This is a genomic window from Streptomyces sp. NPDC059785 (assembly GCF_042732375.1).
GTDB lineage: Bacteria > Actinomycetota > Actinomycetes > Streptomycetales > Streptomycetaceae > Streptomyces.
Genome location: NZ_JBHWHV010000052.1, coordinates 1 through 55,793, shown reverse-complemented (window position 1 = coordinate 55,793; position 55,793 = coordinate 1). Strand labels below are relative to the sequence as shown.

General features: G+C 72.2%; 48 protein-coding genes and 3 pseudogenes (1 of these 51 running past the window's edge). 28 read left to right on the top strand and 23 right to left on the bottom strand.

Annotation, left to right across the window (positions count from 1 at the left end):
* Both ACFV6E_RS31865 and ACFV6E_RS31860 read left to right on the top strand, forming a co-directional pair.
* On the top strand, nucleotides 1-1,257 hold the 3' portion of the coding sequence (locus tag ACFV6E_RS31865) for a PucR family transcriptional regulator (protein WP_385466329.1). The gene continues 57 nt to the left of window position 1, outside the view; only the last 1,257 of its 1,314 coding nucleotides appear in the window; its start codon lies off the left edge, out of view; it ends in the stop codon at nucleotides 1,255-1,257.
* A 159-nt stretch (nucleotides 1,258-1,416) separates the two neighbouring features.
* Nucleotides 1,417-2,148 carry a dienelactone hydrolase family protein gene (locus tag ACFV6E_RS31860; RefSeq protein WP_385466326.1) on the top strand — a complete coding sequence of 244 codons (732 nt, stop codon included), beginning with the start codon at nucleotides 1,417-1,419 and terminating at the stop codon, nucleotides 2,146-2,148.
* Nucleotides 2,149-2,164: 16 nt separating this feature from the next.
* Here ACFV6E_RS31860 and hemC read toward each other — a convergent pair whose 3' ends face one another.
* The 3 genes and pseudogenes from hemC to ACFV6E_RS31845 form a co-directional block, all read right to left on the bottom strand.
* Nucleotides 2,165-3,100, bottom strand: coding sequence for a hydroxymethylbilane synthase (hemC, locus tag ACFV6E_RS31855; protein ID WP_385174606.1), 936 nt, complete (start codon nucleotides 3,098-3,100; stop codon nucleotides 2,165-2,167).
* Between the two features lie 53 nt (nucleotides 3,101-3,153).
* A complete protein-coding gene (locus ACFV6E_RS31850; RefSeq protein ID WP_385174607.1) occupies nucleotides 3,154-5,478 on the bottom strand; it encodes a beta-L-arabinofuranosidase domain-containing protein in 2,325 nt (774 codons plus the stop codon).
* A gap of 182 nt (nucleotides 5,479-5,660) precedes the next feature.
* A pseudogene (locus ACFV6E_RS31845) lies at nucleotides 5,661-6,337 on the bottom strand (DUF1028 domain-containing protein).
* Between the two features lie 287 nt (nucleotides 6,338-6,624).
* On the opposite strand from ACFV6E_RS31845, the gene ACFV6E_RS31840 reads away from it, so the two are divergent.
* The 4 genes from ACFV6E_RS31840 to ACFV6E_RS31825 all read left to right on the top strand — a co-directional run bounded on the left by ACFV6E_RS31840 (nucleotide 6,625) and on the right by ACFV6E_RS31825 (nucleotide 10,864).
* Nucleotides 6,625-7,344 carry a GntR family transcriptional regulator gene (locus ACFV6E_RS31840; RefSeq protein ID WP_385174609.1) on the top strand — a complete coding sequence of 240 codons (720 nt, stop codon included), beginning with the start codon at nucleotides 6,625-6,627 and terminating at the stop codon, nucleotides 7,342-7,344.
* A complete protein-coding gene (locus tag ACFV6E_RS31835; RefSeq protein WP_385174611.1) occupies nucleotides 7,341-8,354 on the top strand; it encodes an ADP-ribosylglycohydrolase family protein in 1,014 nt (337 codons plus the stop codon). Before ACFV6E_RS31840 ends, ACFV6E_RS31835 begins: the two co-directional genes overlap by 4 nt.
* Before the next feature lie 72 nt (nucleotides 8,355-8,426).
* Nucleotides 8,427-9,902 (top strand): purine-cytosine permease family protein, encoded by a 1,476-nt coding sequence (locus tag ACFV6E_RS31830; protein ID WP_385174614.1) that lies wholly within the window; start codon nucleotides 8,427-8,429, stop codon nucleotides 9,900-9,902.
* The gene (locus ACFV6E_RS31825; protein WP_385466323.1) at nucleotides 9,899-10,864 is read left to right on the top strand and encodes a PfkB family carbohydrate kinase; all 966 of its coding nucleotides are present in this window, start codon (nucleotides 9,899-9,901) and stop codon (nucleotides 10,862-10,864) included. Before ACFV6E_RS31830 ends, ACFV6E_RS31825 begins: the two co-directional genes overlap by 4 nt.
* A 27-nt stretch (nucleotides 10,865-10,891) precedes the next feature.
* Here the strand turns inward: ACFV6E_RS31825 and ACFV6E_RS31820 are convergent.
* Nucleotides 10,892-11,810, bottom strand: a pseudogene (locus tag ACFV6E_RS31820) (aldo/keto reductase); the annotation flags it as partial.
* Between the two features lie 83 nt (nucleotides 11,811-11,893).
* Nucleotides 11,894-13,345, bottom strand: a complete 1,452-nt coding sequence (locus tag ACFV6E_RS31815) for an MFS transporter (RefSeq protein WP_385177708.1) — start codon at nucleotides 13,343-13,345, stop codon at nucleotides 11,894-11,896.
* 195 nt (nucleotides 13,346-13,540) lie between these two features.
* On the opposite strand from ACFV6E_RS31815, the gene ACFV6E_RS31810 reads away from it, so the two are divergent.
* From ACFV6E_RS31810 to ACFV6E_RS31800, 3 genes are all read left to right on the top strand, one after another.
* Nucleotides 13,541-14,005 (top strand): MarR family winged helix-turn-helix transcriptional regulator, encoded by a 465-nt coding sequence (locus ACFV6E_RS31810; protein ID WP_385177718.1) that lies wholly within the window; start codon nucleotides 13,541-13,543, stop codon nucleotides 14,003-14,005.
* 7 nt (nucleotides 14,006-14,012) lie between these two features.
* A complete protein-coding gene (locus tag ACFV6E_RS31805; RefSeq protein WP_385177710.1) occupies nucleotides 14,013-14,507 on the top strand; it encodes a GNAT family N-acetyltransferase in 495 nt (164 codons plus the stop codon).
* A 96-nt stretch (nucleotides 14,508-14,603) separates the two neighbouring features.
* Nucleotides 14,604-15,167, top strand: a complete 564-nt coding sequence (locus ACFV6E_RS31800) for a GrpB family protein (protein ID WP_385466320.1) — start codon at nucleotides 14,604-14,606, stop codon at nucleotides 15,165-15,167.
* Nucleotides 15,168-15,208: 41 nt separating this feature from the next.
* Here ACFV6E_RS31800 and ACFV6E_RS31795 read toward each other — a convergent pair.
* Nucleotides 15,209-16,219: pseudogene (locus ACFV6E_RS31795) on the bottom strand (RNA polymerase sigma-70 factor).
* Between the two features lie 288 nt (nucleotides 16,220-16,507).
* On the opposite strand from ACFV6E_RS31795, the gene ACFV6E_RS31790 reads away from it, so the two are divergent.
* Nucleotides 16,508-16,993 carry a carboxymuconolactone decarboxylase family protein gene (locus tag ACFV6E_RS31790; protein ID WP_385177716.1) on the top strand — a complete coding sequence of 162 codons (486 nt, stop codon included), beginning with the start codon at nucleotides 16,508-16,510 and terminating at the stop codon, nucleotides 16,991-16,993.
* A 112-nt stretch (nucleotides 16,994-17,105) separates the two neighbouring features.
* Here ACFV6E_RS31790 and ACFV6E_RS31785 read toward each other — a convergent pair whose 3' ends face one another.
* The 4 genes from ACFV6E_RS31785 to ACFV6E_RS31770 all read right to left on the bottom strand — a co-directional run bounded on the left by ACFV6E_RS31785 (nucleotide 17,106) and on the right by ACFV6E_RS31770 (nucleotide 19,960).
* Nucleotides 17,106-17,831: a PepSY domain-containing protein gene (locus ACFV6E_RS31785; RefSeq protein WP_385466317.1), complete on the bottom strand. Its 726-nt coding sequence runs from the start codon at nucleotides 17,829-17,831 to the stop codon at nucleotides 17,106-17,108.
* Nucleotides 17,832-18,139: 308 nt separating this feature from the next.
* The gene (locus ACFV6E_RS31780; protein WP_385177163.1) at nucleotides 18,140-18,403 is read right to left on the bottom strand and encodes a GlsB/YeaQ/YmgE family stress response membrane protein; all 264 of its coding nucleotides are present in this window, start codon (nucleotides 18,401-18,403) and stop codon (nucleotides 18,140-18,142) included.
* A gap of 169 nt (nucleotides 18,404-18,572) precedes the next feature.
* Entirely contained in the window at nucleotides 18,573-19,346 is a 774-nt protein-coding gene (locus ACFV6E_RS31775; protein ID WP_385466314.1) for an ANTAR domain-containing protein, read from the bottom strand.
* A 188-nt stretch (nucleotides 19,347-19,534) separates the two neighbouring features.
* On the bottom strand, nucleotides 19,535-19,960 hold the full coding sequence (locus ACFV6E_RS31770; protein WP_385466311.1) for a helix-turn-helix domain-containing protein: 426 nt from the start codon (nucleotides 19,958-19,960) through the stop codon (nucleotides 19,535-19,537).
* A gap of 153 nt (nucleotides 19,961-20,113) precedes the next feature.
* Between ACFV6E_RS31770 and ACFV6E_RS31765 the strand changes: the two genes are divergently transcribed.
* Both ACFV6E_RS31765 and ACFV6E_RS31760 read left to right on the top strand, forming a co-directional pair.
* On the top strand, nucleotides 20,114-21,682 hold the full coding sequence (locus ACFV6E_RS31765; protein WP_385466308.1) for a carbohydrate kinase family protein: 1,569 nt from the start codon (nucleotides 20,114-20,116) through the stop codon (nucleotides 21,680-21,682).
* Entirely contained in the window at nucleotides 21,672-23,264 is a 1,593-nt protein-coding gene (locus tag ACFV6E_RS31760; RefSeq protein WP_385177155.1) for a PfkB family carbohydrate kinase, read from the top strand. Before ACFV6E_RS31765 ends, ACFV6E_RS31760 begins: the two co-directional genes overlap by 11 nt.
* A gap of 69 nt (nucleotides 23,265-23,333) precedes the next feature.
* Here ACFV6E_RS31760 and ACFV6E_RS31755 read toward each other — a convergent pair whose 3' ends face one another.
* The 4 genes from ACFV6E_RS31755 to ACFV6E_RS31740 form a co-directional block, all read right to left on the bottom strand.
* Nucleotides 23,334-24,737: a hydrolase gene (locus ACFV6E_RS31755; protein WP_385177153.1), complete on the bottom strand. Its 1,404-nt coding sequence runs from the start codon at nucleotides 24,735-24,737 to the stop codon at nucleotides 23,334-23,336.
* A gap of 94 nt (nucleotides 24,738-24,831) precedes the next feature.
* Nucleotides 24,832-25,611 (bottom strand): SAM-dependent methyltransferase, encoded by a 780-nt coding sequence (locus tag ACFV6E_RS31750; protein WP_385177151.1) that lies wholly within the window; start codon nucleotides 25,609-25,611, stop codon nucleotides 24,832-24,834.
* A 128-nt stretch (nucleotides 25,612-25,739) separates the two neighbouring features.
* Entirely contained in the window at nucleotides 25,740-27,422 is a 1,683-nt protein-coding gene (locus ACFV6E_RS31745) for an MDR family MFS transporter (protein ID WP_385466356.1), read from the bottom strand.
* A 54-nt stretch (nucleotides 27,423-27,476) separates the two neighbouring features.
* A complete protein-coding gene (locus ACFV6E_RS31740; protein ID WP_385466305.1) occupies nucleotides 27,477-27,977 on the bottom strand; it encodes a MarR family winged helix-turn-helix transcriptional regulator in 501 nt (166 codons plus the stop codon).
* Between the two features lie 171 nt (nucleotides 27,978-28,148).
* Between ACFV6E_RS31740 and ACFV6E_RS31735 the strand changes: the two genes are divergently transcribed.
* The 3 genes from ACFV6E_RS31735 to ACFV6E_RS31725 all read left to right on the top strand — a co-directional run bounded on the left by ACFV6E_RS31735 (nucleotide 28,149) and on the right by ACFV6E_RS31725 (nucleotide 31,171).
* Nucleotides 28,149-28,739: a TetR/AcrR family transcriptional regulator gene (locus ACFV6E_RS31735; protein ID WP_385177682.1), complete on the top strand. Its 591-nt coding sequence runs from the start codon at nucleotides 28,149-28,151 to the stop codon at nucleotides 28,737-28,739.
* Between the two features lie 127 nt (nucleotides 28,740-28,866).
* A complete protein-coding gene (locus ACFV6E_RS31730; protein ID WP_385466302.1) occupies nucleotides 28,867-29,346 on the top strand; it encodes a MarR family winged helix-turn-helix transcriptional regulator in 480 nt (159 codons plus the stop codon).
* Nucleotides 29,347-29,449: 103 nt separating this feature from the next.
* Nucleotides 29,450-31,171, top strand: a complete 1,722-nt coding sequence (locus tag ACFV6E_RS31725; RefSeq protein ID WP_385466299.1) for an MFS transporter — start codon at nucleotides 29,450-29,452, stop codon at nucleotides 31,169-31,171.
* Nucleotides 31,172-31,239: 68 nt separating this feature from the next.
* On the opposite strand, the gene ACFV6E_RS31720 is transcribed toward ACFV6E_RS31725, so the two are convergent.
* From ACFV6E_RS31720 to ACFV6E_RS31700, 5 genes are all read right to left on the bottom strand, one after another.
* Entirely contained in the window at nucleotides 31,240-32,397 is a 1,158-nt protein-coding gene (locus ACFV6E_RS31720; protein WP_385172306.1) for an ROK family transcriptional regulator, read from the bottom strand.
* A 101-nt stretch (nucleotides 32,398-32,498) separates the two neighbouring features.
* Nucleotides 32,499-33,998, bottom strand: coding sequence for a glycoside hydrolase family 36 protein (locus ACFV6E_RS31715; protein ID WP_385172304.1), 1,500 nt, complete (start codon nucleotides 33,996-33,998; stop codon nucleotides 32,499-32,501).
* Between the two features lie 92 nt (nucleotides 33,999-34,090).
* Nucleotides 34,091-35,440 carry an ABC transporter substrate-binding protein gene (locus ACFV6E_RS31710; protein ID WP_385172302.1) on the bottom strand — a complete coding sequence of 450 codons (1,350 nt, stop codon included), beginning with the start codon at nucleotides 35,438-35,440 and terminating at the stop codon, nucleotides 34,091-34,093.
* Between the two features lie 109 nt (nucleotides 35,441-35,549).
* Nucleotides 35,550-36,458, bottom strand: a complete 909-nt coding sequence (locus ACFV6E_RS31705; RefSeq protein ID WP_385172299.1) for a carbohydrate ABC transporter permease — start codon at nucleotides 36,456-36,458, stop codon at nucleotides 35,550-35,552.
* 12 nt (nucleotides 36,459-36,470) lie between these two features.
* Complete coding sequence (locus ACFV6E_RS31700; protein ID WP_385172297.1) at nucleotides 36,471-37,424, bottom strand: carbohydrate ABC transporter permease; 954 nt, start codon at nucleotides 37,422-37,424, stop codon at nucleotides 36,471-36,473.
* A gap of 187 nt (nucleotides 37,425-37,611) precedes the next feature.
* Between ACFV6E_RS31700 and ACFV6E_RS31695 the strand changes: the two genes are divergently transcribed.
* Complete coding sequence (locus ACFV6E_RS31695) at nucleotides 37,612-39,615, top strand: DUF4832 domain-containing protein (protein ID WP_385466297.1); 2,004 nt, start codon at nucleotides 37,612-37,614, stop codon at nucleotides 39,613-39,615.
* 274 nt (nucleotides 39,616-39,889) lie between these two features.
* Here the strand turns inward: ACFV6E_RS31695 and ACFV6E_RS31690 are convergent, their stop codons facing one another.
* Nucleotides 39,890-40,741, bottom strand: coding sequence for a LysR family transcriptional regulator (locus ACFV6E_RS31690; RefSeq protein WP_385466294.1), 852 nt, complete (start codon nucleotides 40,739-40,741; stop codon nucleotides 39,890-39,892).
* A gap of 80 nt (nucleotides 40,742-40,821) precedes the next feature.
* Here ACFV6E_RS31690 and ACFV6E_RS31685 point away from each other — a divergent pair, with 80 nt between their 5' ends.
* From ACFV6E_RS31685 to ACFV6E_RS31675, 3 genes are all read left to right on the top strand, one after another.
* Complete coding sequence (locus tag ACFV6E_RS31685) at nucleotides 40,822-41,184, top strand: DoxX family protein (protein ID WP_385466291.1); 363 nt, start codon at nucleotides 40,822-40,824, stop codon at nucleotides 41,182-41,184.
* 145 nt (nucleotides 41,185-41,329) lie between these two features.
* On the top strand, nucleotides 41,330-41,737 hold the full coding sequence (locus tag ACFV6E_RS31680) for a YciI family protein (RefSeq protein WP_385172285.1): 408 nt from the start codon (nucleotides 41,330-41,332) through the stop codon (nucleotides 41,735-41,737).
* 152 nt (nucleotides 41,738-41,889) lie between these two features.
* A complete protein-coding gene (locus ACFV6E_RS31675) occupies nucleotides 41,890-43,407 on the top strand; it encodes an MFS transporter (RefSeq protein ID WP_385172282.1) in 1,518 nt (505 codons plus the stop codon).
* A 39-nt stretch (nucleotides 43,408-43,446) separates the two neighbouring features.
* Here ACFV6E_RS31675 and ACFV6E_RS31670 read toward each other — a convergent pair whose 3' ends face one another.
* Nucleotides 43,447-44,040: a TetR/AcrR family transcriptional regulator gene (locus tag ACFV6E_RS31670; RefSeq protein ID WP_385172280.1), complete on the bottom strand. Its 594-nt coding sequence runs from the start codon at nucleotides 44,038-44,040 to the stop codon at nucleotides 43,447-43,449.
* Between the two features lie 108 nt (nucleotides 44,041-44,148).
* Here ACFV6E_RS31670 and ACFV6E_RS31665 point away from each other — a divergent pair, with 108 nt between their 5' ends.
* Nucleotides 44,149-45,057, top strand: a complete 909-nt coding sequence (locus ACFV6E_RS31665) for an NAD(P)-dependent oxidoreductase (RefSeq protein WP_385172277.1) — start codon at nucleotides 44,149-44,151, stop codon at nucleotides 45,055-45,057.
* Here the strand turns inward: ACFV6E_RS31665 and ACFV6E_RS31660 are convergent.
* The gene (locus ACFV6E_RS31660) at nucleotides 45,047-46,399 is read right to left on the bottom strand and encodes a cytochrome P450 (protein WP_385466288.1); all 1,353 of its coding nucleotides are present in this window, start codon (nucleotides 46,397-46,399) and stop codon (nucleotides 45,047-45,049) included. The genes ACFV6E_RS31665 and ACFV6E_RS31660 overlap by 11 nt on opposite strands.
* 212 nt (nucleotides 46,400-46,611) lie before the next feature.
* Here ACFV6E_RS31660 and ACFV6E_RS31655 point away from each other — a divergent pair, with 212 nt between their 5' ends.
* Both ACFV6E_RS31655 and ACFV6E_RS31650 read left to right on the top strand, forming a co-directional pair.
* Nucleotides 46,612-47,673, top strand: a complete 1,062-nt coding sequence (locus ACFV6E_RS31655) for a hypothetical protein (protein WP_385172270.1) — start codon at nucleotides 46,612-46,614, stop codon at nucleotides 47,671-47,673.
* A 347-nt stretch (nucleotides 47,674-48,020) separates the two neighbouring features.
* Nucleotides 48,021-49,253, top strand: coding sequence for an MFS transporter (locus ACFV6E_RS31650; protein ID WP_385172267.1), 1,233 nt, complete (start codon nucleotides 48,021-48,023; stop codon nucleotides 49,251-49,253).
* Between the two features lie 13 nt (nucleotides 49,254-49,266).
* On the opposite strand, the gene ACFV6E_RS31645 is transcribed toward ACFV6E_RS31650, so the two are convergent.
* Entirely contained in the window at nucleotides 49,267-49,728 is a 462-nt protein-coding gene (locus tag ACFV6E_RS31645) for a MarR family winged helix-turn-helix transcriptional regulator (RefSeq protein WP_385466285.1), read from the bottom strand.
* Nucleotides 49,729-49,820: 92 nt separating this feature from the next.
* Between ACFV6E_RS31645 and ACFV6E_RS31640 the strand changes: the two genes are divergently transcribed.
* The 6 genes from ACFV6E_RS31640 to ACFV6E_RS31615 all read left to right on the top strand — a co-directional run bounded on the left by ACFV6E_RS31640 (nucleotide 49,821) and on the right by ACFV6E_RS31615 (nucleotide 55,711).
* On the top strand, nucleotides 49,821-50,462 hold the full coding sequence (locus ACFV6E_RS31640) for an MBL fold metallo-hydrolase (RefSeq protein ID WP_385172261.1): 642 nt from the start codon (nucleotides 49,821-49,823) through the stop codon (nucleotides 50,460-50,462).
* Nucleotides 50,463-50,563: 101 nt separating this feature from the next.
* Nucleotides 50,564-51,022 (top strand): FCD domain-containing protein, encoded by a 459-nt coding sequence (locus ACFV6E_RS31635; protein WP_385466282.1) that lies wholly within the window; start codon nucleotides 50,564-50,566, stop codon nucleotides 51,020-51,022.
* 184 nt (nucleotides 51,023-51,206) lie between these two features.
* Entirely contained in the window at nucleotides 51,207-52,763 is a 1,557-nt protein-coding gene (locus ACFV6E_RS31630) for a PH domain-containing protein (RefSeq protein ID WP_385466279.1), read from the top strand.
* A gap of 246 nt (nucleotides 52,764-53,009) precedes the next feature.
* A complete protein-coding gene (locus tag ACFV6E_RS31625; protein ID WP_385466276.1) occupies nucleotides 53,010-53,879 on the top strand; it encodes an endo alpha-1,4 polygalactosaminidase in 870 nt (289 codons plus the stop codon).
* Nucleotides 53,880-54,627: 748 nt separating this feature from the next.
* Nucleotides 54,628-54,789, top strand: a complete 162-nt coding sequence (locus ACFV6E_RS31620) for a hypothetical protein (protein ID WP_385172250.1) — start codon at nucleotides 54,628-54,630, stop codon at nucleotides 54,787-54,789.
* A gap of 166 nt (nucleotides 54,790-54,955) precedes the next feature.
* A complete protein-coding gene (locus ACFV6E_RS31615; protein ID WP_385466273.1) occupies nucleotides 54,956-55,711 on the top strand; it encodes an esterase/lipase family protein in 756 nt (251 codons plus the stop codon).
* Nucleotides 55,712-55,793: the final 82 nt, after the last annotated feature.

Sequence of the window (55,793 nt, the reverse complement as noted above, 5' to 3'; positions counted from 1 at the left end):
GTCGACACGTACCTGCGGGAGATCCCGGAACTCGGCTTCCTCGACGCGGATGCCCCGGCCATGGCCGAGGCGCTGGAGTACGCGGTGTGGTTCCGGCGCCGCACGGTCGAACTCGCCCCGGACAACGGCATCCTCACCGACGACGACCTCGGCTACATCGCTTCGATGGGCGAGGCGCGCGCCGCGGCCGGCATGTCGGTGACCTCGCGCCAGCGCGTCCTGCGCGTGCACACCGAGCTGATGCTGCGCGAGATCAACGAGGCGACCGAGGCCCAGCGCGGCGAGAGCCTCGACGAACTCATGCGGATCATGGCCTGGTTCGCCCCGCAGGGCGAGCGCGGCATCGGCGCCTACCGCCAGGGTTTCGTCACGGTGCTCCAGCGCCGACTGCCGTACGTCGAGCAGGTCGCCCTGCTGGCACGGGCGCTGCTCACCCAGGACCCCGCGGCCGGCGAACTCGCCCGGGTCGCGGGCCTGCCGCTGGCCGGGCACTACGCGGTGACCGTGATCCGCGTCCCCGACCGCCCCGCCGGTGACCGCGACCTGGAGAACGAGATCGAGGCGCTCGCCAAGACCCACGAGGTGCCGGTCACCTGGTACCCGGCGCGCGGCGGCCGGGGCGGCGAACTCATCGCCCTGATCCCCGCCACGGACGACGACACCGCGCGTGACGGCACCGCACGTGACGGCACCGCACGTGACGTGACCGCACAGCGGCACGCCTCGACCGGCGCCGCCTCCGACGCCGGGCAGTCCGGCGCCGGGCAGGAGGACTTGCCCGAGCCGCTCGACCGCTCGACCGGTCTCGTCCAGGACTTCGCCGGGGCGCTCGGCCGGCCGTGTGCCGCCGGGACCGCCACCGCGCCGCTGTCCGGGCTCGCCGACGCGCTCGACCGGGCGCGGCGGATCAGCCGGGCCGCCCCGCTGCGGCGCTCCTCGGCGCGGCTGCGGCCGCACACGATGGCGGACGTCTTCATCGAACTCGCGGTCGCCGACGTGCCGTTGGCCGACGACTGGCTGCGTACCGTGGCGCGGCGCCTCGAACCGGGGCCGGACCTGCTGCACACCCTCGACACCTACTACCGCCACGACATGAACCGCGGCGCCACGGCGGCGGCCCTCAACGTCCACCCGCGGACCCTGGACTACCGCCTGCGCCGCGCCCGGGAGCTGACCGGCCTCGACCCGAACTCCACCCACGGCGTACGCGCCCTCAGCTCCGCCGTCACCCGCAGCCTGTCGGGCGCCTGGCGCTGAACCGGTCCCCGCCGGGGCCCGTGATAGTTTCTGTGCCGCGCCGTGCGCCGCTACGAACCGAGGAGGTGGGACCCATCAACGCAGTGACAGGTCGGGCCTCCCTCCCCCGCATGGCTCCGGGAGTGCCCGCAGACGGCATCCCGGAAGGTTCACCACGCTATGCGCTTCACCTCTGAGACGTCCTCCGACGGCATCCGCGAACAGCTCTTCCTCCTCGACGGGATCCCCGGCGTCCTGTGGACGCCGGACGGCGCCGCCGGTCCGCGTCCGCTCGTCGTGCTGGGACACGGCGGCGGTCAGCACAAGAAGGCCCCCGGGACGGCGGACCGTGCCCGCCGTTTCGTGCACGAGCTGGGTTGCGCCGCGGTCGCGGCCGACGTACCCGGTCACGGTGACCGGCCGCCGCACGAGGAGTACGGCCGGATCGCGGCCGAGAACCAGGCACGCGTGGCGGCCGGTGAGGAACTGGCGCCGCTGATCGCCGCTTTCCAGGCGCTCGTGGCCCGCGAGACCGTGCCGGAGTGGCGGGCGGTGCTGGACGCGGTGCAGCGGCTCGGCCATGTGGGCGCCGGTCCGGTCGGCTACTGGGGCGTGTCGCTGGGGTGCGGCCTCGGCGTTCCGTTCGTCGCCGCCGAACCCCGCGTCCGTGCCGCCGTGCTGGGCCTCGGCGGCGCCTCGGCCTCGGCCGGGGACGCCGCGCGGATCACCGTCCCGGTCGAGTTCCTGGTGCAGTGGGACGACGAACGCGTACCGCGCGACCAGTGCCTGGCGCTGTTCGACGCCTTCGCCTCGGCCGAGAAGACCCTGCACGCCAACCCTGGCAGGCACGGGGACGTCCCGGCGTACGAACTGGACAGCGCGGTGCGGTTCTTCGCCCGGCACCTCGTCTGACGCGGGCGCCGGCGGGTCAGTGGGCGATGGAGTCGATCAGGTTCCGCGCCCCCTGACGGAGCAGGGCCACGGCGACGGAGGTGCCGAGGGTGGCCGGGTCGAGCGGCCCGGCCCATTCGTGGGCGTTGAGCACGGTCTTGCCGTCGGGGGTGAACACGCAGGCCCGCAGGGAGAGATCACCGTTGCGGGCGGCCCTCGCGTGACCGGCGATGGGGCTGTTGCAGTGGCCCTGGAGGACGTGCAGGAACATCCGCTCGGCCGTGGCCTCGCGGTGGGTGTCGGGGTGTCCGAGATCGCTGACGGTGTCGATGAGGTCGGTGTCGTCCTCGCGGCACTGGAGGGCGAGGATCCCGGCACCGATCGGCGGCGTCATCACCTCGGTGGACAGGATCTCGGTGATGACGTCCTCGCGGTCGATGCGCTGGAGACCGGAGACGGCCAGCAGCAGGGCGTCGGCCTCGCCCGCGGCGAGCTTCTCGAGCCGCCGGTTGGCGTTGCCGCGCATCGGTACACAGGTCAAGTGCGGGTGGGAGGCGGCGAGCTGGGCGATACGGCGGACGGAGGAGGTACCGATACGGCTGCCCGCGGGCAGGTCGTCCAGGGCGACATGGTCGGGGTGCACGAGGGCGTCGCGGACGTCGTCCCGCTTGAGGAACGCCGCGAAGACCGTCCCGGCCGGCAGCGGGCGGTCGGCCGGGACGTCCTTGACGCAGTGCACCGCAAGGTCCGCGCGCCCTTCGAGGAGGGCCGCGTCGACCTCCTTGGTGAAGGCGCCCTTGCCCTCCACCTGCGCGAGGTCGCCCATCCACTTGTCACCGGTGGTCTTCACGGGCACGACCGCGGTACGGATCTCCGGGTGCAGCGCGGCCAGCTCGGCGCGGACGCGCTCCACCTGGGCCAGGGCCATGGGCGAGTCGCGCGAGACGATGCGGATCAGTTCTGGGGCGGACATGCCGTCCACCATAGACCTCGGGAGCAGACTCACGGACCGGGCGCGTCCGGGGTTCAGTCGCGCACGACGCGCCACCGGTTGTCGGCCGTGCCGTTGTCGGAGTCCTGGACAGCGAAGGCGCCGACGGCGGTGGAGCCGCCCGCGATGGCGAGGAGCTTGCCGCTGTTCTCGTTGCGGATCTTGCAGGTGCCGTCGTTCTGGTCGAGCAGGGTCCAGCGGTGGTCGGCGGTGCCGTTGTCCGCCCATTGCAGCACGGTCGCGTTGTCGGCCGTGGACATGGACTGGACGCCCAGGACCTTGCCGCTGTGGGCGTTGCGGAAGCGGAAGGCGCTGCCGTCGCCGACCATCACCCAGTTGTGGTCGGCGGTGCCGGAGTCGTTCCACTGCAAGGCCCGGCCGCCGTCGGCGGTGGACATGTCCTGGATGCCCAGGACGAGGCCGCTGGCCGCGTTGACGAGGCGGACGGTGGGGGCGGTGCCGGTGCTCCAGTAGACGGTGTAGTTGTGGCCGTGGGCGTCGTGGAACGGGCCGAGGCCGACGGTCGCGTTGTTCGCGGTGGCGGTGAAGGTGAGCGCGCTGGTACTGGTCCGCGCGATGGTGGACGTGTTCAGCGAGGGCAGCGAACCGAGCGTCGTACTGCCGTAGTTGCCGGACAGGACGACCGGGCCGTAGGTGACCGCGGCGACGCTCGGGTCGTCGTTGGCCGGGCGCAGGACGACCCGCATGGGCAGGCGGACGGTGACGGTGTCGCCGTCCGTCCAGGCGCGGCTGAGGGTGGCGTAACTGCCGGGTGTGGCGGTGATGTTCTGGGCGGTGCCGTTGACGCTGATGACGGCGCCGGTGGTCCAGGACGGGATGCGGATGCGCATCGCCCAGGTTCCGGCGGCGCTGCCGGTGACGCGCAGGGTCGTGGTGTCGCTCGCCGGGAAGGACGTGGTCTGGGTGACGGTGATGCCGCGCTGGGTCCAGGTCAGGACCGAGGGCACGAACAGGTTTACGGTCAGGGTGGTGTCGGCGTAGTAGTAGACCGACTCCATCAGGCGGGTGTGCATCTCCAGGCCCGTGCCCTGGCAGCACCAGAAGGTGGTGTAGTCGGTGCTCCAGGTGCCGCCGCCCCAGGCCGGGCCGACCCCGCGCCGGCCGCCGGGGTTGAGCGGGGTGAAGTAGGTGACGTGGCCGTGGGCGTCGGCGGGGTTCTGCTGGCCGATGATCTGGTTGAGCCAGGCCTGCTCGTAGTAGTCCATCAGGGCGGCCCTGCTCGGGTCGAGGGCGAACAGTTCCCGGGTGAGCGTGAGCATGTTGATCGTGTTGCAGCTCTCGCAGGTGTCCTGGTTCAGGTACGCGGCGATGGCGCCCGGGGCGCGGAAGTGCTCGGCCTGGCTGTTGCCGCCGATGGCGTAGGTGTGGGTGCCGACGCAGATGTTCCAGGCGTTGGCCGCGATGTCGCGGTAGCGCGTGGTCCCGGTGGCCTTGTACGCGCGCACCGCGCCGATCCACTTCGGCACCTGGGTGTTGGCGTGCAGGCCGCTGAGCTGGTCCTGGTTCGCGGCCAGCGGGTCGAAGACGGCGGCGTGGTCGAAGCGGCGGGCGGCGGTGAGCCAGCGCGCGTCGCCGGTCTGCTGGTAGAGGTCGGTCAGGACGGCGTTCATGCCGCCGAACTCGGTGCCCAGCACGGCCTGCATCTGCGCCGTGGTGAGCTTCCCGGTGCGGGTGTCGACCCAGCCCGCCAGGGCCAGCAGCACGTCGCGCGCCTGGGTGCTGCCGATCTGCCGCCACACGTCCAGCAGGCCGGTGAGCGTCTTGTGGATCGTGTAGTACGGCACGTTGCCGTTGCTCAGGGTGCCCTGTTCCAGGGCGGTGAAGTCGGACTCCGGGTAGCCGGAGAGGTACCCGGCGCCGAAGCCCGCGGCGCCGTTGTTGGCCTGGCACTTGGCCAGTTCCGCGACCATGTGTGTCGCCTTGTCCCGGCAGACGGTGTCCCCGGTCACGGCGTACGACTGGGCCCAGGCGGTGAGGAAGTGGCCCTGGACGTGGCTGCGGAAGGGGAACGTCGGCGCGTCCCAGCCGCCGTTCGCGGCTGCGCCGTTCGTGGACAGGCCGTGGTTGGCTCGGAAGACGTACAGCAGCCGGTCGGCGTCGACGGCTCGCAGGTAGGCGGTGGTGCGGTTCTGGTTGTCCAGCCATCTGCTCGTGGTCAGCCGCACCTGGCCGAGCTCGAAGGGGCGGGCCAGGACCCCGGTGTCGGCGCGGGCCGGCGGGACGACGGCCGCGTGCGCGGGGGAAGCGCCGAGGAGCGGCCCCGCGGCGGAGGCGACGGCCGTGGCTCCGGCGGCTTGCAGGAGGCGGCGTCTGCTGAGGGAGGAGGACGACGAGGACATGGTGGCGCGCCCTTTCGCGACGGGGAAGGCGGGTCTGCCGGTGTGCGGGGTCTGCCGGGTCCGCGGGCGCGGAGCGGCAGACGGTCCGGCCGTTCCGTTCGGTATTTCGATCGCCGTTCGAGGTTCCGCCCGGAACCGTAGAGGGCGCTTACTGCGGCGTCAACCGTGTCGACACGCCGCCATCACAGATCGCCCGGGACGCCGTACGAGGGGGCGGAGGCGGGGTCGAGTCCGCGCCGTACGTTGTCGTCGCGCTGCGGCAGCCAGACGTCGACGAGTGCGGCGAGCCGGTCGATGGGGTCGTCGGCCCAGTCCACGCGCAGGTCGGTCACCCGCCGGTCGACGACCGCGAGGCCCGCGGAGTGCAACGGCCCCTCCTCGCCCCCGGCCTCGACAGCGGCCCTCATCGCGGTGATCAGCCGTTCCTCCAGCTCGCCCGTGGCGGCGGAGTAGGCGTCGAGGAGGACACCGGGGGTGTGCTCGCCGCTCAGCATGTTGCCGGCCGCGACCGCGCCGTCCGCGCCGGCCGAGGCGTGCTTGCCCAGGGTGTGCGCGCCGCTGAAGGCGAACCCGGGTCCGGTGCGGCCGAGGACGGTGAGCTGCCGGTAGCCGATGCCGTCGGCCGCCCCGGTGACCTCGTCAGCGCCCGTGAGGCGTCGCCGTGCTCGGCGAGCCGCTCCAGCAGCCGGGTGCCGAGCTTCGGGTCGGTGATGTTCTGCGAGGCAGCGGCGCCGACCCCGGGCTTGAGGTGAGCCACCCGGGCGAAGACGGCGGGGCTGGAGGAGCCGGCCGCGATGCCGAACCGGTGCCGCTCCAGGACGATGTGCGGTATGCCGTGGGCGCCCAGGTGCTCGCTCATCGCGACGCCCGCCCGGCCCGCCCCGACGACGACTACTTCGGTCTCTTCACTCAGCGTTCAGCCTCCACTCAGGCGGTGGTCCGTCCCGGTGTCGCGGTGACGGTGCTACCGCACGAGACATCCTTGGGCGCGCCTCAAAGACTGTCCAACAGATGTTTCCGCTGTAAGTGATCGGATCTACAGAAGTGGAAGGTGTAGCTCCGCTACATGCCTCGCGCGCACCCGGGGCCGGAAAAAGTTTCTGGACAGGTGTAGACATGTTCCGGCGGCGCGCCTACCTTCTAGACATGCCTGGACAGGTTCATAAACACCATCGCGTCGCCCGCGTGCTCGCCGAGGAGATCCGCCGGGGCGTGCACGCCGACGGCAGCAAGCTCCCCGGGGAGCACGCGCTGCGGGAGCGGTTCGGGGTCAGCCGCACCACCGTGCGGCAGGCCCTCGGCGTGCTCGGCGAGCAGGGGCTCATCGAGACCCACGCCGGGATCGGCTCGATAGTCACCTTCGACGGCACCCCGCTGGACCAGCGGCTCGGCTGGACGCAGGCGCTCGCCGCGCAGGGCACCGAGCTGACCACGCACACCCTGCGGTTCGAGCGGATACGGGACGCGGCCCTCGCCGCCGAACTCGGCCTCAAGACGGCCGAGTTCACCGCCCTGGACCGGGTGCGGCGGCTGCCGGACGGACACGGGGTCTCGCTCGAGTTCAGCCGGGTGCCCGCCGTCGGGCCGCTGGCCGATCTGGCCGAGCGCGGTCTGGACGGCGGTTCCCTGAGCCGCACCCTCACGGCCGCGGGCCGCGTCCCCGAATCCGGCGAGGCCGACATCTCCGTCACCGGGCTGACGGAGACCGACGCAACGGCCCTGAACCGCTCACCCGGCGAGTCCTTCCTGCACGTCGCCCAGGTCTTCCGGGACGCGGACGGCGAGGTCGTCGAGCAGGTCACCAGCCTGCTCGACCCGTCCCGGTTCCAACTGCACATCCGTACCGGCCGAGGAGGCCACTCGTGACCGTCACACCCGACACCCCGCTGCTCGACCGCGCCCTCGGCGCGTTCTGGGGACTCGCGCTGGGCGACGCCCTCGGCATGCCGACCCAGATCATGTCCCGCGCCGACGTCGCGGAGGTCTACGGCACGGTGACCGGCTTCGAGGCGTCCCGGTCCGACAACCCGGTGAGCGCCGGGATGCCGGCCGGTGCCGTCACCGACGACACCGACCAGGCGGTGATCGTGGCCCGGCTCCTGGTCGAGGGCGGCGGGCACATCGATCCGCTGCGCTTCGCCGAAGCGCTGCTGACCTGGGAGAAGGAGATGAAGGCCAAGGGCTCCTTCGATCTGCTCGGCCCCTCGACCAAGGCCGCCCTGGACGCGGTGGCGCGCGGCACCGACCCCAGGGAGGCCGGGCGGAACGGCACCACGAACGGCGCCGCCATGCGGGTCACCCCCGTCGGCATCGCCTTCGACTGCGGCGACCTGGACCGCTTCCTCGACCGGGTCGTGGAGTCCTGCCAGGTCACCCATGACACGACCGTAGGCATCGCCGGGGCGGCGGCCGTCGCCGCGGCCGTCTCCACCGGCGTCGCGGGCGGTTCGCTGGACGACGTCTTCGAGGCCGCGGTCACGGCGTCGGCCGCCGGTGCCCGGCGCGGGCACTGGATCGCGGGCGCCAGCATCCCGGCCCGTATCGCCTGGGCCCGCGACCTGGTCGCGGGTCTCGACGAGACCGCGGCGCTCGACCGGATCGACGCGCTGATCGGCACCAGCGTGGCCAGCCAGGAGTCCGTCCCGGCCGCGTTCGCCGTGCTCGCGCTGACCGGCGGCGACCCGTGGCGCTCCGCGCTGCTGGCCGCCAATCTCGGCGGCGACAGCGACACCATCGGCGCCGTCGCGGGCGCGATCGCCGGTTCCGTGCACGGCCTGAGCGCCCTGCCCGCCGCCGCCGTCCGCACCCTGCGCGAGGTCAACGACCTGGAACTGGAGCCGTTGACCCGGCAGTTGCTCGCCCACCGCGCGCACTGACCCCCGCCCGCAGCAGCACCCTTCCCCGTCTGCTTTCCCATCTGCACCGAGCAAGAGCAAGGAGGTTTCGCGATGGCCGCTTCAACGAAGAACGACCGCGTCGGCACCGTGGAAACCCGAGGGATCGAACCGGTCCCCGACAGTGAGCGGCACGGCCACGCGAGCCAGATGTTCTGGACGTGGTTCGCCGCCAACATCTCCATCCTCGGGCTGCCGCTCGGTGCGACCCTCGTCGCCTTCCGCGGCCTGAACATCTGGCAGGCCGTACTCGTCGCGATCGTCGGTTCGGTGGGCTCGTTCGCGCTGGTCGGCGCGTTGAGCATGGCGGGCAAGAAGGGCGGGGCGCCGGCCCTGACCCTGTCGCGCGCGGTCTTCGGACAGCGCGGCAACCACGGACCCACGCTGGTGACCTGGCTGAGCCGGGTCGGCTGGGAGACCATCACCACCACCACGGCCGCGTACGCGCTGCTCGCCCTGCTGAACACCCTCTTCGGGGTCGGCCAGGGCACCGTCCTGACGCTGGTGTGCCTGCTGGTCTTCATCGCCTGCACGCTGCTGATCAGCGGGCTCGGGCACGCCACCATCATGTGGATCAACAAGTGGGCGACGGTGGTCTTCGGGATACTGAACCTCGTCGTGATGGGCTTCCTGGTCGCCACGGTCGACTGGTCGAAGGTGCTCGACACCCCGGCCGGACCGGTCAGCGGCGTCATCGCCGGGATCGGCTTCATCGCCTCGGGCACCGGCATCGGCTGGGCCAACGCCGGTGCGGACTACGCCCGTTACCTGCCGAAGGCGATCCCGGGCGGCCGCCTGGTGCGCGCCTCGGCCTTCGGCGCGGGCATCCCGCTGGTGCTGCTGATCTCGCTGGGCTCGCTGCTCACGGCCGGTGAGCCGACCCTCGCCACCTCCTCCGACCCGGTGGCGGCGATCAACGCGATGCTGCCGTCGTGGATGGCGGTGCCGTACCTGATCGCGGCGTTCGGCGGACTGCTGATGTCCAACCACCTGTCCACGTACTCCGCCGGGCTGACGATGATCACGCTGGGGCTGCGGGTGCCGCGCGCCTGGGCGGTCTGCCTGGACGTCGTCCTGATGTTCCTCGGCGGCATCTACTTCATGCTAATCGCGGACGACTTCTACGGCCCGTTCAGCACGTTCCTGACGCTGCTCGCCGTGCCGATCTCGGCGTGGATCGGGGTCATCGCGGTCGACATGCTCCGGGGCCGGCAGTACGACCCGGCCGGGGTGATGAACACCCGGCCCGGCAGCCGCTACTGGTACACCGGCGGCTTCCATCTGCCCGCCGTCGTCGCCTGGGCCGCCGCGATCGTGGCGGGGCTGCTCTTCACCAAGGCCGCGACCAGCGCGGACGACGTCTGGTTCGCCGGACCGCTGTCCTCCTCGTGGTTCGGCGTGAACGGCCTCGGCTGGCTCGTCGCGATCGTCGTGGGCGGCGCGGTGTACGCGTTCCTCGGGCGGCGTACCCCGGTCACCGTCGGCTCCACCGACGCGGATTCCGCCGCTCTCCAGGAGGCCGGCCGATGACCGCCGGGTCCCGGGTCCTGCTCGCCGGGAACGTCATCGCCGACCTCGTCATCGACGTGCCCGCGCTGCCCGAGCGCGGCGGCGACGTCATCGGCACCCGCACGGCCCTGTACGCGGGCGGCGGCTTCAACACCCTGACGGCCGCGCGGCGCCTCGGCGCCGAAGCGGTGTACGCGGGACTGCACGGCACCGGCCCCTACGGGGACCTGGTGCGCGCCTCGCTCGCCGCGGAGGGCATCGGGACGGTGCTGCCCGTACGGCAGGACGGCGACACGGGCTTCTGTGTCGCCCTGGTCGACGGCGGCGGCGAGCGGACGTTCGTGACGAGCTTCGGCGTCGACGCCCGGATGACCCCGGCCGAGGCGGAGGCCGTCGGCGCCGCCGTACGCCCCGGTGACCTCCTCCAGCTGTCGGGCTACGGCCTGGTCATGGACGTCAACGGCCCGCTCCTTTCCCGGACGGTCGCCGCTCTCGCCGACGACGTGCGGGTCTGCTTCGACCCGGGACCGCTGGTGGCGGACATCCCCGCCGAGGTCCTGGACCCGGTGCTCGCCCGGACGGACTGGCTGAGCTGCAACGCGCGGGAAGCCCGGCTGATGGCCGGTCCGGGCGAACCGCGGGAGGCGGCGGCCGTGCTGCGCGGGCGGCTGCGCGACGGCGCCGGGGTCCTGGTACGGGCCGACAAGGACGGCTGCTGGCTGGCTGCCCCGGGCTCCGCCGGCGTGGTGCACGTACCCGGGTTCCCGGTTGACGCCGTGGACAGCAACGGGGCCGGGGACGCCCACGTCGGCGCGTTCCTGGCGCTGCTCGGGCGAGGAGTCCCGGCCTACGATGCGGCCCGGGGCGCGAACGCGGCGGCGGCCCTCGCGGTGACCCGCCGGGGTCCGGCGACCGGACCGACCTCGGCCGAGCTGGCGGCCTTCCTCGGGGACGAGGAGGCCGGCGTACTGGGGCTGGGCTGAGTCATCTCCCCCAGCCCGCCCCCGGGTTCAGGCGGCGGACCGCGTTCCGGCGGGGCGCCGCCTGGGCTCGGGCATGGTCAGCGGCCGCGGGGTCCAGACGCCGTCCGGCGGGTAGACGTCGGTGCCGGGCGGCACGATCTCGTCGATCCGGTCCAGGACGGCGTCGTCCAGCACCACGGACGCGCCCTTGAGGGTGTTCCGCAACTGCTCCATCGTGCGCGGGCCGATGATCACCGACGTGACGGCGGGGTGCGCGAGCGGAAAGGCGACCGCCGGCTCCGGCAGCGAGCAGCCCAGCTCCCCGGCCACGGCGACGAAGCCCTCGACGGCCTCCAGCTTCGCGGCGGTGCGCGGCGCCGCCGGATCGAAACGGTCGGGGTGCAGGGTGGGGCGTCCGCTGCTCAGGTCGAGCGCCTCGCCCTTGCGGTAGCGGCCGGTCAAAAAACCCCGAGGCCGGGGGGGACCAGGTCAGCACCCCCATGCCCAGGCGCTCCGCGACCGGCAGCACGTGCCGTTCGACGCCCCGGGCGAGCAGCGAGTAGGGCGGCTGCTCGGTACGGAACCGGTGCAGCCCGCGGCGGTCGGCGACGTGGTACGCCTCGACGATGTCCTCCGCCGGGAACGTGGAGCAGCCGAACGCCCTGATCTTGCCCTGCCCCGCCAGGTCGGTCAGCGCGGAGAGCGTCTCCTCGACGTCGGTGGTGTGGTCGGGGCGGTGCACCTGGTACAGGTCGATCCAGTCCGTGCCGAGCCGTCGCAGGCTGTCCTCCACCTCCCGGACGATCCAACGGCGTGAATTCCGGCCCCTGTTGGGGCCGTCCCCCATGGGGAAGCGGACCTTGGTCGCGAGCACCACGTCGTCGCGGCGGCCCTTCAGCGCCTTGCCGACGATCGTCCCCGACTCCCCGGCCGAGTACATGTCGGCGGTGCCGACGAAGTTGATGCCTACGAACTGGAGTGCGCTTCAGGGCAAGACGGAGGGCACCCGGGGGTGCCCTCCGTCGGTGGGCTCGGGCGCCGGCCGCGGGATCAGGCGCCGGCCGCCGCCTTCTCGGCCGGGGCGCCCTCGCTCGCGGAGTCACCGGCGGCGGTGCGCACGGCGGGGATCAGCAGCGCGACGGCGGCCGACACGAGAGCCACGCCGCAGCCGATGACCAGGCCGGTGCGGAACCCGTCCTCGGAGGCGATCGTGTAGCCGCCCATGGTGACGGTCATCTGCGCCAGGACGACACCGATCACGGCGGAGCCGATGGTGGTGCCCAGCGAGCGCATCAGGGTGTTGAAGCCGTTGGCGGCGGCGGTCTCCGAGATCGGGACCGAGCTCATGATCAGGGCGGGCATGGCGCCGTAGGCCAGTCCGACACCGCTGTTGATGACGATGCCGACGATCATCAGGCCCCAGGCGGAGCCCATGAGGACGAGGGCGAGCCCGTACCCGGCGGCGATCACCAGCGCGCCGAGGATCAGGGCGAACTTCGGGCCGCGGGCGTTGATCAGCTTCCCGCCGAGCGGGGAGACGATCATCATCATGACGCCGCCGGGGGCGAGGTACAGGCCGGCCGCCAGCATCGACTGGCCCAGACCGTAGCCGGTGGCCTCGGGGAACTGGAGGAGCTGCGGCGCGATCAGCATGAAGGCGTACATGCCGACGCCGATCAGGATGGAGGCGCCGTTGGTGAACAGCACCCGGGGCCGGGCGGTGGTGCGCAGGTCGACCAGGGGGTCACGGGTGCGCAGCTCGTAGAAGCCCCAGACGCCGAGCGCGACGACCGCCAGGGCGAACAGGCCCAGCGTGGTGCCCGAGGCCCAGCCCCAGTCGCCGCCCTTGGAGATCGCCAGCAGCAGCGAGACGAGGCCGATGGCGAGGCCGATGGCGCCGGGGGCGTCGAAGCGCTGTCCCTTGGCACCGGCCGGCACGTCCGGGACGACGAAGAAGATCAGCGCGCCGATCAGCAGGGCGAGACCGGCGGAGCCCCAGAACAGCACACGCCAGTCGGCGTACTGGGCGACGGCGGCGGCGAGCGGCAGGCCGATGGCGCCGCCGATGCCCATGGAGGCGCTGACCAGGGCGATGGAGCCGGACAGCTTCTCCGCCGGTACGACGTCGCGCAGCAGAGCGATGCCCAGCGGCACCATGCCCATGCCCATGCCCTGAAGGCCGCGCCCGACGATCATCGGCACGACGGACGACGAGAGCGCGCACACCACGGAGCCGATCACCAGCGGTACGGCGCAGGCCAGCAGCATCCGCCGCTTGCCTATGAGGTCACCGAGGCGCCCGGTCACCGGTACGCACACGCCCGCGACGAGCAGCGTGACCGTGACGACCCACGCCGCGTTCGAGGACGTGGTGTCCAGGATCTGCGGCAGCTCGGCGATGAGTGGGGTCACCAGGGTCTGCATGACCGCGGCGACGGTGCCGGCCAGGGCGAGCGTGGCGATGACAGCGCCTGAGCGGGCGGTCGGCTGGGGGCCGTCCATGGTGGAGCTCCTCTATGGAATGTCTGCGTGTCTACGGGAACGAGCGAATGTGCATCATACATATCCAATGTATCGGCCACATCATGTGTAGGGCCCATATGATGGACTGCGGGTGTACTCGCGAAGGGCGCGGCACGGAGGAGAGGGCACGTGAACAGGGCGGACGGGGCCACAGACCGGGTGGAGTTCGAGCAGATGCTGCTGAGCCGCTACATGCACCTGCACAAGGGCAAGGGCCGTCGCGAGGGCAGTGTCCTGGACCGCAGCGCGTACATCGTGCTCAGCCGCATCCGGATGCAGGGCCCGATGTCGATCGGACAGCTCGGTGACGCCTTCGGCCTCGACGCCTCCACCCTGAACCGGCAGACCGCCGCCGCGATGCGCGCGGGCCTCGTCGAGCGCATCCCGGACCCCGAGGGCGGCATGGCCCGCAAGTTCCGCATCACGGAGGAGGGCGAGCGGCGCCTCGACGAGGAGCGCGCCGGCATCGTCGGCAGTCTGGACCGCATCATGGCCGACTGGCCGGAGGAGGACATCGCCGCCTTCGCCGACTATCTCCAGCGCTTCAACGCGGGCATCGAGCGGCTGCACGGCATGCCGTGGCCGCGCGGCCGGGCGACGGAGACGAGGGGCGTGAGGGGTGCGAGGAGCGGGGCGTGACGACCGCATGAGCGAACCCGAGCGTGCGCCTTCCGGTTCGGCGAGGGTGCGTCGTGCGCGCGCCGCCGACCTCCGTGCCGTCGCCCGGCTGGCCGGCGAACACACCGCGTACGAGCGGGCGGCGCCGCCCCCGGCCGACCTGGCCGAGCGGTGGGAGTCGCTCCTGTTCGGTACGGCGGCCCCGAGGCTGCGCTGCTTCGTCGCGGAACGGGACGACGGCGAGATCATCGGGTACGCCACGTGTGCTCCCGAGGTGTCCACGTGGGAGGGCACGGAGTACCTCCACATGGACTGCCTGTTCCTGCGCGAGGGCCACCGGGGCCTGAAGGTCGGCCCCCTGCTCATGGCGGCCGTGCTGGCCGAGGCCCGCGAGCTGGGCCTCGACAGGGTCCAGTGGCAGACCCCGGTCTGGAACACGGACGCGATCAGGTTCTACGACCGGCTGGGGGCCGAGGTGAAAGAGAAGGTGCGCTTCACCCTGCCGGCCGACACCGAACTCTGACGCCCCACCATCGCTGGGCAGACATGTCAGCCTGTCAATAGATGGGCCTGTCAACCGATCGACCTGTCGACCTGTCGACCTGTCACGCTGACAGCCATGGGCGAACCGGTCGTGGAGACAGCCGAGTACGACCCCCGGTGGCCGGAGCGCGCCGCGGCCGCGATCGCGGAGTTGCGGGACGTGCTGCGCGAAACACTGACGGGCATCGAGCACATCGGCTCCACCGCGGTCCCCGGCCTGGCGGCCAAGCCGGTGATCGACCTGATGGCGGCGGCCGACGACCTCGCCGCGGTGGAGGCCCGTGACCGGACCCTGCGGGCGGCGCTGGGATACCGGCGGCACTTCAACGGCATGACCGACCGCCTGCTGTACGTCCGCGCGTCCGACGGCCGCCGGACCCACATCCTGCACGTGGTCACCACGGAGAGCCGGCCGACCCGCAACCAGCGCCTGCTGCGGGACCACCTGCGCGAACACTCCCGGGACGCGGCCCGTTACGCCGACCTGAAACGATCGCCGGCCGCGGCCGGGACCGTACCCGCCGCCTGCACACGCGCCAAGACCGAACTGGTCCAGGAACTGTCCGACCAGGCCCGCGCCCGACTCGGCCTCCCCTCGGTCCCGGTCCGGGAGAAAACCGCACACGGCCCCAGGCCCTGAGGTCCGGGAGCACCGCGCCACCGCATCAGCCGCCGTCGGTCTCAGCGGCTCACGGCCGTCTCCCGTTCGACCCAGGACAGCTTCTCGGGGTTGCGTACGGCGTAGAGGCCGGTGATCAGGCCGTCGTCGATGCGCAGCGCCAGTACGGTGTCGATCTCGCCGTCGAGGCGGAGAATCAGCGCAGGGTGGCCGTTGACCGGTGCCGGCCGCAGGACGGCCGCCGCGCCGAACCTGCCCGGTCCGGACAGCAAGGGGGCGACTTCGCCGATACCCACGACGGGCGACAGTACGGCCTGGACGACTCCGCCGCCGTCGCCCAGCAGGACGACGTCCGGCGCGAGGAGACCGAGCAGCTTCTGCAAGTCGCCGGTCTCGACCGCCCGGTGGAAGGCGTCGAGCACGTCCCGCGCCTCGGCCGGCGTGACGGCTCCGCGCGGCCGGCGGGCCGCGACGTGCGCCCGGGCGCGGTGGGCGATCTGCCGGACCGCGGCCGGGCTCTTGTCGACGGCCTCGGCGATGTCGTCGTAGCCCAGGTCGAAGACCTCGCGCAGTACGAACACCGCGCGCTCCGTCGGGCCGAGCGTCTCGAGCACCAGGAGCATCGCCATCTAGACGCTGTCCGCCAGCTCGACATCCTCGGCCACGTCGGGTGCGGTCAGCAGCGGCTCGGGCAGCCAGGGGCCGACGTAGGACTCCTTGCGGCGGCGGAGCGTACGCAGCCGGGTCAGCGCCTGGCGCGTGGTGACGCGGACCAGGAACGCGCGCCGGTCCCGCACGGTGTCGAGGTCGACGCCGGACCACCGCAGCCAGGTTTCCTGCAGGACGTCCTCGGCGTCGGCGGCCGAACCGAGCATCTCGTAGGCGACGGTGAACAGCAGATTGCGGTGGGCGACGAATGTCTCGGTGGCGGGATCCGTTCTCCCGCCGTGCGCGACCGGCCCTCCGCCGCCCCTCGTTCGCCCGTCGACGTCGCCCGCGCCTCCCGTCACGTCGCCGGCGTCACCCGACAGGTTGTCCGTCTCACCCGTCACGCCGCCCGTCACGTCACTCATGTCGTCCATGGCCGCTCCCCGCCCTCTCCGAGCCTGCCGCCCGCTCCGCACGCCTCGCGCGCTCACTCACGCACAAGATGCCGGTGCCCGCGGCTTTGTGACACCGGATTCCGGTGGCGCACGTCACACGGCCGTCGCTGTCACAGGCCGCGGGGCGCCGGCATCTGGTGTGCGTCGGGACGCCGCGCGAACGATCCGCGCGGTTCGCCGACGCGGACACACGTCGGTCCGCCGACGCGGACACACGTCGGTCCGCCGACGCGGACATCACAAGTGAGGGAGACACCCATGGAACCCCGTTTCAACCTGATGGCGAACGAACTCGGCGCCAAGGTCGGCAAGCGGCTGTACAACGTCAGTCTGGCGATCCTTCAGTCGCCGCTGCCCCGGGCGCTGCAAGAACTGCTGGAGCTGCGTGTCAGCCAGATCAACGGCTGCGGCTGGTGCGTCGACGTGCACACCAAGGAGGCGACGCGCGCCGGTGAGACGGCGCTCCGGCTGCACCTGGTCGCCGCCTGGCGCGAGTCGAGTGTGTTCACCGAGGCCGAACGGGCCGCGCTGGCGCTGGCCGAGGAGGGCACCCGGCTCGCCGACGCGCACCTGGGCGTGTCCGACGAGACCTGGGCGGAGGTCTGCAAGCACTACGACGACGACGAGATCGCCGCGCTGGTCTCGCTGATCGCCGTGATCAACGCCTCGAACCGGTTCGGCGTGATCACGCGCATGCCGGGAGGCTCGTACGACCCCGGCGCGTTCGCGGCCCTGTCGGACTGACCGCCGACGGCAGACGGCAGACGGCAGACGGCAGACGTGAACCGCGGATGGCCCGGGGCGGTTGCCCCGGGCCGAGCCGCGGTCGCACAGACGGAACAGCCGGACGAGCCGTTCAGTCGCGGTCGACGTGCTTGCGGACGATCTTGCCGTCGGCGGCGTTGACGTCGTACGTGGTCTTGTTCCAGTCGTCGGTAGTGACGACGTCGACGAACCAGATCGTGGTGCCGTCGTCGGTGTCGTCCAGTTCGACGGAGGTGACCGTGCCCTTCGTCTGTCCGGTGGCCTTGTCGGCGGCCTGCTGCGAGGTGAGCTTCGCCTTCGAGAGCCGGTCGGTGAGCTTGCGCTTGTCGTCGGCGTCCTGGTCGGAGTCGGTACGGTTCCGCATGACCTTGCCGGAGGCGGCGTCCACGGTCACGTCGTGCTCCGTGCCGTCCTTCGCGGCCACCGTGGACATCCACACCGGTTTCCGGTCGGAGCCGCGCTTGAGCTCGGCCTTGGTGAGCTTCCCGCCGGAGACCTCCCCGGTCGCGATGTCCGCGGCCTTGCGGTAACCGGTCTTGTCGGCGGGGACGAGGTCCTTGCGCTCGCGCTGGTCCTCGGTGAGCCGGCCCGTCGCGGACGCCGAGGCGGGGGACGAGGCGGAGGCGGGGGACGAGGGGGACGCCGTGGCGGGGGCGGCGACGGCGGAGGCGGGGACGGAGCGCGACTGCTCCTCGCCGCTGTCACTGCCCCCGCCGCAGCCCGCGAGCAGCGGGGCGGCGCAGACCGCCGCGGCGCACATGAGGCCCGCGGCCCGGCGGCCACCGGTCGCGGACCGGTACCGTCGGGCGGGGCGCACAGAAGGGTGCATAGGTGTCATAGGGCCATACATAGTGCAGCCGTCACGGGCTCACCACCGGAGGAGAACCCCGCCCGGCACCCGCGTCGCGCCACGGCCCCGCACCGACCCCGCACGAGCCGTCGGATCCGTACCGCTTCGGTCGTCCTGGCGTACCGCCACTCGATGGACCGGACGGACGCCGAAGGCGGTGGCACCGGCGGACGGACGATGAGCCCGGCCGGTTTCCTCGGCCGGGCTCACGCGCCGCACGGTCGCGCCGCCCCGTGAGTAACGCGAGCAATGGCGCAGGACGGCCGACGCCGCGCTCAGCGGCGGCCCTTGAGGCGTTCCACGCCCGCCACTCCGATCGCGGCGAGGACGACCTGGATGACCAGCTCGATCCAGTCGATGCCGTCGGTGTCGGCCACGCCGAAGGCACCGGCGATCGCCGTGCCGATGAGGGCGGCGACGATACCGACCAGGATCGTCCACAGCACACCGATGTGCTGGCGGCCGGGCAGGGCGAGACGCCCCAGGATGCCGATGACGATACCGATCACGATCGCGGTGATGATCCCTGAGATCTCCATGCGTTCCGCCTCTCTCCGCCTGTTCCAGGACTGGACTGCTCGACAGCACTGCCCCACAGGTCTGCTCTACAAGACTGTCGATGTACCAGTGCCCCGGCTCCGCTCGTACAGTCCCCTCCCCCGCACCACCTGCGACGCATCACACACCGCGACCGGGGCGGCAGGCGCGTCAGAGTGCCGTGGCGAGGGCGGGCGGGACGGTTCCGCGGGCCACACTGGTGGCGAGGTCGCCGAGTCTCTGCTGCTGCGCGCGGGCGTGGGCGCGCAGCCGGGCGAAGGACTCCTCGACGCTGATGCCGAGCCGGGCCGCGAGTACGCCCTTGGCCTGTTCGATCACGATGCGGCTGTCCGGGGCCGCCTCGGCCTGACCGAGGATCCCGTCCTTGGTCCGCAGTACCTGTCGCTGCCGCAGCCAGGCCCCGGCGGCGTCGGCCAGCACCTGGGCGAGGCGCAGGTCCCGCTCGGTCGGCCCGTCGGGGGTGGCGCTCAGGAGGTTGACGGTGCCCAGGGTGTGCTCGCCGGCCCGCAGCGGTACGGCGGCGACGCCGAGGATGCCCGCGCGCAGCGCCCGCACGGTGAACCGCGGCCGGCGCCGGGGGCCGGGACCCGGGCCGCGCAGTGCGACCGGGGCGAGCACGGTGCCGCTGCGCGCGCTGTCCACGCAGGGCCCCTCGTTCAGCTCGAGCCGGTCCTCCTCCAGTTCCCTGCACGTCTCGTCGGAGGCGGTCAGGAAGTCCACCTCGCCGGCTTCGTTCAGGACCGTCGTCCCGGCGGCGCGGACACCCAGCAGGGTGACCATGTGCGCCGTGAGATCGTGCAGGAGGTCCAGGACGTCGCAGTCGCAGGTGCGGGCGGCCAGGTCGGGCACGGCCTCGGCGATCAGCGATTCGCGCTCCGTGGTGGACACGGGCAGTACCTCCAGGTCCGCGGGGCCGGTACGCATGCCCCTGACCGGGATCGCGTCTTCGTCGGTGTGCTCGCCGGGTGCGGGTGCGGATGCCTACCGCCTGATGAGGCGGCCTACGGCATCGGCCGCACACCGTTCAGTGAAGCTCCGTTCCGTACGGCGCTGACATGCCGCAAACGCAGGAGGTGCCGTCGTACGTGCAGAGAACGCAGCCGTCGGTCCGCTCAGCGAAGTTCAGCGGCTGCGGTCGAGGAGGGTCTGGTGCGGGGGCCGGCCGTAGACGGCGCGGTAGGCGGCGGCGAACCGGCCGGGCTGGAAGAAGCCCACCGGGTGGCGATGGCGGTGACGGTGACGGTGACGCCGGAGGCGGGGTCGGCGGCCAGCAGGTCGGCGTGCGCGTGGGCGAGCCGGACCCGGCGCAGATGGTTCATGGGCGTGGTGTCCAGGTGCCGGCGGAAGGCGCACTGCAAGGTGCGGATGCTGACGTGGGCGGCCTCGGCGATGTCGGCGACGCTGAGATCGCGCGGCGCGTGCTCGTCGATGAACGCGACGGCGCGGCGCACGGTGGCCGGGCGGCCGTCCTGGCCGTCGTCGCCGCCCCCCTGCCGGCCGGTCCGTCTCCCGCCTGACGTCGCGAGCAGCAGTGCCACCTCGGCTCACGGTTCTCCCGGGCTGTCCCTCAAATCACTTCGAACGGCCTCCTCCCCACGAGGCCGACGGAGCCCGCGCACGGCGATGAAGGATCTTTCAGCGGGGTATCTCTCTGCTGACCTGCCCGTCGTCGGTCGCACGGGGGCGATGCGATGCAAAGGGAACAGCGGGACGAAGAGCGGTTGCTGGACGTCGTCGGGCTCGGCGCCCTCAACGTCGACTGGATCGCGGGGGCCACGCGGCTGTCGAACCGGATGGCCGAGCAGGTGTCGGAGTCGACCGCCCGGTTCGAGTGGAACACCGAGGGCCCGGTCGACGAGGTGACGATCACGCGGGTCATCGAGCGGCTGGGGCTGTCGTCCCTCGCCGCTTCCCTGGGCGGGTCGGCGTGGCTGACCGTCTTCACCCTCGCCCAGATGCAACTGGGCCTGCGTCTGGGCTACGTGGGCGCCCTGGGCCGGATCGAGGCGGCCGGGCTCTCCTTCGCCCGTCAGATGGACCACCTGGGCATCGACCGCCGCTGGGTGGCCCGCTATCCGCAGCGGCTGTGCGGCGTGTGCCTGTCGTACCTCGACGACGTCGAACGGGTCATGCTGACCCACCCGGGCGCCAATCTGCTGATGGCCGATCACCTGCGGACGAACGGCCGGCTGATCGCCCGTTACCTCGCCCGGGCCAGGCTCGTGCACGTGACGTCCTTCCTCGACGAGGTGACGCCGCCGCTCCTGCTCGACCTGCTGCGCCAGGCGCGCGCGCTCAATCCGGACCTGCTGATCAGTTTCGATCCCGGATACGACTGGGCCGCTCACCGCACCCGGGCCATCGACGGCATCCTCGCCGTCAGTGACCTGGTGTTCGTGAACCACCGGGAGTTCAAGGTGCTGGCCGACTACGCGCCCGGCGAGTCGGACGACGCGCTGTCCCGCCGGGTGCTGTCCCAGTGCGCACCGGGCTGCACGCTGTTCGTCACCAAGCGGTACGACATGGTCGAGGTCTTCCACTCCGGGGCCGACGGTGTCCTCGGCCGGCGGTTCCAGCTGGGCGGGCTGCTGCGGGAGACGGATCTGGAGGACGCCACGGGGGCGGGGGACGTGTTCTCCGCCTGCGTGCTGGCCGCCCTGGTCTCCCGCAGGCTCCGGGTGGAGCTGGGCTCGTTCCTCGGTCTGAGTCTCGCGCGGCACCGGGCGACGCACCGGCACCTCGCCAGCAGGGTGGTCCCCGGTGTGAATCCGGACGGATTTCTTCAGTCGGCCGAGACGCTGACGCCCGCCACCTCGTCCCGTCCGCAGCGCGCGGTGCTGCTGACTCACGACGAAAACACTCAATGGGAGGAACTGCACCAGTTCCTCAAACGGGACTGCCGGCTCACGGTTCACTTGCTCCGGACGACCGCGCCGGGCGGGATCGACCCGCAGTCGCTGCGGCGGCAGGTGGTCCGCTGCGGCTTCGCCGTCTGCGTGCTCTCGGCGAGCCGGCTCATGCAGGGCGGGCAGCGTCGTGTGAACGAGGACATTGTTCACCGCGTCGGCATGTTCCAGGGCTACTACGGATTCGGACGGGTGGCGATCCTGGCCGAGGACGGCTGCGAATTCTGGTCGAACAACGCCGGGTTGGTCCGGATGGACTTCCCGCCCGGTCATATGGACAGCGTCTTCGTCGAATTGGAGCGAATGCTCGTCCGTGAAGGTCTCATGGGCCCGGGGAGGGACAGTGAACGGTGAATCGGCCGGCGGACAGACGGCACGGCGCAGCAGATTCGCGCTGGACGTGGTGGGCATCGGCGCACTGAACCTGGACTATCTCACGCACGGCGATCACGACACGACGGCCGCGGGCCGGTCCGACCGGGTGCCGCTGAGCGCCAGGATCGCGGACCTCCTCGACGACGGCGACCCGGCACCGGAGTGGGGCACCGAGACCGCGGTCGGCGAGGCCACGGTGTTCGCCGCGCTGGAGGCGGCCATTCCGTCGGCCCTACAGACCTCGCTCGGCGGCTCCGCCTACAACGCGGTCAACGCGCTGGCGCAGATGCAGCTGGACCTGCGGCTGGGCTACGTGGGCGTCGCCGGACGGGTCCCCGGCCCCGGCCTCTCCGCGGTGCAGCAGCTCGACCTGCTGAGCATCGACAGCACCTTCGTCTTCCGTGACGACGACCATCTGTGCGGTGTCTGTTTCGCGTTCACCGAGAACGGCGAGCGCACGCTGCTGACCCACGCGGGCGCGAACGCCGCCATGGCCGGTCACATCGAGACCCATTTCGACTCCCTGGTCGCCTATCTCGCCACCGCCCGCGTCGTGCACGTCACCTCCTTCCTGGACGAGCACACCCCCGGCCGACTGCTCGCCGTCCTGGAGGCCGTGAAGCGGGCGAGCCCGGCGACGCTGATCAGTTTCGATCCGGGCCATGTGTGGAGCCACCGGGCGACCCCCGAGATCACCGCCATGGTCGCCCTGTCGGACTTCCTGCTGCTGAACCACCGCGAGTTCCGGGAGCTGGGGCAGGCCGCGCGGCAGGACACCGACGAGGCCGTGGCCGGGCGTCTGCTGTCCCGGCTGGGCGGCGACCGCGGCGTGGTCATCGTCAAGCAGCGCACCGGTATCCATTCCTGGCGCCACGACGACACGAAGGTGTGCAACGACTTCTATCCGCAGGTGGTCCTCGCCGACGACGAGATCGAGGACGCCACCGGAGCGGGCGACGTCTTCGCCGCGGGGCTGCTGGCCGTACTGACCGCGGACCGCTTGCAGGTCGAGCTCGGTTCCCTGCTGGGCATGACGCTGGCCAGGGAGAAGCTCCGTTACGTCGGCAGCTACGGCCACAGCCAGCTCGCCGGTATCGCGCAGAACTTCATCCGCACGATGGACGCCTCCCGGCGCACGGGCCCGGCCGGTGTCTTCGTCGCGCACGGCCGGAGCCCGCAGTGGCTGGCGGTCAAGGCCTTCGTGGAGGAGCGCTTCGGGGCACCGGTGTACTCGTTCGAGTCCGACTCCTGGGGCAGCCGCCCCGTCACCGAGGCGCTGACCGAGTATCTGCACCGGTGCAGCTTCGCCGTGTGCGTGCTGACCGCGGAGGACGCGACCGGCGACGGTCACCTGGTGGCCCGGCAGAACGTCATCCACGAGATCGGGCTCTTCCAGGGCTTCCGCGGCGTCGACCGCGTACTCGTCCTGCTGGAGGACGGCTGCGACTCCGTACCGGCCGCCGCCGCGGAGTTCACCGTGACCTTCCCGCGCAACGCGATCTCGCAGGCCCTGTGGCCGCTGGGACAGGCCCTGCGCAACCACGGTTTCCGGCACGTCTGAGGGGCCCGCACGACGGACTGCCCGCCAGCTCTGCTGGCGGGCAGTCACGTGACGGAGGGAACAGGGTGGTCACACGGTGAAGCGGACCGCCGTGAGCTGGTGCGGGTCGTCCATCGGGCTGCCGCCGTAGATCCACTCACCGGGCTTGGTGCAGCCCAGGCCCATCCAGCCCTTGTCCATGACATGAGCGTTCTGGCAGACGGAGCCGTCGGTGGTCTGGATGGTGAAGCCCTCCAGGGCGGAGTCCGCCTCCTTGGTGCTGCCCAGGTACATGTCGACGCCGCTGGCCGCGTGCTGCCACTTGTCGCCGTCCTTCCAGCCGCCGACGACATAGGCGGCGGCTCCGGAGACGCCTCGGGTGTAGGCCACGGCGATGTTGAGGGCCTTGATCGGCAGGCCCTTGCCCACGGTGCCCGCCTCGGCGCCGTCGCACACCGGGTCCTGCCAGCCCTGGTCGGCGACGTAGGCGCGGTAGCAGATGTGCCGGCCGTCGCTGCGCGCGGCGAGCTGCTCGACCGCGGTCGCCGCGGTCTCCTTCTTCGGCTTCGGCGTCTCCGACGCGCCGCCGCCTCCGCCCCCGCCCCCTCCGCCACCGGCGGCCTGGGTCTCGGCGACCGCCGGTGCCGACTCGGCGGCCGGCGCGGAAGGCTGGGGCAGCGGCACCGATTCCGAGGCGCTGGGCGTCGGCAGCGCGGTCGCCCCGGCCTCCGCCAGCTTCTCCGTGGCCTGGCTGCTGACCTGTGGCTTGTAGGCGAGCCAGATCATCAGGAAGGCGATCGACAGGGCGACGACCAGCCCGAAGACGGTGGCCAGCCAGCGCGGCAGGAACCCGCGCTGCACATAGGTGCCCTGCACCTCTTCGGAGGGGGTGCCCGAGCGCCGCAGCTCCAGCGCGTACGGCTGTTCCTCCTTCGAGCCGAACCAGATGATCTGCCGGGGCTTCAGCGTCGCCTTCACGAAGGCGGCCCGGCCGGGCTCGATCTGGATGTTGGCCGGCTGGAGGTCGTACGACAACCGGTCGCCGTTGTCGTTGCCGCTCAGCGACGCGGTGACCTTGGTGTTCCCCAGGTTGTCCACGGCGAGCTTGGGCCGGCCGCGGAACCGGCCCTTCACCACCGGCGGGACCAGTTCGGCCCGTACCTCCGTGAACGGCGTGATCGTCACGTTCCCCTCGGGGACGGTGACGGCGTCGGGGTGTTCGGTCGGGGTGATCCGGACGGCGTACGGGTTCGGGCCCGCGGTGGCGTCCGGGGTGCGCGGCGGCGAGAACGTCAGCTCCACCGTCCCCGTAGTCCCCGGATACAGCCGCAGCGACTGCGGCTCCACCACGGTCCAGGGCGCCAGATCGCCGACCGGTTCGAACCGGTACTCGTCGACGACGTCACCGGTGTTGCGCACTCGCAGCCGTACGCGCGTGCTCGCGCCAGGGTCGACGGTGGCGGAGGCAGGTTCGAGAGAAGTCCACAAACTCACCCCCGCGAGGCTAGATCCGGTCCTCACCGGGTGTCAGGAGGCGCAGGGGCAGGGCGGGGTGCCCGAAGAGGCAGCCCGCCACGGGCGTACGGGATCATGGGTGCACGGGTACGAGGGTCACGTAGGCCAGGCCCATGACACCGCGGTAGCCGCGCAGCCACGTCCTGCGGTGGCGGTCCGCCCGTTCGCGGGTCTGGGCCGCCCGGGGATGACCGGGGTGGGCGGCGAGCCACTCCTCCACGTCGGCCTGGTAGGCGGACTCGAAGTGCTCCCACTCGTCGTCGTTCGCGGTCTCGGTCCAGGCGGGGCGGAAGCCGGCGTCGACGGCGAGGTCGACGAGACCGCACAGGTCGTGGAATTCGCCGGCGGAGGCCTCCGGCCACATGGCCGACAGCTCCCGCGGCGTGGGCGGACGCTGCCAGAAGCCCTCGCCGAGCAGGACGCTGCCGCCCGGCTTCACGAGACGGCGCAGGGCGCGCAGCGCGGCGGTGGTGTGCTCCGGGGGCCGGGCGTCGCTGAGCGCGTGACTGGCACCGAGGCACAGCACGATGTCCGCGGGGTCCTGAGCGGTGTCCACGGCGGACTCCTGGAGGAACCGGACGCGCCCGGCCAGCCCGCGGGCCTCGGCGTTGGCGCGGCCGCGGGCCAGGTCGTCCCCGTTGACGTCGACGCCGGTGCCGGTCGCGCCGGGCGCGGCTTCGAGCAGGCGCAGCATGAACTCGCCCCAGCCGCAGCCGATGTCGAGCACGGTGAGCGGGGCGGCCGGGTCCGCGCGGCCGGTGAGCCGGCGGATCATCCCGGCGGCCCGCTCCTCGCAGAGCGGGCCGTGGTAGGTGAGCCGGGTCAGCCGCGGCGGGGCGGTGGTGTCGTCCATGGGACGCAACCCTAGGAACGGCGAGGCTGTGCGCGACACCGGTTTTCCGCGGCACCCGTTCGCCGGCAACGGTGCACGCGGCAGCGGTTCGCCGCCCCGGTGCGACGCGCACCGGGGCGGACCGTGGTTCAGCGGGAGCCGCGGGTGTTCCCGTCGGCCGGCACGCCGGTCGCGTCCGCCGGTACGCCGGTGGCGTCGGCGGTGACGTCGGCCGCGGCAGCCGGTACGCCGGGCGCGACAGCCGGTACGACGCTCGCGTTCGGGGCGGCCTTGACCGGTCCGTCCGCCGTGGCGCCGTCCCCGTCGGTGCCGGTCGCCGCGGTGTCCTCGACGGCGGTGCGCAGCGGGATCTCCTTGATGAACAGGATGGCGATCAGGGCGACCAGCGCGATCGGGGCGGCGATGAGGAAGATGATGCCGGTGGCGTGCCCGTAGGAGTCCTCGACGACGGCCGCGATCGGCGCGGGCAGCTTGCTGATGTCCGGCAGCGAGCCGCTGCCGCCTGAGGTCTTGACGCCGAGGGCGGCCAGGCCGTCCGTCATGTAGGCGGTGACCTTGGAGGCGAGGACGGCGCCGAGGACGGAGACGCCGATGGCACCGCCGAGCGTACGGAAGAAGGCGACGACGGAGCTGGCCGCGCCGAGCTCGTGCATGGGCACGGTGTTCTGGACGGCGAGGACCAGGTTCTGCATCGTCATGCCGACGCCGCAGCCGATCAGGAACATGTAGACGGCGAGCAGGCCGTAGGCGGTGTCGGCGCGGGCGGTGCCCATGAGGGCCAGGCCCACGATGAGCAGGATGCCGCCGGTGATCAGGTACCGCTTCCACTTGCCGGAGGCGGTGATGAGCCGGCCGACGACGGTGGAGGAGCCCACGAGGCCGATGATCATCGGCAGGGTCATCACACCGGCCATGGTCGGCGAGTCGCCGCGGGCTATCTGGAAGTACTGGCTGAGGAACACCGTCGCGCCGAACATCGCGGTACCGACCGCGAGGCTGGCGACCACCGACAGGGTCAGCGTGGCGTTGCGGAACAGGTGCATCGGGATGATCGGCTCCGCCGCCCGCAGCTCCACCAGGACGAACACCGCGGCCAGGACGAGGGCGCCGAGCACCATGGCGACCGTCTGCCAGGACCACCAGTCGAAGTTGTCGCCCGCGAGGGATACCCAGATCAGCAGCAGGGAGACCGAGGCGGCGACGAGGACGGCGCCCAGGTAGTCGACCTTGACGTCACGGGTGGCCAGCGGCAGCCGCAGGGTGCGCTGGAGGACGACCAGGGCGGCCAGCGCGAAGGGCACGCCGACGTAGAAGCACCAGCGCCAGCCCAGCCACGAGGTGTCGACGATGACGCCGCCGAGCAGCGGGCCGCCGATGGTGCCGAGCGCCATGACGGCACCGAGATAGCCGTTGTACCGGCCGCGCTCCCGCGGCGGGATGATCGAGGCGAGGATGACCTGCGCGAGGGCGGTCAGACCGCCGGCGCCCAGACCCTGCACCACCCGGAAGGTGATGAGCATGCCGGTGTTCTGCGACAGACCGGCCGCGGCAGAGCCCACGATGAAGATCACCAGGGAGAGCTGCACGAGCAGCTTCTTGCTCGTCAGGTCGGCGAGCTTGCCCCAGATCGGGGTGGACACGGTGGTCGCCAGCAGGGTGCTGGTCACCACCCATGTGTAGGCGGACTGGGTACCGTCGAGGTCGGAGATGATCCGCGGCAGGGCGTTGGACACGACCGTGCTGGACAGGATCGCCACGAACAGGCCGAGCAGAAGGCCGGAGAGGGCCTCCATGATCTGCCGGTGCGACATCGGACCGTCGTCGGTACGCGCGTCGGCGACGCCCGTACTCCCTTGCTGTGCCACTTAAAGCCTTTCCCTGGCTGTGTGTCGGTTCTCCCGCACGGCCGCGGGAGCGGGTTCTTCGCTGTGCATCCGCCGTGACAGACCGTTCTGCAAGCGTTCGAGCAGGTGGGTGAGGGTGGCCAGTTCCTGCGGTGACCAGTCGGCCGTGGCGGCGGCGATCAGGTCCGTGTGGACCTTCAGGAGCGCGTCGACCATGCCGCGGCCGCGGGGAGTGATGCTGACCAGGCTGGAGCGGCGGTCGTCCGGGTTGGTGCGGCGCACCACCGCGCCCTGCTGCTCCAGATGGGCCACCTGCCGGCTCACCACGGAGAGGTCGCAGTCCAGGTGGTGGGCGAGTTCGCGCAGCCGGGTCTCACCGCAGTGGGCGACCGCGGCCAGCACGGCGGAGCCGTTGCCCAGCCCCTGGGGCAGCTCGCGCACCAGCCGTCGCCGGATGGCGGCGATCGCCGCGAACTGCCGGACGACGTCACCGAGAGCCCCCTGCTGCGCAGCGCCGCTCATGGTTCCCCCCGCACCCCTCGATTTAATTGCTTAGGGCAACCATAGGCGCGATGTTGGACTGAATGCAAGTTTGGCCCGAGTGCAGATGGGCAGAAGAGTGCGTCACGGCACCGCACCGGACCCGCGAGCACTGAATTGGAGCGGGTCCGACATGCTCCTTAGAGTGCGGGTATGCACAACGAGACCGGGATGGGGCTGCGGGAGCGCAAGAAGCTCGCCACCTGGCAGGCCATTCGCGACGCGGCCCTCCGGCTGATCGGCGAGCGCGACTTCGACTCCGTCAGCCTCGACGAGATCGCCGAGGCGGCGGGCGTGTCCCGGACCACGCTGTTCAACTACTTCGCCTCCAAGGAGGCGATCGTCCTCGACCCGGCACCGGAGGACTTCGAGCGCTGGCGTTCGCTCATGGCCGGGCGCCCCGAGCGGGAGCCGCTGTGGACGTCCCTCCAGGCCGTCTACCTCGACTACCTGGCCACCTTCTCCGACCGCCTGGCGACCCAGAAGCGGCTGATGACCGAGTCGCCGACGCTCGCCGACTCCTCCCGCGAGCACGCGGCGCGCCTCAAGGGCGAGCTGCGGGACTGGGTCGCGGGCCGCACCCGGCCGGGCGACGAGCTCTACGCGGAACTCGCCCTCAACTCGGCCCAGGCCGCGATGACCACGGCCTACACCCTGTGGTCCCCCGGCGACGGCTTCGACCGCCTCATGCGGCTCGCCCGGACCTGCTTCGAGCAGGCCGGCCAGGGCTTCGCCGACCGCTGACCACCGACCACCAGCCGCAGACCGCAGACCGCCGACCGCCGACCGCCGACCACGAAGGGGCGAGCGGGCCCACCCTATTGATTCACGCTACATCTATCTGCATAATGCCGTTATGCATAAGCGGGTTATGGATTCCCAAGTCCCGGACGGAGCACCTGAGCCGAAGCCGGAGTTCGAGCCGGGGTCCGAGTCGGAGGAACTGCTCACCGCCGTGGAGCAGCTCGTCCGCTACGTGCGGCACAGCGCCACCGCCGGCGGCCTGAGCATCGCGGCCTCCTCGGTACTGGGCCGGCTCGGCCGCGAGGGACCGCACCGGCTGACCGACCTGGCCCGCGCCGAGCGCGCCTCCCAGCCGAACATGACCCAGCTCATCACCCGCATGGAACGGGCCGGTCTGGTCCGGCGCACCGCCGACCTCACCGACGGCCGGGGCGTCCTCGTGGCGGCCACGGACGCCGGGGCGGAACTCTTCCGGGAGCGCCGCGCCGAGCGCGCGCACGCGCTCGGGCAACTGACCGGAGAGCTCACCGAAGCCGAACGGCAGGCCGTGCGGCAGGCCCTGCCCGCGCTCGCGCGCGCCGTCCGGAACCGGCGGACCGGCACCTGACCGGTCCTTTCCCGACGCCCGCCACACCCCCTCGCACCGCACCGTCCCCCGCCGCCCTCGTACGCCCGCCGCACTTCTGGAACACCTCTAGAAAGGGAGCACAATGAGTGCTTCGCACGGAAAGGCCGCGAGTCCCTTCAGGCAGCCGAAGGCCGTCTGGGCCGTGGCCTTCGCCTGTGTGATCTCGTTCATGGGCATCGGCCTCGTGGACCCGATCCTGCCCGCCCTGGCCGAGAACCTGCACGCCAGCCCGAGCCAGGTCTCCCTGCTGTTCAGCAGCTATCTGATCGTCACCGCCGTGGCGATGCTGATCGTCGGCTGGGTCTCCAGCAGGATCGGTGCCAAGCGCACCCTCGTCGTCGGCCTCGCGGTCATCGTCGTCTTCGCCGCCCTGGCCGGCGCGTCCGGCTCCATCAACGGCATCGTCGGCATGCGGGCCGGCTGGGGCCTGGGCAACGCCCTGTTCATCGCCACCTCCCTGGCCGTGATCGTCGCCTCGGCCAGCGGCGGCTTCGGCGGCGCGATCATCCTGTACGAGACCGCCCTCGGCCTCGGCATAGCCGTCGGCCCGCTCCTCGGCGGGGAGCTGGGCTCGATCAGCTGGCGCGGTCCCTTCTTCGGCGTCGCCTGCCTGATGGCCATCGCGCTCGTCGCGACGATCGCCTTCGTACCCTCGCTGCCCAAGCCGGCCAAGCCCACCTCACCGCTCGCCCCGCTCACCGCGCTGCGCCACCGCGGGCTGCTGACCATGGGCATCATGGCCCTGCTGTACAACTGGGGCTTCTTCACCATGCTCGGCTACGCCCCGTACCCGATGGAGCTCGACGCCCATCAGCTCGGCCTGGTCTTCACCGGCTGGGGGCTGCTGGTCGCCCTGTTCAGCGTGTTCTTCGCGCCGCGTCTACAGAACCGCTTCGGCACCGCCCCCGTGCTCTACGCCAACCTGCTCGGCCTCGGCATCGTGATGGCGGTCATCGCCGCGGGCGTCGACGCCCCGGCCGTCGTGATCGTGGCCGTGATCGTGAGCGGCGTCTTCATCGGCATCAACAACACCCTCACCACGCAGGCCGTCATGCTCGTCTCGCCGGTCGAGCGGCCCGTGGCGTCGTCGGCCTACGGCTTCGTCCGCTTCATCGGCGGCGGCCTGGCCCCGTACGCGGCCGGCAAGCTCGCCGGCGCCGGCGGCCTCAGCGTCCCCTTCTACCTGGGCGCCGCCACCTTCGTGCTCGCCATCCCGGTCCTGGCCAGCGGCCACAAGCTGCTGCGCGCCGCCGAGGAGGACACCGACGAGGCGGAGCCCGTCACCCCCACCCTCACCCCCGTCGGCGGGAAGGTCGCGGAGGGCACGGCCCATGTCCTCGTCGCCGTCGGCCACCACGACAAGGCGCCCGTCATCGTCGACGCCGCCGCGCGGCTGGCCCGCGACACCGGCAGCCCCCTCGAAGTCGTCCATGTCCAGCAGACCGCGGTCGTCGAGGGGCAGGCCGCCGACACGGAGACCGACGACCGGGCCCGCGCGGCGGTCAGGGCCCACCTCGACCGGCTCGCCGCCCACGGCATCGCCGCCACGGGACAGGTCCTGAAGAGCGTCGGCGACCACGCCGCGGCGGGCCGGGTCCTGGCCGAGCACGCCGAACGCACGGGCGCGCGCGTCATCGCCATCGGACGCTCGCCGCGCGGCCCGCTCACCCAGTTCGCCGACGGCAGTCTCACCACGGCCCTCGCCCACGCCGCCACCTGCACCGTGGTCCTCGTCGACCCCGACCACACCCCCCGCCCGCTCACCACCGACTCGTTGCGGGAGCTGCGCGCCGGCACGGCCTGACACACGACGCGTACATGAGTGATCCGCCGGCCCGTGGACCGGCGGATCACTCATGTACGCGGCCCTCCTCACCGCCTCGGCGCGGTGGGCGCCGCCAGGCCGTCGCCCAGCAGCCGGCTGTCGACCTCGTCGAGCGCCAGGCGCACCGCGCCCAGGGCCACGCTCTCGTCGCCGAGGGTGGAGGTCCGCAGCTCCGGCAGCCGCAGACAGTGCTTGGTCAGTTCCCGGCGCAGCGGATCGAGGACCACGTCGGCGGAGCGGGAGAACCCGCCGCCGTACACCACGACTTGCGGGTCGAGGGCGAGGACCAGGGCGGCGACTCCCACGGCCAGGTCGCGGGTGTAGCGCCGTACGGCGGTCTTCGCGTCGCGGTCGCCGTCCCGGGCCGCCTGGAAGACCCAGGCCGCCGCCTCCCCGGGCGCGGCCGTCGCCGGTACGCCGGGGCAGTTCTCCAGGTGGGCGGGGGCGGCGAGCCAGCGCACCGCCTTGAGGGCGCCGATCTCGCCGGCGGCGCCGCCGTGCCCCCGGCGCAGGGTGCCGTCGAGGATCAGGCCCGCGCCGGTGCGCAGGCCCGCGAGCAGGAAGACGATGTCGTCGGCGTCCTGGGCGGTTCCCTTCCAGCGTTCCGCCACGGCGGCCAGCTTGCAGTCGTTCTCGACCTGGACGGGGCAGGTGAAGCGGCTGCCGAGATGGGCGGCCGGGTCGGTGGTGTGCCAGCCGGGCAGCGGGGTGAACAGGGTGGTGCGCCCGGTGTCGTCGACCGGTCCCGTCACCCCGACCGTCACCGCCCAGATGTCGTCGGGTGTCATACCGGCGCTTCGAAGAACCTCGTCGATGACTCGGTCCACGGCCGCGAGCCGTGCCTCGGGCGCCGCCTCCGGGGTGACGGGGCGGCGCACCGTCCGGACGAGACCGCCCTCCAGATCGCTCAGCATGACGAGGATCTTGTGCACGCCGACGTCGATGCCGAGGACGTGCCCGGCCCGGGCCCGGAACCGGAAGCGGCGCGCGGGGCGCCCCACCACGCTGCTGGCCCCCGGTTCCTCGACCTCCGCCCAGCCGTCGGCGACCAGGGCCTGCACCAGGACGTCGGCGGCGGGCCGGGACAGCCCGGCCCGGCCCGCGAGTTCGGTGACCGTCGAGGGCGGATTGCCCCGCAGCGCCCACACGATGGAGAGCTGGTTCATCTCGCGCATCCGGGCCAGGTCTGTTCCGGTCGTCGCCATGCTGGTGCTCCCTGAGATCGTCCGTGCCCGCCGCCGGGAAAGCTCGCTGGATATTGCTGAGCAGTTTACTAATTACGGCGGTGGCCGTGCCCGCGGCCAGGTCAGGTGATCGGGTACCGCTGCTCCGTCTCCGGGTGGACCGCCGGCGTGAAGTCGACCTCCCGGCCGTCGAGCGCGAACCGGTAGCGGCCGAGCCTGCGGACCTCGGGGCGTACGGCCAGGTACCCGGTCATCGCCTCCAGTTCGTCGGGATGCAGCCAGCCCGGCGGGTCGGAGACGGCGCGGAAGCCGCAGATGTCGGCGAGGTCGCGCAGCCACCGCTGCTGCTGTTCGGTCAGCAGGTTGAGACGGCTGCGGAAGTAGACGACGTCCGGGTCGACTTCGAGCAGCGGCGTCTGCCACAGCCGGTGCAGGGCGTTCACGACGGCGTTGCGGGCCAGGGCGTCGGACGGGTCCTGGGTGGCGTAGTGCTCCCACAGCGGTGCGACGTCGGGGCCGCTGCGGATGCCGTCGACCAGCCCGAGGGAGGGCAGCAGCGGTGCGCCGCTGCCGAGCAGGTAGGCGTCCGGGCCCGCCGCCTCGCGGATGATCCGCAGTCCGGTCCGGTACGCCTCCTCACGCCCCACGTCCGCCGACCGGACACCGGGCGCCGTGCCGCCCTGCACGAAGTCGAGCTTGAGATAGGTGAAGCCCCACTCGTGGACGACCCGGTGGATCAGCTCCCGCACATACTCCTGCGCCGCGGGCAGGGTGAGGTCGAGCGCCCAGTAGCCGGTGCCCCAGTTGTGGCCCGCGGTCACCGGCTCGCCGTCGGCGTCGCGCAGCAGCAGTTCCGGCCGTTCACGGGCGGTGCGGGAGGTGGGCAGGAGGATGAACGGGGCGATCCACAGGCCGGGACGGAGTCCCGCGTCCGTGATCCGGTCGGCCAGGGCCCGCATCCCGGAGGGGAACTTGGCGTTGGGCTCCCAGTCCCCCACCTGTTCCTCCCAGCCGTCGTCGACCTGGACGACGTCGAAGGGCAGGCCGCGCAGGGCGGTGATGTCCTTGGTGAGCTGCTGCTCGGTGATGTTCTCGTAGTACGCGTACCAGCTGCACCACACGTTGCCGGCCCGCTTGTCGCTGCGGCCGATGCGGGGGGCGAGCTGCCGCGCGTAGGCGGCGAAGACCTCCTGCTCGTCGCCGTAGGCGAGGAACCAGGGGGCTCCGTCGCGTTCGCACCACCCGGCGAGGGTGTCCCGGTCGGCCGTGAGGCGCGGGACGTCGAGGCCGAGCGCGCCGAGCAGCAGTACCTGTCCGTCGGCGCCCTGGAGGGCGGCGACGGCCGAGGAGTGGTGCCGGGCGGGGTCGTCCCACACGGTGTCGTCGGCGGTGAGGCGGCGTTCGGGGCTCTCGATGCGCAGGGGTGCGTCGGACAGGCGGCGCCAGCCGCAGGGGCTCCAGGAGTTGTGTCCGTGCCGGTAGAAGAGCGCGTCGCCGAGGCCGTGCAGCAGGGCCACCCGGCCGGGCGGCAGCAGCAGTCCGCCGTCGGTGGGCTGCGGCGGGGCGTCGCCTTCGAGCCCGAGGGCGAACGTGCGCCCGCCGAGGTCCACGAGCTGGGCCATGTATCTCCTTGCGTAGTGCGTGCTGTGGGAAAAACGTCCGGGAGTGCCGGCCGGCCGAAGCGGCCGGCCGCGGGAGCCCGGTGTGGCGGGCCCTACTTGAAGAGGGCGTTCACCTTGTCGTTCGCCGACTTCAGGGCTGCCTCGGGCTGGGCCTTGCCGAGGATCACCGACTGGATGGCGTCCTGGACGACGGGGCCGATCTCGGTGCCGTGCTCGGTGACCGGCAGCAGGAAGGTGCCGTCCTTCGCGGCCACGGCGTCGGTGAAGACATGTACGTCGTGGCCCTTGGCCTCGTGTGCGGCGAGCGCCTTCTTCGTCGCGCTCTTCAGCGCGGGGAAGACGACGGCCTGCTCGGCGACGCGGTCCTGGCAGTCGGCGGAGGCCAGGTACTCGACCCACTTCCATGCCTCGTCCTTGTGCTCGCTCCCGGCCCAGATGGCGTCCGACAGCCCGTTGACGGCGCTCTTGCGCCCTTCGGGGCCGGTCGGCAGCGGGGCGAAGGCGAACTTCTGCTTCAGCTTGGTGTCGGTGTAGGTGGAGATGGCGAAGGAGCCCGCGATGGTCATGGCGCCCTTGCCCGCGGCGAGCAGTTCGGAGTTGGCGACGGTCGACTGCTTGTCGAAGCGGGGCGCGTAGCCCTGGTCGATCAGGTGCTTGTACCAGGCGATGGTGTCGGCGAGTTCGGGCGCGTCGTACTGGTAGTGCGTGCCCCACGGGTTCTTGTCGAGGTAGGTGAAGCCGTTGGCGGCGGCGAGGTTGCCCCAGCCGTTCTGGCCCTGGGCGCCGTCGGCCCACTCGGGCAGGAATCCGTACGTCTTGACGTGGTCCTTGTCGAAGTCCGGGTCGAGGCCGTTGCGCCCCTCGGTGTCGACGGTGGCCTTGGCGATCGTCTTCTCCAGGGTGCCGCCGTCGTCGGGGTCCCAGGTCAGGTCGTCGAGCTGGGCGGTGTCCACGCCCTGCTTCTTCAGCATGGCGGTGTTGTAGACGACCGCCATGGTGTCCCAGTCCTTCGGCAGTCCGTAGCGCTTGCCGTCCTTGACCCATACGTCGGCGAGCCCGGACTGGTAGGCGGACACGTCGACCTTGTCCCGGTCCACGTAGGGCTGGAGGTCGAGGAGTTGGCCCGTGGTGGCGAACTGGGGGTAGTAGGAGCTCTGGTTCGTCCAGACGTCGGGGGCCTCACCGGAGGTGAGCTGGGTGGTGAGGTTCTGCCAGTACTGGGTCCAGGCGGTCTGGGTGATCTTCACGGTGATGTCGGGGTTGGCCTGGTGGAAGGCGTCCGCGCACTCCTGGTAGGCGGGGATCTGCTTGTCGTCCCACAGCCAGTAGTCGATGGTCGTGCCGCCGGCCGCACCGCTGCCGGAGCCGCCGCAGGAGACGAGGGTGGACGTGGCGGCCAGGCACAGCAGGGCCGCGCCGGCGCGCCGGTACTTGTGACTCATCACGAAGGGCCTTTCGGGCTGGTACGGGGGTGCGGGGTTCTCGATGCCGGTGCAGGGGTCGTCACTCGGTGCCGGTGACGGGCGGTCACTTCATGCCGGTGACGGGTGGTCACTTGATGCCGGTGAAGTTGAGGGACTCGACCAGGCGTCGGCCGAGCACGATGAGCAGCACCAGGACGGGCAGCACCGACAGGGCCGAACCGGCCATCAGACCGGTCCAGTCGGGCTGGGTGTTGGGCGACTGCTGCTGGAAGATGCCGAGCGCGACGGTGAGCACCCGGGTCTGCTCCTCGCGGCCGGTCAGCAGCGGCCACAGGTAGTCCTTCCAGGCCCATACGGTGGTGGTGAGCCCGATGGTGATGAGCGGGCCGCGGGTCATGGGCATCACGACCCGCCAGAAGATGCCCCAGGCGCCGACGCCGTCGAGGACGGCCGCCTCCTCCACCTCACGCGGAACGGACAGGAAGAACTGGCGCAGGAAGAACACCGCGAACGGCGTCATCAGCACGCTGGGCGCGACCATCCCGGCGAAGGTGTTCAGCCAGCCGAGGTTCTTCACCAGCACGAAGTTGGGCAGCACGGTGAAGATCGGCGGCACCATGAGCGCGGCGATCAGCACACCGAAGACGGCGTCCCGGCCGGGGAAGCGCAGCCGGGCGAAGGCGTAGCCGGCCATGGCGCAGAACAGCGTTTGCAGGACGGCGATCAGCCCGCTGTAGACGACGGAGTTGAGCAGGTAGCGCAGGAAGTCGACCTGGGCGCCCGAGCCGCCGGCGGCGCGGGCCTCCTCCTGGCTGGTCAGCCCGAGCACCCGCATGAAGTTGATCATCGTGGGGTGCTGCGGGACGAGCCCGGTGGAGTCGGAGTAGATGTCGGCCGCCGGGGTCAGGGCGGTGCGGACCATCCAGTAGAACGGGAAGACGGTCAGGGCCAGCGCGACGGCGAGCAGCGCCCACGCGGCGATCCGGCCCGGCGAGACCCTGGTACGGCGGATGCGGATCGTGCTCTGCTTCCTCATGGTCTGCCTCCTCTAGGCCAGGTCCGAACGGGACGCGCGCAGCAGGCGCATCTGCACTGCGGTCAGCACGCCGAGGATCACCGCGAGGACGACGGCCACGGCAGAGGCGTAGCCCATGTGGAAGTTCGTGAAGGCCTGTTCGTAGATGTAGAAGTAGATGACCCGGGTGGCGCTGACGGGTCCGCCCTTGGTGGTCACCGCGATCGTGTCGAAGATCTGGAACGAGCCGATCAGTGACACCACGAGGACCAGGGCGAGGACCGGCCGCAGCAGCGGCAGCGTGATTCTGGTGAACATGCGCCACTCGCCCGCGCCGTCCAGGGAGGCGCTCTCGTAGAGGTGCTGCGGTACCTGGAGCATCCCGGCGTACAGCAGCAGGGCCGTGTAGCCGGTGTATGCCCAGGTGTTGACGGCGGCGACGGTCGGCATGGCCCAGTCGGGCGAGGTGAAGAAGCCGGTGGTGCCGAGGCCGAGGGCGTTCAGTACGTGGTTGACGAGGCCGAGGTTGGCGTCGAGCAGCCACATCCACAGCAGGCCGACGGTGACGTTGGGCACCAGCCAGGGCACGAGCAGCATCGCGCGCAGCGCCACCGAGCGGGTCAGCCGGTGCATGAGCGTGGCCAGCACCAGGCCCAGCAGGGTCTGCGAGCCGATGTTCAGCAGCACGTAGTAGCCGGTGACCTTCAGCGCGTTCCAGAACTGGTCGTCGCCGATGAGCTGCCGGTAGTTGTCCGCTCCGGTGAAGGCCGGCGAGGTGAGCAGGTTGTAGTCGGTGAGCGAGTAGTAGATGCCGCGGACGGTCGGATACGCGTAGAAGAGCGCGAAGCCCGCCAGCGCCGGCACCAGGAACAGCCAGGCCGCCCTGCGGTCGTCACGGGGCCGGCGCCGTCTGCCCGGGGCGGGGGCTTCGTCCGGGCGTGCGCCGACGCTCCGGTGCGGTGGCGCAACTGCGGTGTTCGCGCCCATGGTTCCCCTCCGAAGAGATCTGTGCCGCACCTCTTGCCAGTGGGGCACCGTGGACACATATTGATGAGCAACAGCGAAACTTTGTCAACGCTGACGCATAAGAAAGCTCAGCAGAACGCCGGTCCTGGACAGCCGCCAGGGCGCCACCCGGCCGACGGCTCCCCCACACCTCACGGAGGTTGACAGGATGCGCACCTTCGCACGCCGACGCGGCAGAGAAGTGCTCGCCGCGCTCTGTTCCGCGGCCCTCGCCCTCGCCGTGGCGGTGCTGCCCGGCACCGCCCAGGCCGCCCCGGCCGCCGGCTCGACCGGCGCCTCGGCCGCCGCGGCGCAGGGCGCGCCCGCACGGCCCGCGCCCGGCCCGGACCCCGACCCCTCGCTCCCGGTCCACACCCTCGCCCGCGCCGACGCGCCGCTGGACAACCCGCTCAAGGGTTTCGCCCGCTTCTACCAGCCGGGCACGGACCAGAACACGGGCTACCCGCACTCACTGACCTGGAGCTACTTCGGTCTGTCCGAGGTCATGAAGAACGCCTCGGACTGCGGCGACTACGACTGGGACGTCCTGGACAGCGCCCTCGACGAGACCGCTTCATACGGCAACCAGGCCGCCGTCCGGTTCTACCCGGAGTATCCGGGCGGCAGCGGCAGCCACCCCGCGAACGCGATCCCCGCGTGCTTCGCCGGGCACGTCGCCAACCGGACCAACGCCTACTGGAACACCACCAGCCCCGACTACGACAGCCCGTACCTGCTGGACGCGCTCGAGGACTTCATCGCCGCGTTCGGCGCCCGCTACGACGGCGACCCCCGCATCGGCTTCATCCACATGGGCCTGATCGGCCTGTGGGGCGAGTGGCACACCTGGCCCTACGACACCGACACCTCGGGCGACTCGTACCCGAACTACATGCCCACCGACGCCCACGGCGCCGAGATCATCCGGGCGTACGACAGCGCCTTCACGCACACCAAGCTCGAAGTCAGGTACCCCGAGTCGGGCGGCGGCGCCGCCGACGGCCTGCCCGCCGTCGGCTTCCACGACGACTCGTTCTGCTACCGCGAGGGCAGTCCCCTGGCGGGTCTGACCCTGCCCGTGTCCATGGGCGGCGCGTCCTGGTCCCAGTTGCAGAAGGCCCTCGACCGCGGCGTGGAGAACCGGTGGACCACCGCCTCCATGGGCGGTGAGGTCCGCCCGGAGATCCAGTCCACCGCCTTCGCGAACTGGCCCGGCGGCTCGGGCGCCGTGGACAACAGCAAGGCCTGCGTCGAACTCGAGCACACCACCTGGAAAATCAACGAGGGCAGCGCCGGCTACTCCTCCAGCGACCCGAACGTGGCGGCCGCGGTCCGGCTCATGGGCTACGACCTCAGCGTCGACAACGCCTACTTCCACGACACCGCACAGGGAACCACCACCGTCGGGGTACGCATCAGCAACGACGGCGTCGCCCCGTTCTACTACCCCTGGACGGTCAGCCTCGGCCTCCAGGATTCCTCCGGCAAGGTCGTCAAGTCCTGGGCCACCCCGTGGGACCTGCGCAAGGTCATGCCGTCGAAGATCCGCGCCTTCCCCGACTGGGGCGTGGGCTCCGACCCCACCTACCTCGACTACGGCTATCCCCAGTACTTCGACACGACGGTCGACCTCTCCGGTGTCACCACCGGTGAATACCGGCTCGTCATGAAGGCCAAGAACCCGCTGGACGACATCAGCGCCGCCGCCAAGAAGCTGCGCTTCGCCAACTCCGGGCAGAACAGCGACGGCTGGCTCGACCTCGGCGCCATGTCCGTCGGCTCAGGCTCCACCACGGCGAAGAGCTACGAGGCGGAGGCCTCCGGCAACACCCTCACCGGGACCGCGGTGACCGCCGACTGCGCTTCCTGCTCCGGCGGCGCGAAGGTCGGCTACCTCGGCAACGGCGCCGCACTGACCTTCAACGGTGTCGACGGCGGCACCGGCGGCACCAGGTCGGTGACCGTGCACTACGCCACGGCCGTCGCCCGCTCGGCCACCGTCCGCGTCAACGGCGGCACACCACGGACCGTCACCTTCGCCCCCACCGCCGACTGGACGACACCGGGGACGGCCACGGTGAGCCTGCCCCTGAACGCCGGCACGGCGAACAGCATCACCTTCACCAACCCCTCCGACTGGGCACCCGACATCGACCGGATCACCGTGAGCTGAGGGGAGACGGCGGGAAGCGGCGGGGCCGGGACGTATCACTTCGGCCCCGCCGTCGCGGCCATCACCGTCATCGCCGCCATCGGCCACATCACGGTTGGTACGGGTGGCGAAGATCGTCGGCCGGCATCAGGCATGCCACTCCTTCCCGCTGCGACCGTTGCTCAGCGTTCCGGAAGAGCACGCGGCCGGAAAGGAAGCCCCTCCATGCACGTACAGATCGTCCTGTTCAACGGGCTCGGCCCGCTCGGCGACCTCGCCCTCGACGGCGACCGGCTCACCTCCGGTACACCTCGGTCGCCATCCGGACGAACGTGTGCACCAGGGGGTTCGTGTCGCCCTCGTGCCACGCCGCCACCACACGGCTCGGTTCCATGTCGAGCAGCGGGACCACGGTGAGCCCGTCCCCCGGCGCATGGCCGAGCAGGGTCATGCCGACCGTGCCGTTCCAGAGGACGGCCTGCCGGCACTCCTGGACGGTGCGCACCACCGGGCCTTCGCGCCGCTCGCCACCGTGCCAGTACGACTGCCAGCGCGGATCGGTGCCGTCGGGGAAGCGGAACCACACGCGGTCCGCCAGGTCGGCCAGTTCCAGGCTGCCCCGCCGGGCCAGCGGATCGTCGGCACGCAGCAGCGCCCCCACCGGATCGGCGCGCAGTTCGCGCACGGTCAGGCCGGTCCCGTCGAACGGTCCGCGGGTCAGGGCGACGTCGACCGCTCCGGCGTGCAGCCCGCAGGTGGGGTCGGTCAGGTCGGTCTCGCGGACCCGGACCCCGACGTCCGGGTGGAGCCGGTGGTAGGCACCGGCCAGCCGGGTCGCGTCCGGATCGGTACTGTCGCCGAGCAGCGCGACGGTGAGCGTCGCGGCGCCGGCCGCGGCTGCCGCGCGTACGCGTACCTGGTCGGCGTGGTCGAGCAGACCGCGCGCCTCGTCGAGCAGCACGGCCCCCGCCTCGGTGAGCGCGACGCCGGCGGGAGAACGCTCGAAGAGCGCGGCGCCGAGCTCCGCCTCCAGCTGCCTGATCGCCCGGCTCAGCGGCGGCTGGCTCATGTGCAGCCGCACGGCGGCCCGGCCGAAGTGGAGTTCCTCGGCGACGGCCACGAAATAGCGCAGCGTACGTAGCTCCATGCTGCGACGATACCCTTACGGTATCGACGTTCCGCAAGAGGTCTTGGACAGCCGCGGTGGCCCGGCGGTGCGATGGGCGGGTGAACATCGCTTACTGGATCGTCGCCGGTGCCCTCGCCCTCTTCTACCTCTACGGAGGCGGGGTGAAGGTGGTCCGCGGCCGGGACCGGCTCCGGCCGATGATGGCCTGGGTGGACAGCGTGCCGATGCCGGCCGTCAGAGCCATCGGGCTGGTCGAGGTGCTCGGGGCGGCCGGACTGGTCCTCCCGCCGCTGACCGGCATCGCCGCCTGGCCGGCCCTGGCGGCGGCCGTCGGCTTCGTGGTCCTCCAGATCGCCGCGACCGGGGTGCACCTCCGCCTCGGCGACCGCCGCGTCGCCCTCAACCTCGTGCTCATCGCCGCCGGGGCCGCGACGGCCTGGCTGGCGACGACCTGGCTGTGACCCCGTACGGGGCGGGCGCCCGGCGGTGGCCGGCGGTTTACTTCGGAGAACTTCGCAGGGCGGTGTCGAGAACGGCCGACGGGCTCCGTCCCCGGGACGAATGCGGCCGCAACGGGCCGCACCCGTCCCGAGGAGAACCACCACCATGGCCAAGTACCTGCTGCTCAAGCACTACCGCGGCGCCCCCGACCCGGCCGACTGCACCCCCATGGACCAGTGGACTCCCCAGGAGGTGTCCGACCACATCCGGTTCATGCAGGACTTCGCCGCCCGGCTGGAGACGAGCGGCGAGTTCGTGGACGCGCAGGGGCTCGCGGCCGAGGGCACCTGGGTCCGCTACGACGGCGAGGGCCGCCCGCCCGTCACCGACGGCCCGTTCGCCGAGACCAAGGACCTCATCGCCGGGTGGATGGTGATCGACGTCGACAGCCACGAGCGCGCCGTCCAGCTCGCCGGAGAGCTGTCGGCCGCGCCCGGCGTCGGCGGGAAGCCGATCCAGGAGTGGATCGAGCTGCGCCCGTTCCTCACCGCCCCGCCCACCATCACCGACTGACCCCGCCCACCGCATGTGACCGGCCCGGCCCGGCGGCTCGCCCGCCCGCCGGGCCGGGGCGTGTACGTCCCGGGTACGTTCGCGGTGTGTGTGCTCGTGCCGGTTGAGGGAACTTGTTCCGCCCGGGCTGAGCCCTGGTGAGAGGAGCCCATGTGACTGCGTCGACGTCAGGGGCGGACGGCCGGAACCCGGGCGCCCAGGGGGACGGGTACGAACCGGACCCGCACCGGTGGCGGGCCCTGTGGGTCACTCTGGTGGCGGGCTTCATGAGTCTGCTGGACGTGACGATCGTGGCGGTGGCGCTGCCCACCGTCCAGCGCGATCTGCACGCCTCCCCCGCCCAGGTGCAGTGGGTGGTGTCCGGATACGCCCTCGCCTTCGCGCTCGCCCTCGTCACCGCGGGCCGGCTCGGCGACGCCCTGGACCGGCGCCGTATCTTCCTGCTGGCCCTGAGCTGCTTCGTGATCTTCAGCGCGGCCTGCGGCGCGGCCCCCGACATCACGCTCCTGGTGGCGGCCCGGCTCGCCCAGGGCCTGGCGGCCGGTTTCATGGCGCCGCAGAACTCCGCCCTCATCCAGCAGATGTTCCGCGGCGCCGAACGCGGTCGCGCCTTCGGCTTCTTCGGCGCGACCGTCGGCATCTCCTCCGCCGCGGGGCCCATCACCGGCGGCGCGATCCTCGCCCTGGCCTCCGGCGACCAGGGCTGGCGGTGGATCTTCTACGTCAACGTCCCCATCGGCATCCTCGCCGTGCTGCTCGGCCGCCGGCTGCTGCCGCGCACCGGGCAGTCCGGCCGGGGCCATGTGGACCTGCCGGGCGTGGCGCTGCTCGGACTCGGTGTCCTCGCCGTCATGTATCCGCTGGTCCAGGCGGAATCCGGCGGCATCGGCCGGCTGTGGTGGCTGTTCTTCGTGGGTGCCGCGATCCTCGCCGCCTTCACCCGCCGGCAGTTCCGGCTCGTCGCCCGGGGTGCCCAGCCGCTGCTCGACCCGCGCCTGTTCACAACCGTGCGGGGCTACGCCGTCGGCGCCGGGGTGGGCACGCTGTACTTCATCGGCTTCAGCGGCGTCTGGCTGGTCTTCGCCCTCTTCTACCAGCACGGTCTTCACTTCTCGCCGCTGAAGTCCGGCCTCGCCGTGACCCCCTTCGCCATCGGGTCGGCGAGCGCGGCCGTGGTGTCCGGGCGGCTGGTGGACCGGTTCGGGCGCCTGCTCACCGTGTGCGGTCTCACGGGCGTCATCATCGGCATGGGCGGCACCGCGCTGCTGCTCCGCTTCACACCGCTCGACGTCGGCCCCTGGCTCGCCGCCCCGCTGCTGTTCATCGGCGGCATCGGCGGCGGTTTCGTGGTCTCTCCCAATATCACGATGACGCTGCGGGACGTGCCGGTACGCATGGCGGGGGCGGCGGGCGGTGCCCTCCAGACCGGTCAGCGGCTCGGTGCCGCGGTGGGCACCGCCGCCCTGCCCGGCCTGTTCTACCTGGTGCTCGGCCGGAGCGACGACTACCGAGGCGCCCTCGTCACCGCGCTGGGCGCCGCCCTGCTCGGCATGGCCGCGTCCCTCGCCCTCGCGACCTACGACTGGCGCCGTGACCGGCCCGCGCACCGGCCGCGGCGGAAGTGCCCCGAGGAGGACGCCAACAGCCCGCTGCACGCCCGCCAGACCTGACCGCACCCCGACGGTTCGCAGAAAAGCCGACGGGCTCCGTCAAGACGCCGCGGAGCCGCCCGTCACCCCGTACGAGCGGATCAGCCGGGCGAGCTGGCGGCCCGCCGCGCGCAGCGGCTCCTCGCTGCGGGAGACCTGGGCGGTGACTTCGGCGCCTTCCAGGGTGCTGATGACGGTGGTCGCCAGTTCCCGTGCGGTGTCGGCGGGGAAGCCGCCGTGCTCCAGCTTGTCCTGGACCAGCGTCTCCCAGCCGCGCAGCGCCTGCGCGCACACCCGCTGGATCTCCGAGTCGGTGCCCAGGGTCTCCAGGGCCGCCGCCGTGACGGGACAGCCGTCGACCCAGCCCGAGGCACGCAGTTCCGTCGCCAGTCGCCCGGCGCAGGCGTGCACCGCGTCGGCCGGGTCCTCCTCGCTGTCCAGCATCTTCCCGAGCAGCGCCGCGAACTCCCGGCCGCTGTGCGTGATCGCGGCCACGGCGACGGCTTCCTTGCCGCCCGGGAAGAAGTGGTAGACGGAGCCGAGGGTCGCCTGTGCCTCCTGGGCGATCTGCTTGATCCCCGTCCCGGTGTAGCCCTGCCGCTGGAGGAGGCGCGCTGCGGTGACGACGATCCGGTCCCGGGTGCTGGTCTGCATGGGGTCACCGTACCCGGCCATTGAGTAGAGCGTTCGTTCTAGACGCGTGATACGTTACCGCCACCGCTCCCAATAGAGCGTTCGTTTCAGCCCTCCGGAGGTATCCGTATGAGCAGCACCAAGCGGTCGGTCACCGTCATCGGGCTCGGTCCCATGGGCCGGGCGATGGCCGCGGCCTTCCTGGACCGCGGGTACGCGGTCACCCTGTGGAACCGCACCGCGTCCCGCGCGGACGGCCTCGTGGCCCGCGGCGCGGTGCTCGCACCGGGCGTGCGCGAGGCCCTGACCGCGAACGAGGTGGTGATCCTGAGCCTCACCGACTACGCGGCGGTGTACGACGTACTGGAGCCCGCCGCGTCCGCGCTGACCGGCCGCGTCCTGGTCAACCTCAGCTCGGACACCCCGGAGCGGGCCCGTGAAGCCGCCCGCTGGGCGGCCGAGCGGGGCGCCGTGCACCTCACCGGCGGCATCACCGTGCCGCCGTCCGGCGTCGGGCAGCCCGCGTCGCTCACCTTCTACAGCGGCCCGCGCGAGGTGTTCGACGAGCACCGGTCCCTGCTCGAAGTGGTGACGGGGCGGGCCGACCACCGGGGTACGGACCCGGGGCTGGCCGCGCTCTTCTACCAGTTGGGCATGGTCATGTTCTGGACGTCCATGCTGAGCTTCTGGCAGGCCGTCGCCCTCGCCCGCGCGAACGGCCTCACCGCGGCCGACATCCTGCCGCACGCCACCGACACGGCGAACTCGCTGCCCGGCTTCTTCGCCTTCTACGCCGGGCGCATCGACGCCGGGAACCATGCCGGTGACGTGGACCGCCTGGCCATGGGCACGGCCAGTGTCGAGCACGTCCTGCACACCAACGCCGGCTCCGGCGTGGACACCTCGCTGCCGGCCGCGGTCGCCGGTCTCTTCCGGCGCGGCATGGCGGACGGCCACGCGGCGGACAGCTTCTCCAGCCTGGTGGAGCTCATGCAGCAGGAACAGGAGGCGAAGGAGAAGCCGGAGGTCAGGGCTTAGCCGCCGGGTTCAGGACGGCGAGGGCGGGGCCGGCGGGGCGGACGGTGATGCCGTACTCCGTGCCCGTGGGGACGGCGGAGAAGGCCAACGTGTAGTGCGGCAGCAGGCGTTCGAGCAGGACCGTCGTCTCGCGGAGCGCGAATTGCAGGCCCAGGCAGGCGCGGGGGCCGATGCCGAAGGGGAGGTAGGCGCCGGGGTGCGCGGGCCGGCCGTCCGGGGCCAGGAAGCGCCGCGGGTCGAAGCGCTCCGGGTCGGGCCACAGCGCGGGGTCGCGGTGCGTGAGGTAGGGGCAGACCAGGATGTCCGTACCGGCCGCGACGGTGTGACCGGCGAGGGTGTCGTCCTCGGTGGCGTGGCGGGGCAGCAGCCAGGCGGACGGGTAGAGCCGCAGCGTCTCGTGGACCAGGGCCTGGACGGCCTGCCGTCGCTCGGCCGAGCCCGCTCCCCCGGCGGCGAGGGCCTGTTCGCGGGCGCCGGGGTTCCGGTCGAGCAGCAGGTACAGCCAGGTGAGCGTGGTGGCGGTGGTCTCGTGCCCGGCCGTGAGCAGGGTGACCAGTTCGTCGCGGATCAACCGGTCGGTGTACTCGGAATGTTCGGCGGCGGCGTCGAGCAGGACGTGCAGCAACCCGGGGCCGTCGGGCCCCGCCGCCCCGGTGCGGGCGGCCTCGATGGCGTGCCGGGCGACCGCGTCGATCCGCGCGAGCTCCGCGGCGACGGCCGCCCGGGCGTCGCCGACGTCGGCGGGCAGCGTCGGCAGGGCGGTCGCCACGGCCGCGACGGCGGCGAGTTCGCGCTCGGTCCCGTCGTCGAGGGGGTGCCCGGTGAGCGAGCGCCAGATGGCGTCCAGCGCGAACCGGCGCATCTCCCCGGCGACGTCGAGGGTCCGCCCGGTACGGGCGTGGTCCGCCCAGCGCCCGGCGGTGGTTTCGGCGGCGGCGGTGATCCGCTGTTCGTGGCGGCGCATCCCCGTACCGGTGAACTGGGCTTGCAGCAGGCGCCGTTGACGCTTCCACGCGGTGCCGGTGGCAGCCAGGACGCCGTCCCCGATCAGCAGCCGGGCGCGGTGCGAGCGCTTGACGTAGCGGTCCGGGTGCCGGGCGAGCACGTGCTGCACCGCCTGCGGATCGGTGACGAGGACGGTGGGGGCGGGTCCGAGACGGAATGCCGCGAGACCGCCGGTCCGCTCACGCACCCGGGTCAGCAGCTCGACCAGTTCGCCCCCTTCCGCACGCCATCGGGCCACGAGCGAGGGCTCCGCCTCGGGGACCGGGGGCGGCGCCGGAACCGGCTCCCCCCGCTCGGCCGCGTACGCGTGGGAGCCGCTACCCGCTTCGATGTCCATGTCTCTGGCCTCTCCCTGTTCCTTGCCTGTTCCCTCACCTGGCACCTGGCCGGCCGCCGGGCTCGGCTTCCGGCAGGACCACCTGCCGCCACGGACTGTACGGGAATCACAACACGTCGTGACGGCGCGACAGTTGCGGAACAGGTGATCGTCCGCGTGCCGCTCCTGTGCGAAGGTGGGCCCTGCCGAGTCACGTGAATACGGGGGTTGTCGTGAACCAGGTGCTCTATGGGGAGCGGTCGTGGAATCCGCTGGCGCGGACCGTGGAGTTGACCGAGACGTGCCTGCGCAGGGGCATCGGTGTCACTCCGCTCGACGAGCTGAACACCGGCGCCATGGCCGAGGCGTACCTGCGGGCGTACTGGCTCGGGGGCGGCGGGGCGGAACGCCCCCTGGACCGCCTGGCGGAGGGTCCCGGAGTCGTCCCGGTCACCCGTGTCACGGGCACCACCAAACCGGTCAGAGTGCGGCAGGCCACCGAATTCGCCCGCGCGCTGGGCGAGTTGAGCGTCCGCCGGTGCGGCGGGCCCGAGCAGGTGGCGGCGCTGGCGGCCCGCGCGCGGGCCGAGGACGTACCGCTGTGGATGGCGCGGCGGTTCGCGCCGGGGCCCGCCGGTCCGGTCACCGTCGCCGTCGACCGGCGCCTGGTCCGCGCCGACGTCTGGGGCCCGCACGCTCCCGTCGTACGGATCCGCGCGCCGCACGGCTTCTACCAGGACACCGCGGGGCCGTCCCAGGGTCTTCACCTCACCGTCGGCGAGGTCCGGGCGCAGCTCACCCTCAAGAAGAAGCTGCGCAAGTCCAAGAGCTCGGTCGAGGTGGTCGTCGACGGTCAGCAGTGGACGCTGCGCCGTGAGAACGCGGCGAGTTCGTGGCTGCTGCGCGGGGGCCGGCGCGTCGCCCTGCTGGCACGTCCCCCGCGCCGGTCCGCGCCCGATCCGGACTCGGTGCTGCTGCCGCTGTCCCCCGTGCGGTACGAGAGCCCCGACCCGCTGGACGCCGTCATGGCCCAGCTCTTCGCCGTCGCCTTCGGGCTCGGGGACACGACGGGCTCGGCACGGTTCAGGGCGGAGCGGCGGCCGTCGAACGGGGGCGAGCCGATCGCCGTGGACGAGTGGTGGGACCGCCCTTGGTTCAGCAACCTCGGCAGCGGCAGCGACGACAACGAGTCCGGCGGCGGCGACGGCTGGGGCTCGGACGGCGGGGACGGCGGCGATGGCGGGGGCGGAGACGGCGGCGGGGACGGTGGGGGCGACGGCGGTGGCGGGGATTAGAGCGCCGTCGGTTCGCTGGGCGCCGCCGACAGTTCACTGAGCGCCGCCGATTCGCCTGAGCGCTGGGGGCAGTCGGCTGAGCGCGGCCGGGCTGTTCGCTGAGCACCGCCGTCGCTCCACCGAACGCCGCCGACGGTCCGCCCGACGCCGCCGACGGTCCGCCGAGCGGCGCCGGTAATTCGCTGGACACCGCCGTCGATCCGTTGTCTGCTGCGACTTCGTCAGAAGTCGCAGCCGTCGGACAGGAACGAGGCCCACCCCGTGTCACCGAGAAAGGTCCGGCGGAACGTCCCGCGGCGGCAGGCGCGGCACACCGGCACGGCGGTCCGCGCCGCGTCCGGCGCGTCGTGAGGCGGCCAGGGGCCCGTGACGGCGCCGTGTGGGCGATCCCGGTGGCACTGGCCGTCGACGCCGTCGGCACCGGGCTCTACCTCCCGCTGTCCATGGTCTACTTCCTCGCCGTCACCGACCTGTCGGAGGGCGGTGTCGGCCTGCTGCTGACCGCGGCCATGGCCTGCTCGCTCCCGCTGCCGCTGCTCGTCGGCCGGATCGTGGACCGCGCGGGACCGCGGCCCGTGGTGATCACGGGGCAGTTGGTGCAGGCCGCCGGGTTCTTCCTGTACCTGGGGGTGTCCGGTCCGGTGTCGCTCTTCCTGGCGGCGCTGGCCGAGGCGGCCGGGCTGCGCATCTACTGGTCGTCGGTCTTCGCGCTGATCGCCGAGCAGGCGGACGGGGACGCCAAGGACCAGTGGTTCGCCCGGGCGGGCATGATCCGGGCGGCCGGTACCGGCGCCGGCACGGTGCTGGCGGGCGGCCTGCTCGCACTCGCCTCGCAGCAGGCGTACCGGGGCATGGTCCTCGCGGACGCGCTCTCCTTCGTCCTCGCCGCGGCGGCCGTCGGACTGTTCGTCCGCGGCGCGCCGCGGCCCGCGGGCGAGGCCGACGGTCAGTCCCCGCACGGCGTACGGCAGTTGCTGCGCAACCGGCCCTATCTGGCGCTGATCGGTGTCAACGTGCTGTTCAACATCTGCACGGTGTTCCTCGCGGTGGCGGTGCCGGTCTACGTGACCCGGGGGCTGGACGCGCCGGGCTGGGCGGTCGGCGTGTTCCTCACGATCACCACGGCGGTCGTGGCCACCTGCACGGCCGAGGTCACCCGCCGCTCCCGGCGGCACACCTCCCGGGGCGGCGCGATGGCCTGGGGCGGGCGGGTGTGGGCGGTCTGGTGCGCGGCCGCGGCGCTGGCCGTGCTGCTGCCGCCGGGCGGTTGGCTGGTCGGCTTTCTGGCGCTGGTGATGCTGCTGTGGGCGGTGGCGGAGATGCTGCACGGCCCGGCCTCGAACGCGCTGTCCGCCGAGGCGGCACCGGAACGGGCGCGGGGGACCTGTCTGGCGGCGTTCCAGTACTCGTTCGCGACGGCGGACATGGTGACCCCCGGCCTGTTCGGGGTCCTGTACGGCGTGCACCTGGTGCTGCCATGGGTGGCCGTGGGCTGTCTGGCGCTGACCGCGAGCGTGGTGATCCGGCCGCTGGAGCGGCGCCTGTCGGGCGGCACCCAGGATGCGCCCGTGAGTGGCTGAGGACGCCGGCCGCTCACGTACCGCCGGTCAGCCGCGCCGTCAGGCGGGACAGCAGGGCCACGCCGTCGCGCAGTCGCCGCCGCTCCTCGGCGTCGAACTCGTCGTGCAGGGCGGCTTCGAGGGCGCCGGTGCGCTGGGCACGTTCGCGGTCGAGGCGGGCGCGGCCGGCGTCGGTGATGTGCAGCAGGAGTTTGCGGCCGTCGCCAGGGTGCGGCTCGGTGCGCACCAGGCCGCCGCTGACGAGTTCCTTCACCGACTTGGCGGCCGACTGGTGCGTCACGTGACGCCGCTGCGCGAGGTCGGCCGTGGTGAGGGGGCCGCCGCGGTCGAGGAAGCCGAGGACGGCCGCCTCCCCCGGAGGCATGGTGTCCACGGCGCGCACCGCGCGGACCAGTTCCCCGATCGTCTGGCGCAGGTCCTCGGCCAGCGCCTGCCCGTGGGCCTCGCCCTCGCCGCGCGCGTCCTCGTCGTCCATAGGGTCCATCCTATCCGGCTTACTGAAACGTAGCTGTACAGTTTAGTTGTACAGTTGAGTTACATACTTCAGCGATCGGGAGGATGCCCACCATGGAGCTCACCAAGTTCGGCCACGCCTGCGTCCGGGTCGAGAAGGACGGCCGCCGCCTGGTCGTCGACCCGGGCGGCCTGACCGAACCGCATGCGCTGGACGGCGCGGACGCGGTCCTGGTCACCCACGAACACTTCGACCACTTCTCGGAGGAGACGCTGCGCCGGGCGGCCGAGGACAACCCGGGCCTGCACATCTGGACCAACTCCGCCGTCGCCGGGCGGCTCGACGGCCTCGGCACCCGGGTCACCGCCGTCGGCGAGGGCGAGGCGTTCACCGCGGCCGGCTTCGACGTACGGGTCCACGGCACCTGGCACGCGGTCATCCACCCGGACATCCCGCGCGTCGCCAACATCGGATTCCTGATCGACGGTGGCCTCTTCCATCCCGGGGACGCGCTGACCGTCCCCGACGCCGCCGTCAGCACGCTGCTGCTCCCGGTGCACGCCCCGTGGTCCACCGTCGGCCACCTGATCGACTACGTCCGCGAGGTCGCCCCGCGGGACGCCTACGCCGTGCACGACGGCGCGCTCAACGACATCGGCACCGCGATGGTCGGCGGCTTCCTGGGCGACCAGGGCCCGGGCGTCAAGGCGCGCTACCACCGTCTGACCTCGGGCGAGACGGCCCGCATCGACTGAGGTACCTGGCCCGCGCGAGAACCGGCACCCCGGTCCGGGAGGCGGTCACCCAGCTCGGGGCGGAGGGCTACATCGACATCTCGCCCAACCGCCGCCGGGTCGTGACGACGCTCTCGCCGCACGACGCGCTCGAACTGATCACCGTCATGGAGCTGCTGACCTGCGCCGGGGTGGCCTGGAGCGTGCCGCACGTGACCGACGAGGGCATCGCCGTACTGCGCGACCTGCTGGACCGGCACACGCGCGCCTACGAGGCGGGCGACCTCACCACCGCGGCGCTGACCGGGGCCGCTTTTAGCCGGGAGCTCATCGCGCCCGCCGGCAACCGGGAACTGCTCACCCACATCGACCTGGTCGTCAGCCGCTACCAGCGCATCCTGTTCCTCGTCCCGGACGACGGGACCTGGCGCGTGTGGCGCCAGGGCTACGCCGACGTACTCGCCCACCTCACGGCAGGCGAACGCGAGGCGGCCGTGGCCCGCTACCGCCGCATCCACCCGGCGTTCCGCGCCCAGGTCGCGGGCACCGGTCAGCCACCGCGGGCCCAGCGGAGCCCGTGACACCAGCGCTGCGCGGTGACGGCGGCGGCGGTGGCGGCGGTGGCGGTGGCGGTGGTCAGGCAAGCGGTGCCGAGGACGTATGTCAGCGGTGGCGGGGCCGTGACGAGCAGGCAGTGTGCGGGCCCGCAACACTGCCGCACCCTGCACAGGTGTGCGCGGCTTCGCCGGTGACACGATGCGGCACATGAGCGATGTGGGGGAAGTGACGTACGGCCCTGTCCGGAAGCGTGCCCTGTGGTTCGTCAGCGCACTGGGAGCGGCCGGGGCGGGGCTGGCCGCGGTGCGTGTGGCGTACGGGAGCGGCGTCCTGGACGTGGGGGTGTTCATCGGCCTCGCGGCCGCGGTTGCGGGGCTGGTGTGCCTGTACTCGGTGACCGCGCGGGTGCGCGCAGACGCGTACGGGCTGCACACCCGGACCCTGCTGCGCGCCCGGAGCGTGCCGTGGGGCGACGTCGCCGACCTTCAGGTGTACGTCCAGTACGGGCGCCACGGCCAGGTGTACCGCCGTGTCACCGTGCTGCTGAACGACGGGCGCGGACGGCGCCTTCCCCTGCCGTACAGCACCTCGCCCAAGGACCGGGCGGAGTTCGACGCGCGGCTGGGTGCGCTGCGGGCGCTGCACCGCCGCTTCGGGACCCCGGCCTCGGACCACGTCCCCGTGGTGTCGTACCGCTCCGCCGGGCACAGTGCGCTGCTCCCGCTGGTGATGTGCGCGTTGCTGCTCGCCGGGGCCGGTCTGGCCGCGTGGTTCGTGCCGGCCGCGGAGGCCGAGCAGCGGGAGTGGCGGGCGGCCGTCTCCTGCACCGCGCGGACGCCCGCCGCCGAGCGCGCCGAGTGCCTGACCACGCGGGAGGCCGTGATCGCGCGGACCGACGCCCAGTCCGGGAAGAAGCAGAGCTGGGTGTACTTCGCCGACGCCCGGCCGCAGGAGCGGATCGGGGTCTCCGAGGAGGCGGCCCGGAACTTCGAGGCGGGCGACGAGGTCGAACTGACCGTGTGGCGGCACCGGGTGACGGTGATCACCGGGGACCACTACGTGTGGCGCGAGCACTTCACCAGCGGCGGTGAGGTGGCCGTCGCGGCGGCGGTGTGCGTCCTCGGGGCGGGTTACGCCGGTGCCCTGCTGCTGATGCACCGGCGCGGGCGGCGGCTGCCCGCCGACGAGATCCTGCCCTCGCCCCTGCCGTTCGCGGGCGCGCTGGCCGGTACGGCTCTGTGGCTGCTGCCGCTGTGCTACCTCCACCCCACCACCCTGTTCACCTCCGCGGCGACGGTCACCTGGGCGGCCCTGGGCGCACTGGCCTCGCTCGCCCTGTTCGCGGCGGCCTGGCGTGCCACCCGGGTCCGTACGCCCGACGACACCGCGGCGGCGGAGGAGGACCGGGAGCCCGTCGACGGCGAGGTGTTCGTCCCCGCGCGGTTCCTGGACGCCACCGAGTACAACCCGAACCTCTTCGGTACGCACATCGTCCTCGGGGGCGAGGGGCCCGCGGTGACTCCGCACCACGGTCCGGGCCGGTTCGCGGCGAAGCGGATACCGGTGGAGCGGCTCACCGTCGGGGACGTGCGGCGCGTCCGGGGCAGCGACGGCGACACCGTCCCGCGGAGCTGGCACGTCGCCGAACTGGACGACGCCGGTACCCCGGTCCGTCTCGCGGCCGCCCCCGCCGACCTGACCCGCGTCCTGCGCGAGCTGGGCACGGCGAGGCCACTCGCGAACAGCGGCACCGGCGAGCAGTGAGCGCCGTGGGGGCACCCGGTTTGACGTGCGGTTTTCTGATCGTTTAGCGTCGACGGCGGCTGCCGGTGAGCCGTCGGCCAAGAGACATGCCCAGCCGGTGGAGCGGCCCGGAGCCTGTCGTCGAACGCCCTTCGCCGCCCGAGGGGGATGCGACGGCAGGCCCTCACGCCCCGAGTCCGGACCGAGTCGCCAGGACCGCTCGCGTCCGAGGCGGGGTCGTGTCCCCTCATACGGAGCACGTCAGTCATGCGCAACAACAGCTTGCCCGCCCGCCGGTCCGCGGCGCTGCTCGCGGTGTCGGCCGCCCTCGCCTCCTTCCTCACGGCCTGTTCGGGCGACAGCTCCGACGGCACCCGGGACGCGGGCGGCACGAGCAGCGCGAGCAGTACGGGGAAGGTCACGCTTCCGCCGGTGCACGCCGGTTTCGACTACCAGCTCGGCGGCCCCTCCTCCCCGCCGGACGGCGTGGGGATCGTCACCCGTGATCACACGGCGTCGCCCGCGTCCGGCGTCTACAACATCTGCTACGTCAACGCCTTCCAGGCCCAGCCGGACGCGGAGCAGGACTGGGACTCCGACCTGCTGCTGCACGACGACAGCGGCGACGTCGTGATGGACGAGGACTGGGGCGAGGCGATCCTGGACATCAGCACCGCCGGCAAGCGCGAGCGGATCGCGGAGAAGGTGGACGGCTGGATCGACCAGTGCGCGTCCAAGGGCTTCCAGGCGGTCGACCCGGACAACTACGACAGCTACACACGGGTCCCGGACGGCCTGCTCGGCGCGGACGACGCGAAGGCGTTCCTCACCCTGCTCGCCGACCACGCCCACGAGAAGGGCCTGGCCATCGGCCAGAAGAACACCGTCGACCTGGCCCCCGCCCGCAAGAGGGTGGGCCTGGACTTCGCGGTGGTCGAGGAGTGCGGCGCGTACGACGAGTGCGGTGGCTACGTCGACGCGTTCGGCGACCACGTCATGGTGATCGAGTACACCGAGCGCGGGCTGCGGCGGGCCTGCGACGGCTGGGGCGACGACATCAGCATCGTCCGCCGCGACCTCGACCTCGTACCGGAGGGCGACTCGGGCTATCTTCGCGAGACCTGCGACGACCTGTAGGCCCCGTCGGCGGGCCGGTCATGGCATCGCCTCCGGGTCGGTGAGGTCCTCGGTCCGGCCGCGGTCGGGCGGGGGAGCGCCGAAACGGTCGCTCAACGGAGCGCCGCGACGGCCGTCTTCGCGGCCTCCGCGATCAGGGCGTCGTCCGAGGCGGCGTCCTCGCTTGCTTGGCGCGAGGCGTGCGGGGAAGCGTGGGGGAGGCATGCGGAGAGGCATGTCCGGAGCCTGCCAGTGGACCGTCGATGCGGGCAAAGACGGCTGTGTACGGCGTCACCCGGCCTCGGTCCGTGGCGAGCGTCGCCGACTCCGGAACCGCCGACGCCGACCCGCCCCACCCGTACCGACTCCCGTACCGCCCACACCGTCCCGGCCCCTCCCACACCGTCCCGGCCCCTCCCACACCGACCCGGCCCCGCCCACACCGGCCCGGCCCCGCCCGCGCCGGCTGCGGCCCCTCCCGCCCGCACCGACCCCCGTTTGACCCGCCCCGACCCCGGCCCCATCCGCGCCAACTCCGCCCCACCCGCTCGCACCGACCACCGATCCACCCGTACCGACTCCCGTACCGCCCACGCCGGCCCGGTCCCACCCGCGCCGGCCCGGTCCCACCCGCGCCGGCCCGGTCCCACCCGCGCCGGCTGCGGCCCCTCCCGCCCGCACCGACCCCCACTCCGTCCGCACCGTCGTCGGCCCCCCGGCAGCTTGTGGTTCCCCTCGCAGGCGCCGGGCGCGGTACGAGGCCGCGGGTGTGGTCGAGCACGGCACGGCGGCAGGGCGGCAGGGCGACGCGAGCGCCGTGGTCGCGCCGGTCGAGATCGCGGTCCCTGCGCCGTTCCAGCCGCCCGCCGGAGCGCTCTCGATCGTGGCCCGTGTCGCGCAGACGTCGCACGAACAGGTGCGGGGCGAGTGACGCGGCTGCCGCGGGACACCCGCGTGCGGGGTTGCACCACCTGGTGCCCGTGATGCGACGCGCCCCCGACTCCCCCCGTTCACCGGTGATTTAGCCGATGGCGTCCGCGTCCCGGCCCACGACTCTGGTCGGGCCAGGCACCCGCATCCCCCGTCAGGAGGGCTCCATGGGCACCACCCGTCGCCGTTCTCCGCGCCGGCTCCTCGGCGTACTCGCGGCCACCGCGACCGCGTTCACACTCTTCGCCGCCGCTCCCACGGCAGGCGCCGCCGACACCACCGGCACCGCCACCGCCACCACGCGGTCGGCCGACACCGCCGCGCGCACACTGTCCACCAGCACCCCGGTCGTCTTCGTCCACGGCTACACCGGCAACGCCTCCAACTGGGTCACCGCCATGAGCGTCTTCCGCGCCAGCGGCTGGTCCAGCTCGAACCTGTTCGCCTACGAGTACAACTCCTACGGCAACAACATCACCAACGCGCAGGGCCTCGCCACCTACGTCAACACCGTCAAAGCACGGACCGGCGCGAGCAAGGTGGCCATCGTCAACCACTCGATGGGCGGCCTCGTCAGCCAGTACTACCTGAAGGTGCTGGGCGGGAACACCAGCGTCAGCCACCTCGCCTCGATCGCGGGAGCCAACCACGGCACCACCTACGCCGGCGCCTGTCTGATCTACACGACCTGCCAGCAGATGTACCCGGGCTCCTCGTTCATCTCGCAGATCTCCGCCGGTGACGAGACGCCGGGCGACACCAAGTACGCCACCTGGTACTCGGCGTGCGACGGCATCATCATCCCGTACACCAGCACGCGACTGGACGGCGCGACCAACAACAACGTGGTCTGCCAGACCCACATCGGCTACCTGACCGACACCGTCGTGCTCGGCCAGATCGCCCGCTTCGTCGCCTCCTGAGCGACCTGGCACACCGGCACAGCAGGACGTTCGGGACCACGCACGACGGGCGCCCCGCCCCGGCAGCCGCATGGTGCTGCCG

What these genes read in the sequence shown, in the direction of transcription:
- ACFV6E_RS31735 (WP_385177682.1), top strand. Translation starts at nt 28,149, where the DNA reads ATGCACAACGAGACCGGGATGGGGCTGCGGGAGCGCAAGAAGCTCGCC.
- ACFV6E_RS31800 (WP_385466320.1), top strand. Translation starts at nt 14,604, where the DNA reads ATGGGCGAACCGGTCGTGGAGACAGCCGAGTACGACCCCCGGTGGCCG.
- ACFV6E_RS31625 (WP_385466276.1), top strand. Translation starts at nt 53,010, where the DNA reads ATGCGCAACAACAGCTTGCCCGCCCGCCGGTCCGCGGCGCTGCTCGCG.
- ACFV6E_RS31860 (WP_385466326.1), top strand. Translation starts at nt 1,417, where the DNA reads ATGCGCTTCACCTCTGAGACGTCCTCCGACGGCATCCGCGAACAGCTC.
- ACFV6E_RS31715 (WP_385172304.1), bottom strand. Translation starts at nt 33,998, where the DNA reads ATGGCCCAGCTCGTGGACCTCGGCGGGCGCACGTTCGCCCTCGGGCTC.
- ACFV6E_RS31695 (WP_385466297.1), top strand. Translation starts at nt 37,612, where the DNA reads ATGCGCACCTTCGCACGCCGACGCGGCAGAGAAGTGCTCGCCGCGCTC.
- ACFV6E_RS31830 (WP_385174614.1), top strand. Translation starts at nt 8,427, where the DNA reads ATGGCCGCTTCAACGAAGAACGACCGCGTCGGCACCGTGGAAACCCGA.
- ACFV6E_RS31840 (WP_385174609.1), top strand. Translation starts at nt 6,625, where the DNA reads ATGCCTGGACAGGTTCATAAACACCATCGCGTCGCCCGCGTGCTCGCC.
- ACFV6E_RS31690 (WP_385466294.1), bottom strand. Translation starts at nt 40,741, where the DNA reads ATGGAGCTACGTACGCTGCGCTATTTCGTGGCCGTCGCCGAGGAACTC.
- ACFV6E_RS31745 (WP_385466356.1), bottom strand. Translation starts at nt 27,422, where the DNA reads ATGTCGCACCGGCAGATCATGGAGGCCCTCTCCGGCCTTCTGCTCGGC.
- ACFV6E_RS31630 (WP_385466279.1), top strand. Translation starts at nt 51,207, where the DNA reads ATGAGCGATGTGGGGGAAGTGACGTACGGCCCTGTCCGGAAGCGTGCC.
- ACFV6E_RS31680 (WP_385172285.1), top strand. Translation starts at nt 41,330, where the DNA reads ATGGCCAAGTACCTGCTGCTCAAGCACTACCGCGGCGCCCCCGACCCG.
- ACFV6E_RS31750 (WP_385177151.1), bottom strand. Translation starts at nt 25,611, where the DNA reads ATGGACGACACCACCGCCCCGCCGCGGCTGACCCGGCTCACCTACCAC.
- ACFV6E_RS31725 (WP_385466299.1), top strand. Translation starts at nt 29,450, where the DNA reads ATGAGTGCTTCGCACGGAAAGGCCGCGAGTCCCTTCAGGCAGCCGAAG.
- ACFV6E_RS31670 (WP_385172280.1), bottom strand. Translation starts at nt 44,040, where the DNA reads ATGCAGACCAGCACCCGGGACCGGATCGTCGTCACCGCAGCGCGCCTC.
- ACFV6E_RS31810 (WP_385177718.1), top strand. Translation starts at nt 13,541, where the DNA reads ATGCTGCTGAGCCGCTACATGCACCTGCACAAGGGCAAGGGCCGTCGC.
- ACFV6E_RS31765 (WP_385466308.1), top strand. Translation starts at nt 20,114, where the DNA reads ATGCAAAGGGAACAGCGGGACGAAGAGCGGTTGCTGGACGTCGTCGGG.
- hemC (WP_385174606.1), bottom strand. Translation starts at nt 3,100, where the DNA reads ATGTCCGCCCCAGAACTGATCCGCATCGTCTCGCGCGACTCGCCCATG.
- ACFV6E_RS31665 (WP_385172277.1), top strand. Translation starts at nt 44,149, where the DNA reads ATGAGCAGCACCAAGCGGTCGGTCACCGTCATCGGGCTCGGTCCCATG.
- ACFV6E_RS31780 (WP_385177163.1), bottom strand. Translation starts at nt 18,403, where the DNA reads ATGGAGATCTCAGGGATCATCACCGCGATCGTGATCGGTATCGTCATC.
- ACFV6E_RS31720 (WP_385172306.1), bottom strand. Translation starts at nt 32,397, where the DNA reads ATGGCGACGACCGGAACAGACCTGGCCCGGATGCGCGAGATGAACCAG.
- ACFV6E_RS31850 (WP_385174607.1), bottom strand. Translation starts at nt 5,478, where the DNA reads ATGTCCTCGTCGTCCTCCTCCCTCAGCAGACGCCGCCTCCTGCAAGCC.
- ACFV6E_RS31640 (WP_385172261.1), top strand. Translation starts at nt 49,821, where the DNA reads ATGGAGCTCACCAAGTTCGGCCACGCCTGCGTCCGGGTCGAGAAGGAC.
- ACFV6E_RS31790 (WP_385177716.1), top strand. Translation starts at nt 16,508, where the DNA reads ATGGAACCCCGTTTCAACCTGATGGCGAACGAACTCGGCGCCAAGGTC.
- ACFV6E_RS31645 (WP_385466285.1), bottom strand. Translation starts at nt 49,728, where the DNA reads ATGGACGACGAGGACGCGCGCGGCGAGGGCGAGGCCCACGGGCAGGCG.
- ACFV6E_RS31730 (WP_385466302.1), top strand. Translation starts at nt 28,867, where the DNA reads ATGGATTCCCAAGTCCCGGACGGAGCACCTGAGCCGAAGCCGGAGTTC.
- ACFV6E_RS31705 (WP_385172299.1), bottom strand. Translation starts at nt 36,458, where the DNA reads ATGAGGAAGCAGAGCACGATCCGCATCCGCCGTACCAGGGTCTCGCCG.
- ACFV6E_RS31700 (WP_385172297.1), bottom strand. Translation starts at nt 37,424, where the DNA reads ATGGGCGCGAACACCGCAGTTGCGCCACCGCACCGGAGCGTCGGCGCA.
- ACFV6E_RS31775 (WP_385466314.1), bottom strand. Translation starts at nt 19,346, where the DNA reads ATGCGTACCGGCCCCGCGGACCTGGAGGTACTGCCCGTGTCCACCACG.
- ACFV6E_RS31805 (WP_385177710.1), top strand. Translation starts at nt 14,013, where the DNA reads ATGAGCGAACCCGAGCGTGCGCCTTCCGGTTCGGCGAGGGTGCGTCGT.
- ACFV6E_RS31660 (WP_385466288.1), bottom strand. Translation starts at nt 46,399, where the DNA reads ATGGACATCGAAGCGGGTAGCGGCTCCCACGCGTACGCGGCCGAGCGG.
- ACFV6E_RS31710 (WP_385172302.1), bottom strand. Translation starts at nt 35,440, where the DNA reads ATGAGTCACAAGTACCGGCGCGCCGGCGCGGCCCTGCTGTGCCTGGCC.
- ACFV6E_RS31815 (WP_385177708.1), bottom strand. Translation starts at nt 13,345, where the DNA reads ATGGACGGCCCCCAGCCGACCGCCCGCTCAGGCGCTGTCATCGCCACG.
- ACFV6E_RS31740 (WP_385466305.1), bottom strand. Translation starts at nt 27,977, where the DNA reads ATGAGCGGCGCTGCGCAGCAGGGGGCTCTCGGTGACGTCGTCCGGCAG.
- ACFV6E_RS31825 (WP_385466323.1), top strand. Translation starts at nt 9,899, where the DNA reads ATGACCGCCGGGTCCCGGGTCCTGCTCGCCGGGAACGTCATCGCCGAC.
- ACFV6E_RS31615 (WP_385466273.1), top strand. Translation starts at nt 54,956, where the DNA reads ATGGGCACCACCCGTCGCCGTTCTCCGCGCCGGCTCCTCGGCGTACTC.